The 44,459-nt window shown below is 70.4% G+C and carries 39 protein-coding genes (1 of these 39 cut by a window edge); 18 read left to right on the top strand and 21 right to left on the bottom strand.

Translation table 11 applies throughout. The annotated features are described in order from the left end of the window. Both VHD82_RS14825 and VHD82_RS14820 read right to left on the bottom strand, forming a co-directional pair. Positions 1-663, bottom strand: a 663-nt coding sequence (locus VHD82_RS14825; RefSeq protein ID WP_325702893.1) for an SDR family oxidoreductase, incomplete at its 3' end; no start/stop codon positions are given. Further along, positions 660-1,808 (bottom strand): acyl-CoA dehydrogenase family protein, encoded by a 1,149-nt coding sequence (locus VHD82_RS14820; protein ID WP_325702890.1) that lies wholly within the window; start codon positions 1,806-1,808, stop codon positions 660-662. The genes VHD82_RS14825 and VHD82_RS14820, both read right to left, overlap by 4 nt. A 194-nt stretch (positions 1,809-2,002) precedes the next feature. On the opposite strand from VHD82_RS14820, the gene VHD82_RS14815 reads away from it, so the two are divergent. From VHD82_RS14815 to VHD82_RS14800, 4 genes are all read left to right on the top strand, one after another. Then, on the top strand, positions 2,003-4,444 hold the full coding sequence (locus tag VHD82_RS14815) for a CaiB/BaiF CoA transferase family protein (protein ID WP_325702887.1): 2,442 nt from the start codon (positions 2,003-2,005) through the stop codon (positions 4,442-4,444). A gap of 113 nt (positions 4,445-4,557) precedes the next feature. Beyond that, positions 4,558-5,682, top strand: a complete 1,125-nt coding sequence (locus VHD82_RS14810; protein ID WP_325702884.1) for an amidohydrolase family protein — start codon at positions 4,558-4,560, stop codon at positions 5,680-5,682. Between the two features lie 15 nt (positions 5,683-5,697). After that, positions 5,698-5,904 (top strand): hypothetical protein, encoded by a 207-nt coding sequence (locus VHD82_RS14805; protein WP_325702881.1) that lies wholly within the window; start codon positions 5,698-5,700, stop codon positions 5,902-5,904. Between the two features lie 86 nt (positions 5,905-5,990). Further along, the gene (locus tag VHD82_RS14800; RefSeq protein WP_325702878.1) at positions 5,991-6,980 is read left to right on the top strand and encodes an alpha/beta hydrolase; all 990 of its coding nucleotides are present in this window, start codon (positions 5,991-5,993) and stop codon (positions 6,978-6,980) included. Here the strand turns inward: VHD82_RS14800 and VHD82_RS14795 are convergent. The 6 genes from VHD82_RS14795 to VHD82_RS14770 are packed head-to-tail and all read right to left on the bottom strand — an operon-like array spanning position 6,967 to position 12,291. Then, the gene (locus tag VHD82_RS14795; RefSeq protein WP_325702875.1) at positions 6,967-8,001 is read right to left on the bottom strand and encodes an aldo/keto reductase; all 1,035 of its coding nucleotides are present in this window, start codon (positions 7,999-8,001) and stop codon (positions 6,967-6,969) included. The genes VHD82_RS14800 and VHD82_RS14795 overlap by 14 nt on opposite strands. Before the next feature lie 39 nt (positions 8,002-8,040). Continuing rightward, on the bottom strand, positions 8,041-8,715 hold the full coding sequence (locus tag VHD82_RS14790) for a nitroreductase family protein (protein WP_325702872.1): 675 nt from the start codon (positions 8,713-8,715) through the stop codon (positions 8,041-8,043). A gap of 58 nt (positions 8,716-8,773) precedes the next feature. Then, positions 8,774-9,766, bottom strand: a complete 993-nt coding sequence (locus VHD82_RS14785) for a phosphotransferase family protein (RefSeq protein ID WP_325702869.1) — start codon at positions 9,764-9,766, stop codon at positions 8,774-8,776. Further along, complete coding sequence (locus VHD82_RS14780) at positions 9,766-10,512, bottom strand: SDR family oxidoreductase (protein ID WP_325702866.1); 747 nt, start codon at positions 10,510-10,512, stop codon at positions 9,766-9,768. The genes VHD82_RS14785 and VHD82_RS14780 overlap by 1 nt, the downstream gene beginning before the upstream one ends. Then, positions 10,509-11,807, bottom strand: a complete 1,299-nt coding sequence (locus VHD82_RS14775) for an acyl-CoA dehydrogenase family protein (protein WP_325702863.1) — start codon at positions 11,805-11,807, stop codon at positions 10,509-10,511. Before VHD82_RS14775 ends, VHD82_RS14780 begins: the two co-directional genes overlap by 4 nt. A 10-nt stretch (positions 11,808-11,817) precedes the next feature. Continuing rightward, entirely contained in the window at positions 11,818-12,291 is a 474-nt protein-coding gene (locus VHD82_RS14770) for a helix-turn-helix domain-containing protein (RefSeq protein ID WP_325702860.1), read from the bottom strand. 147 nt (positions 12,292-12,438) lie between these two features. Here VHD82_RS14770 and VHD82_RS14765 point away from each other — a divergent pair, with 147 nt between their 5' ends. Continuing rightward, positions 12,439-14,886: a CaiB/BaiF CoA transferase family protein gene (locus VHD82_RS14765; protein WP_325702857.1), complete on the top strand. Its 2,448-nt coding sequence runs from the start codon at positions 12,439-12,441 to the stop codon at positions 14,884-14,886. Between the two features lie 77 nt (positions 14,887-14,963). Then, a complete protein-coding gene (locus tag VHD82_RS14760) occupies positions 14,964-15,977 on the top strand; it encodes a DUF2889 domain-containing protein (RefSeq protein WP_325702855.1) in 1,014 nt (337 codons plus the stop codon). A gap of 11 nt (positions 15,978-15,988) precedes the next feature. Here the strand turns inward: VHD82_RS14760 and VHD82_RS14755 are convergent, their stop codons facing one another. The 3 genes from VHD82_RS14755 to VHD82_RS14745 are packed head-to-tail and all read right to left on the bottom strand — an operon-like array spanning position 15,989 to position 19,169. Then, positions 15,989-16,744 (bottom strand): enoyl-CoA hydratase/isomerase family protein, encoded by a 756-nt coding sequence (locus VHD82_RS14755; RefSeq protein WP_325702852.1) that lies wholly within the window; start codon positions 16,742-16,744, stop codon positions 15,989-15,991. Between the two features lie 60 nt (positions 16,745-16,804). After that, on the bottom strand, positions 16,805-17,647 hold the full coding sequence (locus tag VHD82_RS36805; protein WP_414637513.1) for a TIGR03619 family F420-dependent LLM class oxidoreductase: 843 nt from the start codon (positions 17,645-17,647) through the stop codon (positions 16,805-16,807). Between the two features lie 7 nt (positions 17,648-17,654). Then, complete coding sequence (locus tag VHD82_RS14745) at positions 17,655-19,169, bottom strand: fatty acid--CoA ligase family protein (RefSeq protein WP_325702846.1); 1,515 nt, start codon at positions 19,167-19,169, stop codon at positions 17,655-17,657. A gap of 123 nt (positions 19,170-19,292) precedes the next feature. Between VHD82_RS14745 and VHD82_RS14740 the strand changes: the two genes are divergently transcribed. From VHD82_RS14740 to VHD82_RS14730, 3 genes are all read left to right on the top strand, one after another. Continuing rightward, a complete protein-coding gene (locus tag VHD82_RS14740; RefSeq protein WP_325702843.1) occupies positions 19,293-20,048 on the top strand; it encodes a FadR/GntR family transcriptional regulator in 756 nt (251 codons plus the stop codon). A gap of 102 nt (positions 20,049-20,150) precedes the next feature. After that, positions 20,151-20,942 carry a FadR/GntR family transcriptional regulator gene (locus VHD82_RS14735; protein ID WP_325702840.1) on the top strand — a complete coding sequence of 264 codons (792 nt, stop codon included), beginning with the start codon at positions 20,151-20,153 and terminating at the stop codon, positions 20,940-20,942. An 88-nt stretch (positions 20,943-21,030) separates the two neighbouring features. After that, a complete protein-coding gene (locus VHD82_RS14730) occupies positions 21,031-21,795 on the top strand; it encodes a FadR/GntR family transcriptional regulator (protein WP_325702837.1) in 765 nt (254 codons plus the stop codon). A gap of 31 nt (positions 21,796-21,826) precedes the next feature. Here the strand turns inward: VHD82_RS14730 and VHD82_RS14725 are convergent, their stop codons facing one another. Genes VHD82_RS14725 through VHD82_RS14710 form a run of 4 tightly spaced genes read right to left on the bottom strand, consistent with a single transcriptional unit; the run spans position 21,827 to position 26,394 of the window. Next, on the bottom strand, positions 21,827-22,918 hold the full coding sequence (locus VHD82_RS14725; protein ID WP_325702834.1) for an acyl-CoA dehydrogenase family protein: 1,092 nt from the start codon (positions 22,916-22,918) through the stop codon (positions 21,827-21,829). After that, positions 22,915-24,090, bottom strand: a complete 1,176-nt coding sequence (locus VHD82_RS14720; RefSeq protein ID WP_325702831.1) for an acyl-CoA dehydrogenase family protein — start codon at positions 24,088-24,090, stop codon at positions 22,915-22,917. Before VHD82_RS14720 ends, VHD82_RS14725 begins: the two co-directional genes overlap by 4 nt. Beyond that, entirely contained in the window at positions 24,087-25,229 is a 1,143-nt protein-coding gene (locus VHD82_RS14715) for an acyl-CoA dehydrogenase family protein (RefSeq protein WP_325702901.1), read from the bottom strand. The genes VHD82_RS14720 and VHD82_RS14715 overlap by 4 nt, the downstream gene beginning before the upstream one ends. A 22-nt stretch (positions 25,230-25,251) precedes the next feature. After that, positions 25,252-26,394 carry a thiolase family protein gene (locus tag VHD82_RS14710; RefSeq protein ID WP_325702828.1) on the bottom strand — a complete coding sequence of 381 codons (1,143 nt, stop codon included), beginning with the start codon at positions 26,392-26,394 and terminating at the stop codon, positions 25,252-25,254. A gap of 131 nt (positions 26,395-26,525) precedes the next feature. Here VHD82_RS14710 and VHD82_RS14705 point away from each other — a divergent pair, with 131 nt between their 5' ends. Next, on the top strand, positions 26,526-27,605 hold the full coding sequence (locus tag VHD82_RS14705; RefSeq protein WP_325702824.1) for an acyl-CoA dehydrogenase: 1,080 nt from the start codon (positions 26,526-26,528) through the stop codon (positions 27,603-27,605). Positions 27,606-27,633: 28 nt separating this feature from the next. On the opposite strand, the gene VHD82_RS14700 is transcribed toward VHD82_RS14705, so the two are convergent. Together VHD82_RS14700 and VHD82_RS14695 are read right to left on the bottom strand one after the other, a co-directional pair. Beyond that, entirely contained in the window at positions 27,634-29,130 is a 1,497-nt protein-coding gene (locus tag VHD82_RS14700; RefSeq protein ID WP_325702821.1) for a long-chain fatty acid--CoA ligase, read from the bottom strand. A gap of 34 nt (positions 29,131-29,164) precedes the next feature. Next, a complete protein-coding gene (locus VHD82_RS14695) occupies positions 29,165-29,476 on the bottom strand; it encodes a hypothetical protein (RefSeq protein ID WP_325702818.1) in 312 nt (103 codons plus the stop codon). 145 nt (positions 29,477-29,621) lie between these two features. Between VHD82_RS14695 and VHD82_RS14690 the strand changes: the two genes are divergently transcribed. From VHD82_RS14690 to VHD82_RS14670, 5 genes are all read left to right on the top strand, one after another. Next, complete coding sequence (locus VHD82_RS14690; RefSeq protein ID WP_325702815.1) at positions 29,622-30,233, top strand: PaaI family thioesterase; 612 nt, start codon at positions 29,622-29,624, stop codon at positions 30,231-30,233. Positions 30,234-30,376: 143 nt separating this feature from the next. Continuing rightward, positions 30,377-31,486, top strand: a complete 1,110-nt coding sequence (locus tag VHD82_RS14685) for an acyl-CoA dehydrogenase family protein (RefSeq protein WP_325702812.1) — start codon at positions 30,377-30,379, stop codon at positions 31,484-31,486. Positions 31,487-31,494: 8 nt separating this feature from the next. Then, positions 31,495-32,676 carry an acyl-CoA dehydrogenase family protein gene (locus VHD82_RS14680; protein WP_325702810.1) on the top strand — a complete coding sequence of 394 codons (1,182 nt, stop codon included), beginning with the start codon at positions 31,495-31,497 and terminating at the stop codon, positions 32,674-32,676. A 7-nt stretch (positions 32,677-32,683) separates the two neighbouring features. Beyond that, positions 32,684-34,123: a class I adenylate-forming enzyme family protein gene (locus VHD82_RS14675; protein ID WP_325702807.1), complete on the top strand. Its 1,440-nt coding sequence runs from the start codon at positions 32,684-32,686 to the stop codon at positions 34,121-34,123. Then, a complete protein-coding gene (locus tag VHD82_RS14670) occupies positions 34,120-35,643 on the top strand; it encodes an AMP-binding protein (RefSeq protein WP_325702804.1) in 1,524 nt (507 codons plus the stop codon). The genes VHD82_RS14675 and VHD82_RS14670 overlap by 4 nt, the downstream gene beginning before the upstream one ends. A gap of 47 nt (positions 35,644-35,690) precedes the next feature. Here VHD82_RS14670 and VHD82_RS14665 read toward each other — a convergent pair whose 3' ends face one another. Then, the gene (locus VHD82_RS14665) at positions 35,691-37,097 is read right to left on the bottom strand and encodes a FadR/GntR family transcriptional regulator (protein ID WP_325702802.1); all 1,407 of its coding nucleotides are present in this window, start codon (positions 37,095-37,097) and stop codon (positions 35,691-35,693) included. A 115-nt stretch (positions 37,098-37,212) separates the two neighbouring features. On the opposite strand from VHD82_RS14665, the gene VHD82_RS14660 reads away from it, so the two are divergent. Beyond that, positions 37,213-38,493 (top strand): FAS1-like dehydratase domain-containing protein, encoded by a 1,281-nt coding sequence (locus tag VHD82_RS14660; protein ID WP_325702799.1) that lies wholly within the window; start codon positions 37,213-37,215, stop codon positions 38,491-38,493. A gap of 7 nt (positions 38,494-38,500) precedes the next feature. Here VHD82_RS14660 and VHD82_RS14655 read toward each other — a convergent pair whose 3' ends face one another. Next, positions 38,501-39,121, bottom strand: coding sequence for a TetR/AcrR family transcriptional regulator (locus VHD82_RS14655; protein WP_325702796.1), 621 nt, complete (start codon positions 39,119-39,121; stop codon positions 38,501-38,503). A gap of 121 nt (positions 39,122-39,242) precedes the next feature. Between VHD82_RS14655 and VHD82_RS14650 the strand changes: the two genes are divergently transcribed. Both VHD82_RS14650 and VHD82_RS14645 read left to right on the top strand, forming a co-directional pair. After that, positions 39,243-40,328, top strand: coding sequence for an MBL fold metallo-hydrolase (locus tag VHD82_RS14650; protein WP_325702793.1), 1,086 nt, complete (start codon positions 39,243-39,245; stop codon positions 40,326-40,328). Further along, positions 40,325-42,697 (top strand): acetyl-CoA acetyltransferase, encoded by a 2,373-nt coding sequence (locus VHD82_RS14645; protein WP_325702790.1) that lies wholly within the window; start codon positions 40,325-40,327, stop codon positions 42,695-42,697. The genes VHD82_RS14650 and VHD82_RS14645 overlap by 4 nt, the downstream gene beginning before the upstream one ends. A gap of 54 nt (positions 42,698-42,751) precedes the next feature. Here the strand turns inward: VHD82_RS14645 and VHD82_RS14640 are convergent, their stop codons facing one another. Together VHD82_RS14640 and VHD82_RS14635 are read right to left on the bottom strand one after the other, a co-directional pair. Then, positions 42,752-43,867 (bottom strand): acyl-CoA dehydrogenase family protein, encoded by a 1,116-nt coding sequence (locus tag VHD82_RS14640; RefSeq protein WP_325702787.1) that lies wholly within the window; start codon positions 43,865-43,867, stop codon positions 42,752-42,754. A 10-nt stretch (positions 43,868-43,877) separates the two neighbouring features. Next, positions 43,878-44,459, bottom strand: the 3' end of a protein-coding gene (locus VHD82_RS14635; RefSeq protein ID WP_325702784.1) for an acyl-CoA dehydrogenase family protein. It continues 648 nt past the right edge of the window; the window shows 582 of its 1,230 coding nt (coding positions 649-1,230); the start codon falls outside the window, past its right edge — the gene reads right to left on this strand; the stop codon is at positions 43,878-43,880.

The raw sequence follows: 44,459 nt of genomic DNA, 5'->3' as shown, positions 1-44,459 counted from the left end.
GATCTCCGGCTTCCGGCTGCGCTGGGCCACCTCGGCCCCGATCACGTTCCGCACGGCCGCGGTGTCGATGGTGGTGCGCGGCCACAGCGAGTTCGCCGCGATGCCGTGCGCCCGCAGTTCCGCGGACAGCCCGACGGTCACGAGGCTCATCGAGTACTTGGCGATGCTGTAGGCGAGCGCGCCCGAGGTGAACCACTTCTCCTCGAGGCTGATCGGCGGCGACAGGGTGAGGATGTGCGCGTTGGCTGCCTTGCGCAGGTGCGGGATCGCCAGCTTCGAGAGCAGGAACGAGCCGCGCGCGTTGATGTCCTGCATGAGGTCGTAGCGCTTCATGCTGACCGCTTCGGTCGGGGACAGGTCGATGGCGCTGGCGTTGTTCACCACGATGTCGATGCCGCCGAAGGTTTCCGCCGTTTTCGCGACCGCCGCCGCGACGGCTTCGTCGTCCCGGATGTCTCCGACGATCGGCAGCGCCTGGCCGCCGGCCTCCTCGATCGCCTTCGCCGCCGTGTAGATCGTGCCGGGCAGCTTCGGATGCGGTTCGGTGGTCTTCGCGATCAGCGCGACGTTGGCCCCGTCGCGGGCGGCCCGCAACGCGATCGCCTCCCCGATCCCGCGGCTGCCGCCGGACATGATCAGGGTCTTTCCGGCAAGGTCGGTCATGCATACTCCTGAGTGCTCAGCTGTGCTTCGGGTTCCCGGGGCAGGCCGAGGACCTTTTCCCCGATGGTATTCCGCTGGATCTCGGCGGTGCCGGCACCGATCGTGGACGCGCGGGTCATCAGGTACCCGTGCACCCAGCGCCCGCCGAGCAGCGCCGCGTCCGGCCCCTCGACGCGGGTCGCGAGCCGGTAGAGCTGTTGTTCGAACTCGGCCCGCACCAGCCGGTTCATACTGGAGAGCGGGCCGGGGTCACCGCCGCCGAGCAGCTCGGTCAGCGCCCTCGACGCATTGGCGGCGAGCACCCGCAGGGACGCCTCCGCCTTCGCGAGGTCCTGGCGCACCAGGGCATCTTCGATCGCACCGGTCTCCACGGCGAGCGCCGTGACCTTGCGAAGCTGGCGCCGGAGCGCGTACTCGGTCGAGAGGAACGCGGTGGTCCGTTCGTGCCCGAGGCTGGTCCTGGCGATCTTCCAGCCCTCGCCCTCCTGGCCGACGCGGTTGGCGGCGGGCACGACGACGTCGTCGAAGAACACCTCGGCGAAATGCGTCCCGCCGGTCAGGTCCCGCAGCGGGCGCACCGTGATGCCCGGCGCGGACATCGGGATCAGCAGGTAGGTGATGCCCGCGCCGCCCGGGCCCGGCGGGCCGGTGCGGACCAGGGCGAACATCCAGTCGGCACGATCGGCGCCGGTCGTCCACACCTTCTGCCCGTTGATCCGATAGTTGTCGCCTTCGCGGTCCGCGCGCGTCGTCAGTGAGGTCAGGTCGCTGCCCGCGCCCGGCTCCGAGAAGCCCTGGCACCACAGCTCGTCCGCCCGTAACAGCGGTCGCAGGTAACGTTCGCGCTGCGCGGGCGTGCCGTGCACGATGAGCGTGGGAGCCACGATGAAACTGATCGGAGTCGGATGTGATGGCGCGCCGGCCTCGGTCATCATCCGGTGGTAGGTGACCTGGTCGGCCACGCCGAGCTCGAGCCCGCCGGCCTCGCGCGGCCAGTTCGGAGCGGCGAGCCCCGCGTCGGCCAGCGCGGCGTGCCAGGACTTCGTCCAGGCCAGCTTGGCGGGCCCGGACAGGTGGGGGCGCTCGGCGTGCGCGGCGAGGAACGTCTCCAGCCGAGCACGCCAGCCCTCGGGGGCAGCGGTCATCGCTTACTCCAGCCCTTGGCGACTTTCTCTAGTAAATCTAAACTCTTCGCCCCCGCAGGCGCAACGCGGGGCACCCGGCCGGTTTGATCTTAAAACGATAGTTTATCTATACCCTTGACCCCGGGTGGAAGGTGTACCAGACTCTCATTCCAACCTTGAAAACCTCATTCTCAGGTATCGTGTGGGGGTGGATTGTGGGCACTGCGGCCTTCGATCAGGCACCGGAGGCGCCGCTCGGCGGCCTGCGCGTGATCGACCTTTCGGCTACCGCCGCGGGCGCGCTGGCGACCCAGTTCCTGGCCGACGGCGGCGCGGAGGTGATCCATGTCGAGCCGCCAGGTGGCAGCCCCTTGCGCCGCACGCCCGGCTGGCCGGCGCTGGCGCGCGGGACCCGCAGCCTGGTGCTCGACCTGCACGCCGGCACCGGCCGCCAGCGCCTGAACGAACTACTCAAGACCGCCGATGTGCTGGTCACGACGTTCCGCCCGGAGACGAGCGCGCGACTCGGGCTGACCGCGGACGCGCTCGCCGAGATCAACCCCCGGCTGGTCAGCGCGGCCATCACCGGCTGGGGCGGCAGCGGGCCCTTGGCACACCTCAAGGGCTACGAGGGCATGGTCATGGCCAAGCTGGGCATCTTCCATGCGAAGAAACGGATCAACCGGCGACCGGGCCCGGCGTTCGTGTCCGTGCCGTACGCCAGCTGGGGCGCGGCGCACACCGCGTTGCAGGGCATCCTCTCGGCCCTGCTCGACCGCGAGTTCACGGGCCTCGGTCAGCACGTCGAGGCCGATCTCGTCCGCGGTATCGCGATGCTCGACACGTGGACGTGGTTCACCGAAATGGTCGGCCTGCGGTGGCCGGACGCCTACCAGACCGTCGACGGGTTCACCGAGGACGGCGAGCCGCAGGCGCACCTGGTCTACCCGCTGCTGACCGCGCCGACCAAGGACGGCGTGTGGCTGCAGTTCGCCCAGACCGAACCGCGGTTGTTCGCGGCGATGCTCGAGGACCTCGGGCTGACTCCCCTGCTCGCGGACCCGAAGTGGAAGGGCCTGCCGATGCTGGAGACCCAGGAGCTGCGCACGGAGCTCTGGGAGATCATGATCGGCAAGGTCGGCGAACGGACGCTCGCGCAGTGGCAGCAGGTCTTCGAGACCAACCCGCACATCAACGCGGAGATCTTCCGTGACGGCCCCGAAGTGCTCGGCCACCCGCAGCTCGACCACGACGGCCGGGTGACCGTCGCCGAAGACCCGGCCCTCGGCACCGTCCGCCAGCCCTCCACACTGGTCCACACGGACGAACAACCGCTCACACCCGCCCGCCCGGCACCCGCGCTGGACGAGTACGACGGGGTGCCCGAGGCCACCCCGGCACCGGCGGCCGTGACGTCGCCGGCACCGGCCCTGCCACTGGACGGCGTGACGATCCTCGACATCGGGGTCATGTTCGCCGGCCCGTTCGGGGCCACGATGCTCGCGGATCTCGGCGCCCGCGTCATCAAGGTGGAGAGCCTGGACGGCGACACGATCCGCCGCGCGTTCCCGTTCCCCGAAGCCGGCGGCGCGAAGGTTATGCAGGGCAAGGAAAGCATCCAGCTCGACCTGACCACCGACGAGGGCAAGGCGATCGTGCACGAGCTCGCCAAGCGGGCTGACATCGTGCTCTGCGCGTTCCGTGCGGGCGCCGCGAAGCGCGCCGGAATCGACCCGGAAACCCTCAAGGCGCTCAACCCGCGGCTGATCTACCTCAACGCCCCCGGCTACGGCACCGGCGGCCCGTTCGGCGCGCGGCCGGCCTACGCGCCGTCCATCGGTGCCGCGTCGGGCCTCGCCCTCACCGACGCGCCCGACGCCGCCGGGGCGACGACCTCGCTGGCGGAGATCAAACCCGCGGCCATCCGGCTGTTCCAGGCTTCGGCCGTGCCCTCGCTGCAGGCCGACGGCGTCGCCGCGCTCGCAGTGGCGTCGGCGATGCTGCTGGGCCTGCTCGCCAGGGCACGCGGCCGCGCGCTGGGCACGCTCACCACGACGATGCTGGCCAGCGCGACGCACGCGCTCATCGACCGCACCATCGACTACCCCGGCAAGCCCGCCGCGCCGACCGTCGACGACGGCGGCCACGGTTACCACGCGCTGTACCGGCTGTACGAAGCCGCGGAAGGCTGGGTGTTCCTGGCGGCTCCCGCGGAGAAGGAGTGGCCCGAGCTGGTCGCGGCTCTGTCGGACGAGATTTCCCTCGACGGTGATCCCCGGTTCGCCACGGCCGGGGCCAGGGCGGCCGACGACGGAGCGCTGGCGCAGGTGCTCGGCGACGTGTTCACCAAACTTCCCGCGACGGACTGGGAAGAGCGGCTCACCGCGGCCGGGGTCGGCTGTGTGGCCGTGGGCGAACAGCCGTCCGAAGTCCTGCTGCAGACCGACGAACGGCTCGTCGCGGAGTACACCGTGGCGGCGAAGAGCCCGATCTTCGAGGAGCATCACCGTCTTGCCCCCGCGGTCCGGTTCTCCCGGTCGCGCACCCGGGCGATGGGTGGCTGTCTCGCCGGGGACCACACCGACGCGCTGTTGAGTGAACTCGGCTACCCGAAGGAGGCGATCGAGGACTTGCGTGAGCGCCGTGTGATCGGCTGAGGATGCCCGCGGTTTGACAGACCGCGGCATTCGTACGACCATGTGAAAATGACGTTTTCACCGTCGTGCCAAGGAAGACCCGGCGGGTGAAGAACAGCGAAGGAGACAGACCGATGGTGGAGAAGATCTGGGCGAACTCGGGCGACTCGCATTTCCTGGAGCCGGACACCCTGTGGCGGGACAGCCTGCCGCCGCGCCTGGCCGAGCTGGTGCCGCGGGCCGAGAAGGACCCCGACGGCGAGTGGGAGACCGTGCACATCGACGGAATGTCCTTCCGCCGCAAGCTGCCCACCTCGGCACAGCAGGAGTTCGTGGACGCGTCCAACCGGGCGCCCGGCGCCGGCAACGTCGATCTGCGGATGAAGGACCTGGACCAGGAGGGCATCTGGTCGGAGCTGGTGTTCCCGTCGCTGGGCATGTGGAGCTCGTCGTTCCGCACGCCCGAGGTGCTCCGCGAGGCACTGCGGGTCAGCAACGACTGGGCGTACGAGACCATCGACAAGGCCCAGCCCCGGCTGATCTCCACCGCGCAGGTGTCCACATTGGACATCGATGACGCGGTGCACGAGCTGGAGCGGGTGGCCGAGATGGGCTTCAAGGCGGTGTTCCTGCCGGTCAGCCCGCACCCGCTGCAGGTCGACTACAACCGCAAGGAATGGGAGCCGTTCTGGACGGTCGCCGAGCAGGCGGGCATCGTGCTGGCCTTCCACATCGGCACCGACCCGATCGACCTGTCCGCCGGCGCGTCCGCCGGTGTCGTCTTCCGTGGCCCCGGTGGCGCGGTGCTGAACTACACCGAGACCACCTTCGGCGGGCAGCGCGCCGTGACGAAGATGGTCGCCTCCGGCGCGCTGGACCGGCACCCGGACCTGAAGGTGCTGGTCTCCGAAGGCGGCGCCACCTGGGTCCCGTTCATCGCCGACCGGATCGAGGAAGGCTACCGGCAGCACCACATGGCGGTGCGGCCCAAGCTCAAGCGCTCGCCGCGCGAGATCATCTACTCGCAGGTGTACGCCTCCTTCCAGCACGACAAGTCGGCGGTCGCCGCGGCGACGTACATGGGCTACAACAACGTGATGTGGGGCAGCGACTACCCGCACATGGAAGGCACCTACGGGCACACCCAGAAAACGCTGCACGAACTGTTCGACGACGTGGACCCGAAGGTGAAGCACCGCATCACGGTCGGCGCCTACCGGGAGCTGTTCCCGCACGTGCCCGCACTGCCCACCGCCTGAGGTCAGGAAAAGACCATGAGTGACAACGTCATGTACGACTCGCCGACGGAGTTCCTCCACGACGTGGCGAGCGCCAACGGCGAGTGTGTGGCCCAGTCCGTGATCCCCAACGAGGAAGGCAGCTACACGGTCGCCTGCTGTTGCGAGAAATGGGAGACCACGGCGCCCACCCGTGAGGAGGGCCTGAACCTGGCCCGCCGCCACACGGGATCCATCGCCTGAACGGTTCCCCGGGACAAGCCCCCGGCCCAGTCGCCGCGGGGCTTTTCCCAGGTGGACTCCGCCGGACCGGTTTCAAAGGAGAGACCATGGCCCCCCGGGCACTCACCTTCGATGTCACCGACGCGGCCGCCACCGGCGAGTCGCTGACCCAGACCGCCTGGCTGTTCCTGCCACCGCGGCCGGCCGGCGCGCCGGCCGTGCTGGTGTGCCTCGCGGGCGGCACTTACGACAAGCGGTACTGGCATCCGGAAGTGCCGGGCCGTTCCGGATACAGCTTCGCCGAGCATCTCGCGGCGCGCGGCTACGTCGTGGTCGCCGTCGATCATCTCGGGGTGGGCGGCAGCAGCGATCCCGCGGGCGCGAACGGACTCGAGCTGCTCGCCCGCGGCGATGCCGCCGTCGCGCACCAGATCGCCGAGCGGCTGCGGGCCGGCACGCTGGCCGCCGGACTGGCGCCGGCGGACCTGCCGCTCGTCGGTGTCGGCCATTCGATGGGCTCGTGCCTGACGACGATGGTGCAGTCGACGGCCCGGCCCTACGAAGCGGTCGTACTGCTCGGCTACGGCGTGCAGATCTCCAATGTGTACGAAGAGGACAACAGCGCCGAGGCGCTGGAAACCCGCATCGCCGAAAGCGAGCGGATCTTCCGCGAGACCAACGGGATCGGCCCCGAGGCCACCTCGTGTGTCGTACCACGCGGTCTCCTGCGGCAGCTCTTCCACGCACCTGACGTGCCCGGCGAGGTGATCGCGGCCGACGACGCCGCCGAATCCCGTGTCCCGGTCCGCGCCGCGTCCGAGGTGACCACGCCCGGTTTCGTGGCGGAGTTCGCGACGTCGATCGACGTCCCGGTGTTCCTGGGGCTGGGTGCGGCGCTCGACGTCTCCCCCGACCCGCACGGCGAACCCGCCAACTACCGCGCCTCCCGCGACGTCACCCTCCACCTGGTCGAGGGTTCGGCGCACTGCCACAACTTCGCGGGCAACCGGGCCGTCCTCTGGGACCGCATCGCCGCGTGGGTCCCGGGCGCGCTGGTGAGCAGCGTGAAGGCGACGGCCGGCGTCACTGCCCGCTGACGCGGCGCAGCCGGGCGTGCCGGATCGCGCGGGGCTCGTACGCGAGGTCCGCGCGATCCACGGTCTCCCCTGGCGCGACCACCGCGTCGAGCTGGTCGAGCACCTCGTCACTGAGCCGCACCTCGCCCGCGGGCAGTTGCGATTCCAGCTGTTCGAGGGTGCGCGGCCCGACGATGGTCGACGTGACCGCCGGATGCGCCAGGGTGAAGGCGACGGACAGGGTGATCGAATCCAGTCCGGCGTCCGCCGCGATCCGCTCGATTTCGGCCAGGAGCTCGGACTTTCGCCGCGCCGAGGACGCGTCGACCCGCCAGGAGCCACGGGCCAGCCGGTCGAACCGCGAGCCGTCCGGCGCCTGTTGTCCCGCCCGGTACTTCCCGGTGAGCCAGCCGCCGTTGAGCGGGCTCCACACGATCGCGCCCATCCCGTAGCGCCGGCAAACCGGGAAGACGTCCCGCTCGGGGCCGCGCACGAACAGCGAGTACGGCGGCTGCTCGCAACGGAACGGCACGTGCCCGCGGCGCTCCGCCGCCCACTGCGCTTCGACCAGTTCCTCGGCCGGGAACGTCGACGTGCCGGTCAGGCGGACCTTGCCCTGGCGGACCAGGTCGGACAACGCGCCCAGCGTCTCGTCGAGATCGGTGTCCGGATCCGGCCGGTGCATCTGGTAGAGGTCGATGTAGTCGGTGCCCAAGCGGCGCAGGCTGTCCTCGCAGGCGCGCATGATCCAGCGACGCGAGCCGCCGCGATCGTTCGGCGAAGAACTCATGGGGTTGAAGAACTTCGTCGCCAGCACCACCTCGTCACGGCGCCCCTTGACGGCCCTGCCGACGATTTCCTCGGACTCGCCGCGGGAGTAGACGTCGGCGGTGTCGATGAAATTGATGCCCGCTTCCAGGGCGCGGTCGACGATGCGCACGCCGGCGTCCTGATCGGTGTCGCCCATCCGGCCGAACGACATCGCCCCGAGGCACAGGGCCGAAACCCGTACGCCCGTGCGGCCCAGCACCCGCATCTCCATCGACGCCCACCGCCCTTGTCGTTTTTCCGGTCCGTGTGGCTATTCCCAGCCGATGAACGTGGCGAACTCCTCGACCGGCGCGCGGCCGGTCCGCGCGGCATTGGCCGGTTCCGCCGGATCTTCGTAGCCGATCGCCATGCCGCAGAACAACATCAGCTCCGGCGGCGGCCCGATGACCTCGGCGACCGTGCGATGGTAGACCGACCACGCCTCCTGCGGGCAGCTGGCGAGTCCTTCGCGGCGCAGCAGCAACATCACGGTCTGCAGGAACATCCCGAGGTCGGCCCACTGTGCCGCGCCCATCTGCCGGTCCACGTAACAGAAAAGCCCGGCCGGGGCACCGAAGAGCTCGTAGTTCCGGGTGAACCACCGCTTGCGCGCCGCCCTGTCGTGGCGCGAGATACCGAGCGCGCCGTAGAGCCGCCTGCCTGTTTCCGACCGCCGCTCGCGATAGGGCGACGTCAGGTCCGGCGGGTAGATCGCGTACTCCGGATCCTCCACCGGCGCGCCTGTCCTGGCCAGCTCGGCAGCCTGCTTCTTCAACCGCGCCAACGGTTCCCCCGCCAGCAGGTAGACCCGCCACGGCTGGAGATTACCGCCGGAAGGAGCCCGGGCCGCGATGCGCAGGACTTCGCGCAGCACCTGGAGATCCACCGCGCGATCGAGGAACCCCCGAACCGAGCGCCGGCTTTCCACTGCCTCGCGGATGTCCATGGGCGATGAGTATAGCAATGTTATCGAATCTAGATTCTTCCCTGGCCGGAGCCGCCCGTCAGGACAGCAGGGCTTCGGTTTCGGCGAGGAGACCGGGCAGGGCCGGCACCATGCGCGCGACACCGTCGGGCAAGGTGCCGTTCTTGCGGCCGCGCTTGATCAGCAGTGCCGTGGCGCCGGCCTCCTTGTAGCGGGTGAGCGCCTCGAACCAGCGCAGATCCGGCAGGTCCGCGCCATAGGCGGCGAGCAGTTCGGCCGCCGTCGGCATACCGGTCTCGCTCGCCAGGGGGGCCGCGGGATGCCTTGCCTCGTCGGTGAAGAACGTGAACCACGCCAGGTCGATCCGCGGATCGCCGACCGACCAGATCTCCCAGTCGATCACCGCCTCCACCCGCCCGTGCCGGCACAGCGTGTTGCCCAGCCGGTAGTCGCCGTGGTTGACCACCGGCGGCAGTGCTTCCGGCATCGTGTCGTGCAGGATCTCCGCGTAGCGCTGGTAACCGTGCTGCAGGTCCGCGGGCACGGTGCCGAACGCCCGGGTCCACCGGTCGATCTCGGCACCCAGTGTCACGACCGGCTCGTCCCCGAGCCCGACCGCGGCCGGGTCGAGCGCGTGGATCGCGGCGAGCACCTCGGCGGCGTCGAGCGCGGCCGCACGGACTTCCGGAAACCGCTCCGGGGCACGGTCCTCGGTGAGCACCGGTTCCCGGCACTCCCCCGGCACCAGTCCCATCGCCACGAACGGCGAGTCCGCCGGTGGTTCCCCCGGGTCGGAGAACAACACCGGCGGCACCCGGACGCCCGGCCTGCCGTGCAGCGCGGCCATCAACCGCCCTTGCCGCAGCACATCCCGGTTGCGCACCGGCGCCAGTCCGGGCGGGGCGACCTTGAGCACCGCCCGTTCCTCCGGCGCACCGGCGAGGTCGGCGACGAACGTCAGGCTCGACGCCCCTCCGGTCAGCGGCGACACGGCCGTCACTTTCGAGCCCGGCGCCCACTTCTGGGCGGCCGCCGTGGCCCGTTCCCGCAACGATCCGGTCAGGTCCGCCATCAGAACAACCCTCCGTCCACACGCAACAGCGCCCCGGTGGTGAAGCTCGACGCCGGGCTCGCCAGGTACAGCGCGCTCGTCACCACCTCTTCGGGATCTCCGGGCCGCCCCAGGGCACTGCGCGTCCTCCGGCGGGCTTCTTCCGGCCACGACTGGGAAATGTCGGTCAGGAACGGACCGGCCGACAGCGTGTTGACCCGCACCTTGGGCCCGTACTCCAGCGCGAGTACCTGGGTGAGCGCGTTGAGCGCGGCCTTCGCCCCGGCGTACGGCCCGAACCGGGGTTGCGGCATCAGCGCGCCCGTCGAGGACACGTTGATGATCGACCCGCCGTCACCGGCCGCCATCCGCGCGCCGACGAGCGCCCCGAGCCGGAACGGCCCTTTGAAGTTGACCCCGACGACCTTGTCGAACAGCTCTTCCGAAGTGTCCACCGAGGACGGTGCCAGCGGCGACATCCCGGCGTTGTTGACCAGGATGTCCACCTTGCCGAACGCGCCGTACGCGGCATCGGCGAGCGCGTCGATCTCGTCCCAGTGGCCGACGTGACAGGCCACGGGAAGCGCTTTCCGGCCCAGCGCCCCGACCTCGTCGGCCACTGCCCGGCAGCCGTCGAGTTTGCGGCTGGTGATCACCACGTCGGCTCCGGCGCGGGCGAAGGCCAGCACCATCTCCCGGCCGAGCCCCCGGCTCCCGCCGGTGACGAGCGCGACCTTCCCGGACAGGTCGAACAGCGGGGCGGTCACGCGAATTCCTTCAGGATGGCGGCGTAGCGTTCCTTCGCCGCGGCCAGTTTCGGCGGGACGTGCTCGCTCGGGAACAACCCCTCCGCGGGCTGGTACTGCTTGAGCAGCTGCTTGGCGATCGTCGTGCGGTGCACCTCGGTCGGCCCGTCCGCCAGCGCGAGCGAGGGCACGCTCATCCACATCTCGGCCAGCGGCGTCTCGTGCGTGGTACCCAGCGAACCGTGCAGGTGCAACGCGCGCTGCACGATGTCGTGGTAGACCTTGGCCATCGCGACCTTGCACATGGCGATCTGCGTGCGGGCCGCGCCGTGCGGCTGGGTGTCGATCACCCAGGCCGTGTGCAGCACCATCAGCCGGTACTGCTGCAGCTCGATCCACGAGTCGGCGATGAACGCCTGCACCGCCTGCTTGTCGGCCAGCCGTTCCCGCTGGGTCCGCCGGGACAACGCCCGCTCGCACATCATGTCGAACGCGCGGCGGCATTTGCCGACCGTCCGCATCGCGTGGTGCACCCGGCCGCCGCCGAGCCGGGCCTGCGCCACGGCGAAACCCTGACCGGGCCCGCCGAGGATCGCGTCGGCGGGCACCCGCACCTCGCGGTAGCGGATGTAGCCGTGGATGCCCTCGTCGAGCTCGTCCCGTTCGGCCATCGTGGCGACGTTCCGCTGGATCTCGATGCCCGGGGTGCCGGCAGGCACGACGAACATCGACATCCGCTGGTGCGGCGCGGCATCGGGGTCGGTGACGGCCATGACGATGAGGAACTCGGCGTAGCGGGCGTTGGAGGTGAACCATTTCTCGCCGTCGATCACCCACTGGTCGCCGTCGCGCCACGCGCGGCAGACGAACTCCTTCGGATCGGCACCGGCCTGCGGCTCGGTCATCGAGAAGGCCGAGACGATCTCGCCGTCCAGCAACGGCTTGAGGTAGCGCGCCTTCTGCTCTTCGGTGCCGAACATCGCGAGGATCTCCGCGTTACCGGTGTCCGGGGCCGCCGTGCCGAACACGGTCGGTGCCCAGTACGAGCGCCCGAGGATCTCGTTCATCAGCGCCAGTTTGAGCTGCCCGTAACCCGGGCCGCCGAGTTCGGGGCCCAGATGACAGGCCCACAGTCCCTGCGTCTTCACCTGTTCCTGCAACGGTTTCAGGATCGCCCGCGCCGCCGCGTTCCGGGTGTCGTAGGGATCGCCGCCGGCCGGGAAGAGCAGATCCAGCGGCTCGACCTCCTCGCGGACGAACTTCTCCATCCAGTCCAGTTTCGCCTGGAACTCCGGCTCGGTGCTGAACTCCCACATGGCTGCCTCCTCAGGCCCGATGGCGGGAAGACGTGCGCGCCGCATCGGCTTCCAGCCGCGCACGCAGGGTGTGCAGAACTTTTGTCGCGGTGCCGACGTCGCCGGGCGCGATGCCCTCGCTGACCCGCGCCATCCACGACTGGCTCTTGCGATCGACCCGGCGTTGCGCCGCGCGCCCGTCGGCGGTGGCCAGCAGCAGGGGCGCCCGCTTGTGATCGGGATTGCCGGCGAGTTCGACGAAACCGCGCGCGACGAGCGCGTCGACCAAGCGCTGGACGGACTGGCGGGTGTGGCCGAGGCTGCGCCCGATCTGCGGGACCGTGGGCGGCCGCTCCGCACGGACGACAGCTGTCAGCACCAGCACCTGGGCGCCGGTCAGGCCCTCGTCGGCGGCGAGATCGCCATTCGCCGCGAGCAGCCGCCCGTGCGTGCGAAGCACCTCGTCGACGAGATACGCCAGCGCATGTTCACCGTCACCGGTCATGACAACAGGTTGTCCCTATGACAGCTTGTTGTCAATCAGAAATTCCGGCATTAGATCCAATAAATCTATACTCTTGACGATCCATGCGACCTGGCTCACACTACTAAGTCGCAGTGAGTTCGCGTTCCGATCACAAGGAGGTGATCGATGGGCACGGCACCCTTCGATCCGAAGGACGATATCGACGCTCCGCTGGCCGGCCTCACCGTCATCGATCTGTCCACCACACTTCCCGGCGCCCAGGCGACGCAGTTCCTCGCCGACGCGGGCGCGGACGTGGTGCTGGTGGAGCCGCCCGGCGGAAGCCCGCTCCGGTCGCTCGCCGCGTGGCCCGCGTTGGCGCGGGGCAAGCGCAGTGCCGTGCTGGATCTGCACGCCGAAGCCGACCGCGCCACGCTCGGCGGGCTGCTCCGCACCGCCGACGTCTTCGTCACCACGTTCCGCCCCGCCACCCTGGCCGCATGGGGACTCACCCCGGCGGCGCTCGGCGAGCTCAATCCGCGGCTGGTCAGCGCCGCCATCACCGGCTGGGGACGCGGCGGGCCGTGGCGGGATTTCAAGGGGTACGAAGCCCTCGTGATGGCCAAAACGGGTCTCTTCCACGCCAAACGCCGGATGGGCGGCCGCCGGGGCCCCACATTCGTCTCCGTCCCCTACGCCGGCTGGGGCGCCGCGCACACCGCGCTGCAGGGGATCCTCTCCGCACTGCTGGAACGCGAGAAGTCCGGGCACGGTCAGCACGTCGAGGCCGACCTCGTCCGCGGACTGTCCATGTTGGACACCTGGAGCTGGTTCACCGAGCTGGTCGGGCTGCGCTGGCCCGGCGCGTACGAGACGGTCGCCGCCTTCGACGACGAGGGAGAGCCGCAGTCACCGCTGCTCTATCCGCTGTTGGTGGCGCCGACGAAGGACGGGCACTGGCTCCAGTTCGCCCAGACCGAACCCCGGCTGTTCAAGGCGATGCTCGAAGAACTCGGCCTGCTGCACCTGATGGCCGAAGAAAAATGGAAAGGGCTGCCGGTACTCCCGACGCAGGAACTGCGCACCGAGCTGTGGGAGATCATGATCGCCAAGGTCGGCGAGCGCACCCTGGCGCAGTGGCAGCACGTGTTCGACACCAATCCGGACGTCAACGCCGAGGTCTACCGGGCGGGCCCGCAGGTGTTCGATCATCCGCAGCTGGTCCACGACGGCCGGGCCGTGGTGTTCGCCGACCCCGAGCGCGGGCCGGTGCGGCAGCCCTCGACGCTCGTGCACGCACAGGGAAAGCCGCTCATGCCCCCACGCCCCGCGCCAGGGCCGGACGAACACGGCCCGGCGCTGCGCGCGCTCGCGGCGCAGGCGGAAACCGTTGCCGCCGAACCGGTCGCGGCCGGCGGCCTGCCGCTGGCAGGCGTGACGATCGTGGAGTTCGGGCTGATGTTCGCGGCCCCGTTCGGTTCGACGATGCTCACCGACCTCGGCGCGCGGGTGATCAAGGTGGAAACCCGCCACGGCGACACGATCCGCAACATCCTGCCGTTTCCCGAAGCCGGGGGCGCGCGCGTCATGCAGGGCAAGGAAAGCATCGCGCTCGACCTCGGCACCGAGGACGGGCTGCGGATCGCGCACGAGCTCGTCCGCCGGGCCGACGTCGTGCTCCAGGCCTTCCGGGCCGGCGCCGCCGAACGGATCGGACTCGGCGAACGCACCTTGCGGGAACTGAATCCCGACCTGGTCTATCTCAGCGCGCCCGGCTACGGCACCGACGGGCCGTACGGCCACCGGCCGGCGTACGCGCCTTCGATCGGCGCCGCGGCGGGCTTCGCGCTGGCCGACGTGCCGAACGCGACGCAGGCGACCGGTTCGATGGCCGACATCAAAAGGGCTTCGCTCCGGCTCAACCAGGCCGCCGCGGTGCCCACAGTCCAGGCCGACGGCGTCGCCGCCCTCGGCGTGGCCTCGGCGATGCTGCTGGGCCTGGTGGCCAGGGCACGGCAGCGGCCGCTGCCCCCGATGACCACGACGATGCTCGGCACGGCGACGCACGCCCTCGTGGACCGGGTGATCGATTACGCCGGCCGCCCCGATTCGCCCACGGTCGACAGTGAGGGCAACGGGTACCACGCGTTGTACCGGCTGTACGAGGCTTCCGAGGGCTGGGTGTTCCTCGCCGCCCCCGCGCCCAAGGAATGGCCCGCGCTGGCCGAGGAAGTGGACCTGCTGGGAGATGCCCGGTTCGCCACGCCGGAAGACCGGAAAACCCACGACGAAGCGCTCAGCACCGCGCTCGCCGCGATCTTCCGCACGCGCACGGCCGAGGACTGGGAGAAACGGCTGACCGCACGGGACATCGGCTGCGTTTCGGTCACCGAACAGGCTCCGGAGCTGTTCTTCCAGACCGATGCCGCGCTGGTGGCCGAGTACACCGTCACCGCGCAGAGCCCGATCTTCGAGGAGCACCGGCGGATGGGCGCGCCAGTGCGGTTCTCCCGCTCCGCGACCTGCGCGAAGGCAGGCTGCCTCGCGGGCGAGCACACCGACGCCATCCTGGCGGAACTCGGGTACGACGAGGCGGCCGTCGCCGACCTGAAGGGGCGGGAAATCGTGTCCTGAACCACCTTGTTTGACAGCGAGCCTCGCCGCGGCGTCTACTGAGAATGACGTTTTCATGCAACGGTAGGAGGTTCGCCTTGGGGGCACCGGTATTCCTCGGGCCGCTGCATCCGCGACACGGCATCCACGAACCGACAACCGGGACCCCGGCGCGGGTCCCCGGATCCGTCCGGCGGACCGTGACCACCGACATGCTGCGGCCCGAGGGCATCGACGGCCCCCTCGTGCTCGCCGGCCGCGCCCGCGACCTGCGGACCGGGCACGACGGCACGCCGGTCGAGCTGGATCGCGCGACGCTGGACGCGACAGTCGACTTCACCGGTGGCTGGGAGCTGAAAGCGCTGTCGACCGATCCCGGGTATCCGGCGCTCGACGGGCTGAGGGGTACGAGCGTCGGGTCCGGGTTCCGGGCGAGGGTGCTCGACGCCGTGCCCGCGCTCGGCGAAGGCGGAGCGCTGCTCTACCAGCTGCTGGACGACATTCCGGTCACCACACTGGTGTCGGGGCAGGCCTACGGCGCGGCGAAACAGGCCGAGGGCGGGCACCGGCCGTCCAGGATCGCGGGGCACGCGCACGGGCGTGACATGTGTGCCGGGTTCGCCGACGGGGGCACGATCATGGCCGAGATCGACGCGATCGGCATCGCACCGGTCGTGACCGGCCCCGCCGCCCCGCCGCTGACCGGTGCGGACCCGTGGGCCTGGCACGACGTGCCACCGCTGCCGCCCCATGCGATGCGCCGTTCCCGCCGCATCGACGTCGATCCCGCCCGGGAACGCGTGGACGTCTTCTACCGGGATTCCCACGTGCGGCCCGACGGGCTGGAAACCGTGATCCACGAATACACGGTGGTGCTCGATTTCGACGCCGCCGAAGGGGTCGTGCGTTCGTGCGAGGCGACACCGCGCGCCCTGCCCTGGGTGGAATGCCCGGCCGCCGCGGCCAGTGCCACCCGGCTCGCGGGAGTGCCGCTGGCCGGCCTGCGCGCCCATGTCCGCCGGAGGTTCACCGGCACGTCGACCTGCACGCATCTCAACGACACGCTCCGCGCACTGGCCGACGTTCCCGACCTGCTCCGTCTCGCCGGGTGACCGGCGGCAGTTCAGCGTGCCAGACGCCGGGCCAGTTTCTGGAAGTCCTCGCCGAGCAACAGCTGGCCCTGCTGGGCGCCGAGCGTGGCGAGCTCGGCTTCGAGGCCCGCGTCGATCCCCCGGCGCAGCGCGGCTTTCGTGCGGGCGACGGCGACGGCCGGCAGCTTCGCCACCTCGTCCGCGATGCCTTCGGCGGCGGCCAGCACCTCGCCGTCCGGCACGACTTCACTGACCAGGCCGGACTCCAGCGCTTCGGCCGCGGTCACCGACCGTCCTAACAGGAGCATCGAGGCGGCTCGCGCGGAGCCGACGACATGCGGCAGATGATGCGCGCCGCCCATGCCGGGAACGAGACCCGCGCGCACCCAGGTGCTCTGGAACACCGCGGCCTCCGCCGCGACACGCAGGTCGCAGCACAGGACGAGATCGAGCCCCGCGCCCAGCGCCGCACCGTTGACCGCGGCGATGACGGGAAGCGGGCTGTCCCGGATCGCGCGCACGATACCGTGGAAATCGCGGTAGATCGCGTCAGTCGCGGCGAGTGAACCGCGCTCGGCGACGGCGGCCAGCGCCGGGAGGTCCCCGCCCGAACAGAACGTGGGAGGCGCGCCGGTGAGAATCACCGAGCGGACCCCGGCGTCCGCCGCTGCCCGCACGGCCGCCGCGACAGCCGCCGCCGCTTCGACGTCCAGCGCGTTGCGTTTCTCCGGGCGGTTGAGCGTGATCAGCCGCCGGTTGCCCTCATCGCGCACGAGCACCGGTGTCATCGCGGTCCTCCCAGGACTTCGCGGCCGTACCGGGCGAGTGCTTCGGTGGCCTCGGAAAGGCTACTCCCGGGCACCCGCACCACGAACCAGCTCGCCCCGGCCCCCGCGATTTCGCCAAGGTGGTTCCGGTGCTCGTCCAGGGAGCCGCCGTCGATGAGCACGTCGCTGTGGCGCGACTGCACCTGCACGTCGAGCGCCGCCGGGTCCCGGCCCTCCGCTTCGGTCAGCTCCCGCAGGTCCGAGACCGCCGCCGCGAGGTCGTCCGGTGTGCACAGTGCCGCGGTCCGGGTCGTCGCGGCGAACCGTTCGTCGATCAGCAACGGGCTCCAGCCCTGCGCGGCGCGGGCGGCGCGGCGTCGCGCGTTGCGGCCGTTGCCGCCGATCCACACCGGAGGATGCGGCAGCTGTACCGGCGCCGGCCGTGAAGGCACGGCCGTCGAAGCCGAACGACTCGCCGGACCACAGTCCGCGCAGGACTTCGAGCGATTCGTCGAGCAGCGCCCCCCGTGTCCCGAAATCCGCGCCCAGCGCGGCGAACTCCGAACGCAGGTAACCGCCGCCGGCCCCGAGTGTCAGCCGCCCACCGGAGAGCAGATCGACGGTCGCGATGGTTTTGGCCGCCAGCAACGGATTCCGGTAAGGCAGCACCAGCAGGTAGGTCAGCAGCCGGATCCGGCTGGTGGTCGCGGCACAGAAAGCCAGCGCGGCCAACGGATCCAGGCTCGCGTGCCCACCCGCGCGCAGCCACTTCAGTGAAGGTGCCGGATGTTCGGTGAAAGCGACCGCGTCGAAGCCGGCCTCTTCGGCCGCCCGCGCGAACTCGGCGAGCCCTTCCGGGCCGTAGAGCCCGGCCGCGCAGTCCGCCTGACCGACCGGGTGTTCGACGGTGAACCGCACCGGCATACTCCCTTCAGACTGCGGCTTCGTCCCGTTCGGAGTCGAAGCGGTCGAACAGTTCCAGCAGATCCACCCTGGACACCTTCATCGACGGCGTGCGGGGCAGTGCGTCGACCACGAGGATCCGGACCGGCACCTCATACGGCAGCAACTCGCGGCGGCACAGCCTGATCAGCTCTTCCTCGGCCGGTGCCGCGTGTCCGGTGGCCAGTTCGACCGCCGCGACCGGAACCTGCCCGAGCCGCGCGTCGTCGCGCCCGGCGACCGAGGCCTCCCGCACCGCGGGGTGCTTCTCCAGCACCGTCGCCACCGTGGCGGGGCTGACCTTGAAGCCACCCCGGATGATCGTGTCGTCGGCCCGGCCCTCGATCCAGAGGAAGCCGTCCTCGTCGATCCGCGCCAGGTCGCTGGTCGCCGTCCAGGCATCCGCACCGGCTTCGGCCTGCGGCGTGCACACCTGAAGCAGCCCCGAGGTTCCGGCCGGCAGTTCGTTGCCCTCGTTGTCCACCACCCGCAGCCGCACGCCGGGCTGGGCACGTCCGACACTGCCCCGCTTGCTCCGGCCGTACTCGCGGAACTGGTCCAGGCTCCAGCCCGCGATGGCGCCGCAGAACTCCGTGGCGCCGTAGACCGACAACACGGGAATGCCGTAGCGGTCCTGGAACCGTTCGGCCAGTTCCGGCGCCAGCGGCGCGGTGCCGGAGTTGATCGCCCGCAGGCTCGACAGGTCCTCGGCAGGCACGTCCGCGTCGAGCACCATCTTGATCCCGGCCGGGGTCAGGCTGCCCAGCTTCGGGCGGTAGGTGCGGATGACGTCCACCCACGGCTGCACGCGAAAGCGTTCGAGGAGCACGATCCGGCGATGGTCGCGCATGGACTGCAGGACCCCCCACAGCCCGCCGATGTGCACCATCGGGTTCGCGACGATGCCCACCCCCTGGGGCAGGGCCTTGCGCTCCGACTCCGGCCTGCGGTCGTAGGAACGTGCCGAATTGAGAGCGCTTTCCACCTGACGGTAGGACAGCCGCACCCGCTTGGCCGGACCGGTCGTGCCCGACGTGAGCATCTCGACGGCCGTCCCCGCGGCGTCGTCGAGCTCCGGCTTCGGGGCGGGCGGCTCGCCTTCGGCGAGCACCTTCCCGTCCGGCATGAGCGTGACGCGCAGACCCACCTGGATACCGGCTTCGTTCAGCCGCTCCCAGACCGCCGGCGACGCGACGAGGATCCGCGGCCGGACCCGCTCGAGGTCGGCGGCCATCCGCGCGGTCGGCTGCAACGGGCTCACCGTGGTGAGACAGCGCCCCGACGCGAACACCGCCACCACGGCGGCCGCGAACTCGGGACGGTTCTCCAGCACGATCGCGATCCGCGCGTCCGGCCCGGCACCGGCGTTCTGCCAGATCTCCTTGCAGGCGTCCGCGGTGGCGGTCAGCTGACCCCAGGTCCACCAGCTGCCGTCGTAACTGATGGCCTGCGCCGCGGGATCGATCTCCCACAGGCCGTTCAGCCGGCTCGTCAGCGACGTCATCAAAGCCCCTCACAGGAACGGAAAGATTCACCAATGAATCTATACTCTTGGCCCCGGTGAAGGCAATCGGCCTGATGTCTTCGTCACCACGCCTGTTTCCTCTAGATGAACTAGACTTTCTCCATGCAGGCCGAGCACCCGCGCAAGGCGAAGATGTCGGAGACGATCGCGGTGCACATCCGCAGGCTCATCGCCTCGGGCGAGTTGCGCGAAGGCGAATGGCTGCCGACCGAACCGGAGCTGATGGCCGAGTACGGCGTCTCACGGCCGACACTGCGCGAAGCATTCCGCCTCCTCGAAGGTGATTCGCTGGTCCGGGTCCGCCGAGGCCCACCCGGCGGCGCGCAGGTACGACTGCCCGGCCCCGAGGCCGTCGCGCCCATCTTCGGCCTGCTGCTCACGCTCTCCGGCGCGACCTTGCGCGATGTCTACGAAGCGCGGCTGGTGCTGGAGCCGCCCGCCGCGCGCCGGCTCGCGGAGCACGGCAGCCCCCGCGACCACGCGAGCTTCGCCGAGGAACTGGAACTGGCCCGCCTCGCGGCGAGCACCCCGGAGACCTTCGGCCCGAGCACGGTGCGGTTCCACCAGCGGATGGTGGAGCTGTCGGGCAACCGCACCCTCGCCGCCGTGGTCGGCATGCTCGGCGAGGTGATGACCCGGCACGTGGCTCACGTCTACCGGGAGACCCGTACCCCGCGCGCCGAGCTGAGCCGGCGGCACCGGCACGTCCTGCGGACCTACGCGCAGATCGTGCGACTGGTCTCCGACCGGCGCGGCGGCGACGCGCAGGAACTGTGGCTGCGTCACATGCGGGCCGCGGCACCCTACCTCCTGGGCGGCCGGGGCGCGGAAACCCAGGTGGTGGAGTTGCCGGAGTAGCAGGTCATCGGTAACGAACGGTGCGGTACTTCCGGGTATATTATCTACATTCACTTTATCCGAACGAGCAGCACCGCTGCCACCGAAAGCCGAGGACCAGCTGTGACGAGTCACGTGAGCTCCGGGGTTTTCTCCGGGAACGGCGTGCCGGTGCGCCCGAAGAAGATGGCGGACATCGTGGCGGGCCGCATCCGCCGGATGATCGCCCGCGGGGAGGTCACCGACGGGGAGTGGCTGCCGACCGAACCCCAGCTGATGACCGAGTTCGGCGTCTCACGGCCGACCCTGCGCGAAGCCTTCCGGCTGCTGGAAGCCGACTCGCTCGTCAGCATCCGGCGCGGCCCGCCCGGCGGCGCCCGGGTCACCATCCCCGGCCCCGAAGCCGCCGCGGCGCAGTTCGGCATGTTGCTGACGCTGTCCGGCACCACACTGGCCGATCTCTACGAGGCCCGGATGACGATCGAGCCCGCGGCCGTGCGGGAGCTCGCCGAGCGCGGCACCGCGGCCGATCGCGAGCAGCTCGCCAAGCTGCTGGAGGAGGTGCGGGCCGCCGCGGACGCGGGCGCGTCCGTCGACCACATGATCGTGCGCTTCCACCAGAGCCTGGTGGAACTGTCCGGCAACAGGACGCTGGCCACGGTCACCGGGATGCTGAACGAGATCATCACCCGGCACATCGAGCAGGTCTTCGCCGACTCACGCGAGACGGCCGAACAGGTCGACGCCAACACCAGGCGGGCGCTGCGCGCCTACGAGCGGCTGGTCCAGCTGGTCGACGCCCGCGACGGCGAGGGTGCCCAGAAATTCTGGATCAAGCACATGAAGGCCGCCCGGCCCTACGTCCTCAAGGGCGGCACGGAGGGCGCCACCCAGGTCGTCGACCTGCTGTACTGACGCCGGGACCGGCCTGTCGGCGTCACCGGGCAGGCGCTTCTGGGCTACCCTCGTTCCGATCCGAGCCCGTGAACTGAGAGAGGCTGGCGTGACCCGACCTGCCCAGGCCCGTAACCTGGTTCGGCCGAAGAAGATGGCGGACATGGTCGCCGACCGGATCCGGCGGCTGATCGCGCGCGGCGAGATCGGTGACGGCGAATGGCTGCCGACCGAACCCCAGCTGATGACCGAGTTCGGCGTCTCACGGCCGACCTTGCGCGAAGCCTTCCGGCTGCTGGAAGCCGATTCCCTGGTCAGCATCCGGCGCGGCCCGCCCGGCGGCGCGCGGGTCACCATCCCCGGCCCCGAGGCCGCCGCGAACCAGTTCGGCTTGCTCCTCACGCTTTCCGGCACGACGATCCGTGACCTCTACGAGGCGCGCATGGTGATCGAGCCTGCGGCCGCGCGGGACCTCGCCCAGCGAGGCAACGCGGCCGCCCGCCGCGCGCTCGGCGAAGAGCTCGAGCCGCTCCGCGCGCTCGTGGAGTCGGCGGATTTCGGCGCGCAGACCGTGCGCTACCACCGCCGGGTCGTGGAGCTCGCGGGCAACAAGACACTCGCCACCGTCATCGGGATGCTTTCGGAGATCGTGAACCGGCATCTGGCCCGCGTCTACGACGAGACCCCGAACACCTCCGCCGAAACGCTCGCGAACAACCGCAAAGCCTTGCGCGCCTACGAGAAGCTGGCCGAGCTGGTCGAGGCTCGCGACGGTGAGGGCGCGGAGAGGTTCTGGACGAGGCACATGAAGGCCGCGCGATCGCACCTGTTCCGGGACGAGGACGAGACGCAGGTCGTCGACCTGCTCTACTGAACCGGGTCCCGCGCCGCGGTGTCCACAGTGGTCATCGAGCCGGTTCCACCGTCTTCAGCAGCCTGTCCCGGTGCCAGCGTGGGGTTCCGGCGAGCAGCTCGTCGGTCTTGGCGCGGCGCAGGAACACGTGCACCTGCTGCTCCCAGGTGAAGCCCATGCCACCGTGCAGCTGAAGCGCGAGACTCGCCACCCGGCTGCACGCCTCCCCGGCGAATGAAGCCGCCGCCGACACCGCTTCGGCCCTGGCATCCGGCTCGCCGTCGAGCGCGCGCATCGCGGCCAGTACGACCGCGCGGCTCAGTTCGAGATCGGCGGCCATCGTGGCACAGTGGTGCTTGACGGCCTGGAACGAGCCGACGGCCCGGCCGAACTGCGCACGGGTGCGGACATGCTCCAGAGTCATTTCCAGCAGGCGGGCCGAGGCGCCGAGCGCGTCGGCCGCCGCGTGCACCGCGACCGCGTCGCGCGCCAGCGCGAAGGCCGCGTCGGCCTGCTCGCCCGCCACCCAGTCACCGGCACCGACCAGCACCGATTCCAGCTCCACCGAGGAAAAACGCCGGGAGATGTCGAGAACGCCGCGCTGGGTGACGGTCAGCCCGTCGAAGCCGGCGTCGAGCACCGCGAGCACCGCGCCGCCCTCCGCGGTCCGGGCGAGCACCAGGAAGTAGTCCGCCGCCGCGCCCGCCGGCACGAAATCCGCGCGCCCGGAGAGCACGAGCCCGCCGTCGCCCGAGGGTTTGCCGGACAGCTCCGGTGCGCCGGGCTCGGCCGCGACCACGGTCGCCAGCCCCAGGCCCGCCGCGCATTCGCCCAGGCCGGCCGAGGAGATCCCGGCCGCCTCGGCCAGCCCGACCGCCAGCGCCGCGGTGCCGACCGGCAGGGCGGAACCGGTGTGCCCGAGCTGCTCGACGACGACCGCGAGATCCGTGTGCGTGCCGCCGCCGTCGGCGGCCAGCAGCGAGGCCAGCCCGAGATCACCGGCCGCCTTCAGCTGCTGGTCCGTCCACAATGGATCCGGCACCGTCTCGGCGAGCAGCGCGTTCAGATCCGTGTGCTCCGCGAAGAAGGCACGCGCCATCCGCGCCAGATCACGCTGGTCCGCGCTCAGCCCGAGCTCACTCATTTCGCCACCTGCTCCCGGGGAAGTCCGAGCCCGCGCTCGGCGATGAGGTTGCGCATGATCTCCGAACTCCCGCCCGCGATCGTGTAAGCGCGGGCGTAGAGGTACGCGTCCTGCCAGCGACCGTCGTCCACCGCGCCCGCGTCTGCCTCGGTCAGGACGCCGGCAGGCCCGAGCAGCGACAGCGCGTACTCGGCCAGACGCAGGTTCAGCTCGCTGAAGGCGAGCTTCGACACCGGCGCGTCGGTGACCTGTTCCTGCCCGTCGCGCCAGCGCTGCAGGGAAAGCTTGGTGTGCACCGAAAGCGCCTGGATCTCCGCGGCGAACGCGGCGAGGCGGTCCCGCACTTCCGCGTCGTCGATCCGCCCGGTCCGGCCGGCCAGCTCGACGAGGCTCTCCCAGTTGCGCCGGATCGTCACCACCGAAGCGCCGACCCCGCTGCGTTCGTGGGCCAGGGAGGCGTTCGCGATCTGCCAGCCCTGGCCCGGACTGCCGATCATCGCCGTCGCCGGCACCCGCACGTCGTCGAAGAACACCTCGTTGAAGTCCGACGTGCCGGTGATCTCGCGCAGCGGCCGGATGGTGACCCCGGGCAGGGTCATGTCCAGCGCGAACGCCGAAATCCCCTTGTGCTTGGGCACTTCCGGGTCGGTGCGGGCCAGCAGGTAGCCGAGATCGGCCCATTGCCCGTTGGTGGTCCAGACCTTCTGTCCGTTCACCACGTAGTGGTCGCCGTCGCGGACCGCCTTGGTACGCAGGGAGGCCAGGTCACTGCCCGCGCCCGGCTCGCTGAACAGCTGGCACCAGAGATCTTCACCCGAGCGGATCCGCGGCAGGTAGCGCTCGCGTTGCGCGTCGGTGCCGAAATGCAGGAGCGCCTGCGCCGCCAGGGTGCAGCCGCCGGGCACCTGCAGGGTGCCGGCGTTCGCGATCTCCTCCGCCACCACGACATCCCGCAGCACGTCGTGCCCGGGATCGCCGCCGTAGGCTTCGGGCCAGTCCGCGCCGACGTACCTGGCCTCGAACAGCTTCGCCGTCCACGCCCGCAGCGTCGCCAGTTCCTCGCGCGTTTCGGGGCTGCGCACGCCGGCCCGCAGCTTCACCTTCGGTGCGTTCGCGTCGATGAAGGCGCGCACCTGTGCGCGGAAGGTCTCCAGCTCGGCGTCGGCGCTCACAGTCCGAGGCTCTTTCCGACGATGTCCTTCATGATCTCCGTGCTGCCGCCGTAGATCGTCTGGATCCGGGTGTCGGTGTAGGCCTTCGAGACCGGGTACTCGCTCATGTAGCCGTAACCACCGTGCAGCTGCAGGCAGGTGTCGACCACCTTCTTCTGCAGCTCCGTGGTCCACCACTTGGCCTTCGCGGCCTCCACCGCGGTGAGCTCGCCGTCGACCACCCGTTGCAGGCAGCGGTCCAGGTACACCTCGGCGATCTCCAGCTCGGTCTCCAGCTCCGCGAGCCGGAAACGGTTGTACTGGAACGACCCGATGGGCTGCCCGAAAGCGTTGCGGTTCTTGACGTACTCCAGTGTTTCGCCGAACACCGCGCGTGCCCCGGCGACCGCGGAGACCGCGATGGACATCCGTTCCGAGGGCAGGTTGTGCATCAGGTGGTAGAAGCCGCGGCCCACCTCGCCGAGCACGTTCGCCGCCGGCACCCGCACCTGGTCGAAGAACAGCTCCGCGGTGTCCTGCGCCTTCTGCCCCATCTTCTCGAGGTTACGGCCACGGGTGAAACCGGGCATGTCACGCTCGACGACCAGCAGCGTGAAGCCCTTGTGCCCGGCCTCGGGATCGGTGCGGGTCACCACGATCACCAGGTCGGCGTTGATCCCGGAGGAGATGAACGTCTTGGCGCCGGAGACGATCCAGTCGTCGCCGTCGCGCACGCCGGCCGTCCGGATCCCGGCCAGGTCGCTGCCCGCGCCGGGCTCGCTCATCGCGATCGCGCTGATCAGCTCACCGGTCGCGAAACCGGGCAGCCACCGCTTTTTCTGCTCGGCGGTGGCCAGCGACAGCAGGTAGGGCAGCACGATGTCGTTCTGCAGCGTGAACGCCGGGGTGCTGCCACCGAAGCGGGCCATCTCCTCGGACACGACGGCGTTGAACCGGAAGTCGTCCACTCCGCCGCCGCCGTACTCCTCGGGAATGGCGAACCCGAGCAGCCCGTACTTGCCGCCGGCCTGGTAGACCTCGCGGTCCACGATCCCGGCCTTCTCCCAGCGCTCGGCGTGCGGTGCCACCTCGCGAGCGAGGAACTCCCGCACCGTCTCCCGGAACTGCTCGTGCTCCGGTTCGTAGACCGTCCGCCGCATCGTCATGTCCTTTCCCGTTTCCTCAAAGCAGTTCGAGAATGGTGGCGTTGGCCTGGCCACCGCCCTCGCACATCGTCTGCAGGCCGTAGGTGATCCCGTTGTCCCGCATGTGGTGCAGCATCGTGGTCATGATCCGGGCACCGCTGCCGCCCAGCGGGTGGCCCAGCGCGATCGCGCCACCGTTGGGGTTCAGCCGCGACGGCGCGGCGCCGATGTCGTTCAGCCAGGCCAGCGGCACCGGCGCGAACGCCTCGTTCACCTCGAACACGCCGATGTCGTCGACGGAAAGCCCGCTGCGCTTGAGCGCCTTCCGGGTCGCCGGGATGGGCGCGGTCAGCATGATCACCGGGTCGTCCGCGGCCAGCACCGCCGTGTGCACCCTGGCCAGCGGCCGCAGGCCGAGCTCGGCGGCCTTCTCGCTGCTGGTGATGAGCAGCGCGGCGGCGCCGTCACTGATCTGCGAGCTGTTGCCCGCGGTGATCACGCCGTCCTCCTTGAAGACGGTCTTGAGCTTGCCCAGCGTCTCCAGCGTGCCGCCACGGCGGACACCCTCGTCGGCGGTGACCTTGACCCCGTCCACCTCGACCGGGGTGATCTCCGCGTCGAACCGGCCTTCGTCCTGGGCCTGCGCCGCTTTCGCGTGCGAAGCGAGGCTGAACTCGTCGAGCTGCGCGCGGGAGAGCTTCCACCGTTCCGCGATCATCTCGGCGCCGACGCCCTGGTTCGGCGCGACGCCGTGGTAGCGCTCGCGGAAACCTTCACCGAAAGCCCACTGGCCCTGCGCCGAAGTACCCATCGGCACCCGGCTCATCGACTCGACGCCGCCCGCGACCGCGAGGTCGTACTGGCCGCTGATCACCCCGGCCGCGACGAAGTGGACGGACTGCTGGCTGCTGCCGCACTGGCGGTCCACGGTCGTACCGGGCACCGACTCCGGCCAGCCGGCGCCGAGCACCGCGTTGCGCGCGATGTCCAGCGCCTGCTCCCCGACCTGCCCTACGCAGCCCCACACGACATCGTCGACCAGCGCCGGGTCGACGCCCGAGCGTTCGGCCAGCGCCTTGAGCACGTGGGCGGAAAGATCGGCCGGTGCCACGGCCGAAAGACCGCCGTTACGCTTGCCGACCGGGGTGCGTACCGCCTCGACGATCACCGCATCGCGCACCGGAACCTCCTTGTTCGCAACTGATCCGAGTTTAGGCAGTTTATCTTTACTCTTGCCTCGGTGTCACCACCGAAAGCTAGTATGTTTGTTTAGATTCTTCAACCCAACTCGGCGACGGAGGGCGAGCGACGGTGCTGACCGCGGAACAACTCGGGCTGCAGGAGAGCGTGCGGGACCTGTTTGCCGACCACAGCACGGAAAGCCGGGTCCGTCAGGTCGTCGGAGAGCGGTCCGCGTTCGACGCCGGACTCTGGGAGCGGCTGGCGAAGCTGGGGCTGGCCGGGCTCATCGTCGGCGAGGAGTCCGGTGGGCAGGGCGGCACCCTCACCGACCTTTGCGTCGTCCTCGTCGAAGCGGGCGCAGCACTGGCTTGCGTCCCGCTCCTGGCGACCTCGGGCGCGCTTTCCTTACTGCACAACACCGGAGCGGCCGATCTCGTCGAGCCGCTCGCCACCGGCGCGCAGGTGTGGACCCCGGCGCTCGCCGAAGGCCGGAGCGGCTGGGGCCTGCAAGCCGTGTCGGCGACGGCAAAGCCCGGCTGGACACTCTCCGGTACCAAGACCTACGTCGCGCACGCGACCGCCGCGGACGGGTTCGTCGTCTCGGCCCGCACGCCGGACGGCCCAGCCCTGTTCGCGGTCACGGCCGACGCGGCCGGCGTGCGGCGGGAAGCGCTGAAGTCGCTCGACGCGACCCGGCCGCTGGGCACAGTGACCTTCGAGAACTCGCCCGCGCGACTGCTGGCCGCGGGCGCGGACGCCGAAAACGCGTACACCGCGGCGATGGACGTCATCGCCGTCCTCACGGCAGCCGACGCGGCCGGAGTAGCCCGGCGCTGCACCGCGATGGCCGTCGACTACGCGAAGACCCGGCGCCAGTTCGGCCGCGCGATCGGGTCGTTCCAGGCGATCAAGCACGCCTGCGCGGACATGGCCGTCGCGGCCGAGAGCGCGGGCTCCCTGGTCTGGGACGCGGCCGCCGCTTTGCACAACGGCCCCGACCCGGTGGCGGCGAGCACCGCGAAGGCCTACTGCTGTGACGCCGCGGTGCACTGCGCCGAGGAGAACATCCAGGTGCACGGCGGGATCGGGTTCACATGGGAGCACCCGGCGCACCTGTATCTGCGCCGTGCCAAGGGAAACGAGCTCGCCTACGGCTCGCCCGCCGAGCACCGGGACCGGGTGGCACTGGCACTGGCCGCCGGGGTCTGAGGTCCGGCCCCGGCGGGCAGGCGCGGCCTCAGCGGGCCGCGCGCTCGCCGAGCAGGTCGCGTACGACGTCGCGGCGCAGGATCTTCCCGGTCGGCGTCCGCGGCAGCTCTCCCCACGTCGCGATGTAGTCCGGTGTTTTGGATCCGCGCAACCGTTCGCGCACGTACTGCCGCAGCGCCACACTGTCCACAGTGGACCCTGGCCTAGGCACGACCGCGGCCTCGATGCGCTGGCCCCATTCCTCGTCGGGCACCCCGACCACCACGGCGTCCTCGATGTCGGGGTGGCGCAGCAGGACGTCCTCGATCTCGGCCGGGGCGATGTTCTCGGCGCCGCGGATGATCGTGTCGTCGATGCGGCCTTCGATGAACAGGAAGCCCTCCTCGTCCAGCCTGCCGCGGTCCCGGGTGTCGAAGAACCCGCGCTCGTCCACCGAAGACCCGAGTCCGGCGTACTCGCTCGACACCTGGTTCCCGCGCACCCAGATCCGGCCGGCCGCGCCGGGCGGCAGCACCTCGCCGTCCTCGTCCCGGATCTCCAGTTCGATCGCGGGCACGACCTTGCCTGCCGACTCCAGCCGGGCACGCACGGCGTCGTCGCTGCTGGCGACGGCGGCACGGTGCTCGTCGGGACCCAGCACCGAGATGGTCGAGCTGGTCTCGGTGAGGCCGTAGGCGTTCACGAAGTCGACATGCGGCCACTCGCCAAGCGCGCGCTCGATGACCTTGAGCGGCATCTTCGCGCCACCGTAGGCCAGCGACTTCAACGACGGCACCGACTTGTCACCTTCGACGCCCAGCACGCGCGCGAGCATCGTCGGCACCACCATCGCGTTGGTCACCGCCTCCTCGCGGACGGTCGAAAGCCAGTCCTGGGGGGTGAAGGCCTCCAGCGTCAGGACCCGGCGCCCGGCGTAGAGGTTGCTGAGCACGTTGGACACCGCGGCGATGTGGTAGGGCGGCACGCTCATCAGCGCCGCGTCGTCCTCGCCCGCGCTCGCGAACTCGACCGTTTCGAGCACGTAGGAGGCGAGGTTTTCGTGCCGCAGCACGACGCCCTTGGGCTTGGACGTGGTCCCGCTGGTGTAGATGATCACGGCGGGAGCCTCGGTTTCCGCGGCTTCGATCGTCTCGGGCACGTTGGCGGCCGCTTCCGCCAGCCACTCGTGCGGGGTCCGGGTGGACAGGCCGGCGCCGGTCAGCGCCTCCGCCTGCGCCGGGTCGGCGATACCGAGCGCCCGGGGGTGGTTGGCCAGCAACTGGCCGAGCTGGTCGGCGCCGAGCCGGTAGTTCACCGGCACCAGCGGCACCCCGGCCAGCGACGCCGCGAACAGCGCGACGGGAAAGGCCGGGCCGTTCACGGCGAGATAGACGATCGCGTCGGCGCCGGCCTCACGGACTTTCGCGGCGCCACCGGCCGCCAGGTCGCGCAGCCGGGCCGCGGTGAGGGCGTCGGACCGCCGGCCGACGACCGCACGGTCGCCGAAGCCCTCGGCGGCCATCTCCAGCACCATCATCAGGTTCATCGCACGCTCCGGTTCTGCCGGCGGGGACGGGGGTTCAGTCGGAAGCCGGCAGCGGCTTCGCGTCCTTGAGCGGCAGCGGCGTGCCGTTGACCGCGATCGTGCCCTGCCCGGCCTTGGTGACCAGCAACTCGATACCCAGCTCGTCGTCGGCGTACCGCTTCCCGAGCTGGTTGCCCGCCATCTGGGCGGGATCCGCCTCGCCCGCCGGCGCGGGCTCCTTGGCCTTGGGGTCGGCCATCGCGGCGCCACCGCACGTGAGGGTGACCTCACCATCCGGAGCCTTCACCACGATGACGGTCGTACCGTCCACGGTACTGGCCAGGATCTGTCCGACTCGCGGCTTCATTGCTGCACCTTCCTGTATCCTCCGGATCTAGTTCATCTTAACTTACTCCGGCGTATGCACCAGCCCCGGAACCGGCGCCGCAGGGCGGAGACACCAGGCCCTGAACGACAATGTGCGAGACAGCCGACGAAGAGGAGGGGCCACAGTGACCGGACCGGAGGGGCTTGACCGCCGCGGGTGGAACCACGAGCCCGGGGAGCTGGGCGGGCCGGACTTCCCTCGCATGATCGAGGCGCTGCGCCTGCTGCAGGCGCGGATGACCGGCGCGAGCGCGCCCGCGGAGACGGTCACCGAAACCGCCGAAACACTGGAGAAGCTCGCCGCCGCGTTCGAGCCCTTCACCGTGCCGGAGGCCGGTCAGATCGTCGGGCACCGGACGGATCTGCCCGGCCGCGGCCAGGCGATGGCGCCGCCCGTGCACATCGATGAGTGGGACGGACAGCACGTCCTTGGGCACGTCACGTTCAGCCGGTTCTACCTCGGCGGCAACGGCGCGGTGCACGGCGGCGCGATCCCGCTGGTGTTCGACGAGGTGATGGGCAGGCTGTCCAACACGGGCCGCCCCCGCGCGCGCACGGCGTATCTGCACGTGAACTACCGCAAGATCACCCCGATCGAGCAGCGCCTGCGTGTCGAGGCGCGCTTCGAGCGGGAAGAAGGCCGCAAGCGGATCCTCACCGGCGCCCTGCTCGACGGGGAAACGGTGGTCGCCGACGCCGAAGGCCTGTTCGTGGCCTTGAAACCCGGGCAGCCGTAGCCCCGGGCGCTTATATAGTGACCGGTTTTGCGCGCCGGGCCGGGAACGGGTGTGCCCGGCACAGGATCTCTGCCACTTTCACAATCGTCCCTCCTGGCATATAGTGCCCTCATTAGAAACGTGGCCGGGAGGGCCGAGACCAGATGAGTGTCAGTTTCACCGAGGAGCAGGAGGATCTCCGGCGGCTCGTCCGCCGCTTCTGCACGGAACAGTCGCCCAGCAAGGAAATCCGGCGTGTCCTGGAATCCGGGCAGGGCTGGGACCGCGGTCTGTGGTCGCGGCTCGCCGCGCAGCTGGGGTTGCAGGGCGTCGCGATCCCGGCGGAGTACGGCGGCGCCGGCGGCGGCCCGGTCGAACTGGGCATCGTGCTCGAAGAGCTGGGACGGGCCCTGCTCGTTTCGCCGTATCTGAGCAGTGTCGCGCTGGCGGGGCAGGCGCTCACGTCGTCCGCCGACGAGGCGGCGAAAGCACGGTGGCTGCCGGGCATCGCCGACGGGTCGCTGATCGCCACCCTCGCCGTCGCCGAGGAGACGGGATCGTGGGATCCCGCCGCGGTGCGCACGACAGCGGAACCCGCGGGAACCGGCTGGACCTTGCGTGGCACCAAGATGTTCGTCACGGACGGCACCACCGCCGGCCTCGTGCTCGTCGTGGCGCGCGCCGCGGACGGGCCCGGCCTGTTCGCCGTCGAAAGCGGCGCCGGCGGGATGCGCACGACGAAACTCGACGCGGTCGACCTGACCCGTGAACTCGCCAGGGTGGACCTGGACGCCGCCCCGGCGACCCGGATCGGAACCGCGGCGGATTCGGCCGCGCATCTGGAGACCCTGCGGGACCTGGTGCTGGTCGCGATCGCCGCGGAGCAGATCGGGGGCGCCGCCCGGTGCCTGGAGATGGCCGTGGACTACGCGAAGATCCGCGTGCAGTTCGAGCGGCCGATCGGCTCCTTCCAGGCGATCAAGCACAAATGCGCCGACCTGCTCGTCGAAGTGGAGTCGGGCCGGTCCGCCTCCTACTACGCGCTCGGCGTCGCGCCCGGCCCGGAGGCCGCGATCGCGTCGGCACTGGCCAAGACCTACTGCTCCGGCGCGTACACCCACGCGGCGAAGGAGAACATCCAGATCCACGGCGGCATCGGGTTCACCTGGGAGCACGACGCGCACCTGTACCTCAAGCGCGCCAAGTCCGACGAGATCCTGTTCGGTTCGCCCGCCCACCACCGGTCGCGGCTGGCGACCCTGGCCGGGATCTGAGGAGCGCCATGACCACACAGCACGAAACCCTCCCGGCGACCGACGAGGAGTTCCGCGCTCACCTGCGCGAGTTCTTCACCACCCGGCATCCCGGCCGCCGGCCGAAGGACCCCGCCGAGCGGGTCGCGTGGCAGCGGGCCTGGAACGCGACGCTCTTCGACGCCGGCCTGGCCGGTCCCGCCTGGCCCGCCGAGTACGGCGGGATGGACCTGCCGTTCGACCGGCAGGTGATCTACCAGGAGGAGTTCGCCCGCGCGAGGGTGCCGGGACCGGTGGCGACCGGGGTCGGTATCGCCGGCCCGACGATCATCACCTACGGCACCGAGGAACAGAAACAGCGCTGGCTGCCCGCGATGCTGCGGGGCGACAAGGTGTGGGCACAGGCCTACTCCGAACCCGGCGCGGGTTCGGACCTGCAGGCCCTGCGGACCACCGCCCGCCGCGAAGGCGACGAGTACGTGGTCAACGGCCAGAAGGTGTGGAACAGCAGCGCCGACATCGCCGACATCCTGTTCACGCTGGTGCGCACGGGCGCGCCCGAATCGCGGCAGCGCGGGATCAGTTACCTGATCATCGACGCGCACGCGCCCGGGGTGCAGGTGCGGCCGCTGCGGGATCTCACCGGCGGGCACGATTTCTGCGAGATCTTCTTCGACGAGGTCCGCGTCCCGGTCACCGACCGGGTCGGCGAGGAGAACGAGGGCTGGAAACTCGTGCGCACCAGCCTCGGCCACGAGCGCGCCGCCGGGGCGATGAACCAGGCCTCGATGTACCGCCGGGTGCTCGACGAGCTGATCCAGCTCGCCAGGGAACGTGGTGCCACCGCCGATCCGCTCGTGCGGGACCGGCTGGCGGACTTCGACATCCGGGTGCGGATCATGCGGTACAACGCGATGCGCATCATCGACAGCATTCTCACCGCCGGCCAGCCGGGCCCGGCGTCGTCGGTCTCGCGGATCCTCATCTCCCGCTTCGAGCAGGATCTGCACGAGTTCGCGGTCGAGCTCCTCGGCCCGGCCGGGCTGCTCACCCGTGACTCCGCCGACGCCGTCCAGCGCGGCCGCTGGCTGTACGGGTTCCTGCGGACCCGCGCGTCCACGATCGGCGCGGGCACCGTCGAGATCCAGCGCAACACCATCGCCGAGCAGGTACTCGGGCTGCCGCACGATCCCGCCATGCCGGCTCGCTGAGGTGACGGTGAAACTCACCGCCGGCACAGTGCCGAGCCCGGCGACCCTGGCCTGGGCCCGGCGCGAGCTCACCCTGCCCGTGCTGATCGAGGACGACGGACCGGCCTGGACCTGGCGGATGCTGGCCGGGGCGGCTTCCGAGGTCGCCCGCCGGCTCGGACCGCGGGACGGCAGCCGGGTCACCATCACCGCGCCCAACGGCGGCGCCATCGTCGCGGCCATGCTCGGCGTCTGGCTCGCCGGAGGGGTGCCGGCGCCGCTGTCGCCGAAGCTCCCGGCGCGCGAACGCGACCGGGTGCTGACGGCGGCCGGCTCGTCGGCCGACATAGTCCACAGTGGACTCGGACTGCCCGGCACGCTGCTCATCTCCGACGATTTCGCCGCCTGCGCACCGGATCCGGGGCTCGCCCCGCCCCGGGTCCGCCTGAACGACCCGGGAATCGTGCTGTGCACCTCGGGCACCACCGGCACCCCGAAGGCGGTCGTGCATTCCATGCACGCGGTGTGGGGCCAGGTGGACGCGGTCTCACGCGGAGAGGTCGACCCCGACGCTCCGCCGGAGCCCGTTCCGGGACCGCCGGCCCGCGTGCAGTGCGCCCCGATGAACCACATCGCCGCGTTGTTCGCCATCGTGTTCACCCTGTGGCGGGGCCGCGGCATGGTCGTCATGAAGCGGTTCGAGCCCGTGCGCTATGCCGAACTGGTGCGGCAGCACGGTATCCGCACGCTCAATCTGGTGCCATCGATGATCCGGATGATGCTGGACTCCCCCGTCCACTCGCTGGCACCGGCGCGGGTGGTGTCCACCGGCACGGCCGCGCTGCCCCCGGCGTGGCGGGAGGAGTTCGAACAGCGCTTCGGCATCCCCGTGCAGACCACCTATGGGCAGACCGAAGCCGGCACCATCGCCTTCGAGCCACTGTCCGACGTGCTGGGCGGTACCCGCCGGCCGGGCACCGCCGGGCGGGTCGTACCGCAGATCGAGATCGACATCCGCGACGACGCCGGCCGTTCCCTGGCGCCCGGCGCGGACGGGCACATCTGGATCCGCGGCGCCGCGCTGCCTGGCGCGGGCTGGTTCGACACCGGCGACCTCGGCCGGATCGACGAGGACCGTTACATCTACCTCACCGGCCGCAGCCGCGACCTGATCATCCGCGGCGGGCTGAACATCATCCCGGCGGAGGTGGAGAACGCCTTGCTGGAACACGGGAACGTGCGCGAAGCGGTGGTCACCGGGCGGCCGGACGCGCGGCTCGGTGAGGTGCCGGTGGCCTGGGTCCGCACCGAACCGCCGCTGGCCGACGGGGACGAGCTGATCGCGTTCGTCCGCGACCGCCTCGCCGCCTACAAGGTGCCGGTCTCGATCTGGCAGGTGGCGGACTTTCCCCGCACGGACAACGGAAAGATTCGCAGGCACGAGCTGGAAGGGAACGCGCGCCCATGACAGCCGAGCTCGCCGCGGTGGTGACCGACCCGGCGTCGATGCCGCCCGCCCGCCTGCGGGCCTGGGCCGGGTCCGAACCGGATCGTCCGTTCTTGTCCGAGGTGACCGGTCGCGCCGCGACATACGGCGAAACCTGGGACGGGGTAAGGAGATGGGTCGGCTGGCTGCGCTCGCTCGGCGTGCGCGAAGGCAGCCGGGTGGCCACGCTCCTGCCGTCCTCGATCGACTCGACGCTGGCCTGGCTCGCGCTCGGTTGTCTCGGCGCCCTGGAGGTCCCGGTCAACCCCGAGCTGACCGGCGAGTTCCTCGAACACGTCCTCGACGACGCCGCGCCGTCGCTGGTGCTGTCCCGGCCGGAGTTCGCCGAGCGCCTCAGCAGCTGCCGCCCCGCGCTCGACATCCGGACGGTCGAACGCGGTGGCGCCGCGGCGCTCGCCGCCGCCCCGGCGGAGCTGACGACGCTGCCGCGCCCCGAGGACGCCGCGTGCGTGATCTACACCTCCGGAACTTCCGGGCCCGCCAAAGGGGTCGTGCTCCGGTGGGCGCAGTTCGCCGCGGTCATCGGCCGCCTCCCGCTCGTTCCCGAAGACGTGACCTACGCCTGCCATCCGATGTTCCACGTCACCGGCCGGACGCCGCTGGTGACCATGTGCGACGTCGGCGGGCAGGTGGTGTTCCGGGAGCGCTTCTCGGCGAGCGCCACCATGGACGACGTGCGCCGGTTCGGCTGCACGACCGGGACGTTCCTCGCGGGGCTGCTGTTGCCGCAGCCGCCGCGGCCCGACGACAAGGACAACCCGCTCCGGCTCGTGTTCGCGGGTCATCACAGCGGATTCGCCGAACAGTTCGCCGAACGTTTCGCCGTGTCGGTGGCCGACTCCTACGGCTCGACCGAGGCCGGTTTTCCGTTGGTACGCCTGGGATCGCCGCCGGACCACGAGCACGTCTGGTGCGGCCGGGTGCGGGCGGGATACCAGGCCGAGGTGGTGGACGAGCACGGCACGCCGGTCGCGAACGGGACCGCGGGCGAGCTGTGGATCAAGGGCGACAGCAGGCTGATGCTGATGGAGCGGTACCTCAACCACCCCGGCGCCACGGAGAAAGCGTTTTCCGGCGACTGGTACCGCACCGGGGACATCGTGATCCGCCATCCCGGCGGCGATTTCGAGTTCCTCGACCGGGCCCGCGACACCCTCCGCCGGCTGGGCGAGAACATCTCGTCCACCGCGGTGGAGTCCGTGGTGGACCGCCATCCGGCGCTGAGCGCCTCGGCCGTGATCGGCGTCCCGGACCGGGTCGCCGGACACGAGGTGCTGCTGGTGGTGGAGCCCGCCGGCGGAGCGCGGGTCGAGGCGGCCGAGCTCTACGAGTGGCTGGTGGACCGGGTGCCGAAGCACGCGCTCCCCCGCTACGTGGTGATCACCGGCGCACTGCCACGCACGCCGACGGGCAAGGTCCGGAAGTCGGCGGTGCTCGACGGGATCGAGCTGGCCACGGCGTGGAGTCCCGCCGGAAGGTGACCTGTCGCAACGCGACCGGCGGTCACCTGATGTCCACAGAGGACAGATCACCCGGTGCGCAGATGGGGCTCGAGTGCCCGCAGATGCCGGGACATCCGGTGGCGGGCGAGGCTCGGGTCACCGGCCAGCACGGCTTCGGCGATCGCTTCGTGCGCGTCCGCCGAAGCCGCGGCGAGCCGCGCCGGGTCCTCGTGCGCGGCCGCGTCGGAACGATATTTGCTGACCCGCGAGAGCACCGCGATGAACAGGGTCAGCAACGTGTTCCCGGCGAGTTCGGCCAGTGCCACGTGAACGGCGCCGTGCGTGTCCCGCGCCGGATCCCCGTTCACCCGTTCGGCCCGCAACGCCTCCGCCAGCACGGTGGTGTCCACATCGGACACCTGCCGCGCGGCGAGCGCGACCGTTTCCAGCTCGATGGCCGTGCGGGTCTCGCAGATCGCCGCGACGTCCACCTTGAGGTACTGCAGGTAAAGCGCCAGCGCGTCGACCACCTGGGCCGGATCCGGGGCCGTGGCGGCCAGACCGCCTGCCGCGCCCCGGCGCATCCGGGCGATCCCGTTGTGTTCCAGGATCCGCACCGCCTGGCGGAAGACCGAGCGGCCGATGCCGAGGCGCGCCAGAAGTTCCGGCTCGCTGCCGAGCAGGGTTCCCGGCTCGTGCGCCCGTTCGGCGATCTCGCGCGACAGCAGCAGCGCGATCTGCTCGGCCCGCTTTCCGGTGCCACCGGTGCCCGCCACCGTGGCCGGATTGCCGTGGCGGCGCAGATAATCGGTGATCCACGCGCGGTCGGCGGCCAGGTGCCGGGTCATCCGTCGTTCCGTCGCGGCCTCGTCCCCGGAGATGACGGCGTCGATGATCGCCAGCCAGCCGCGCCGCCGGGCCGATGCGACCTCGGGCGCCAGTTCGAGCCCGGACGGGGCACCGGCGAGCATCCCCGTCACCCGCATCAGGGTGGGCAGGAAGATCGCCAGCGCCGGGTTGCCGCTCAGCTTGCCGAGGGTCACTTCGAACCGTTCGCCGAACGCCCCGGGCCGGTCCGTCATCTCCCGCAGCCGGACCACATCGTCCTCGGTGATGCGCCGGGCCGCGAGTTTGCCCGCCAGCACCTGGAGGATGGTGCGCGTCTCGTAGAGCTCGTCGACCGACACGTTCGCGAAGTAGAAATAGGCGGCGACCGATTCGGCGACGACCGCGGCGGCAGGGGCGCGGACGACGAGGCCGCCGCTACGGCCGCGCTGCATCGCGGCCACCTGTTTGTATTCGAGGATTCCGACTGCTTCACGGAAAGTGGCGCGGGAGATGCCGAACCGCCCGAGGAGGGCCGCTTCGCTGCCGAGGTTCCGGCCGACGGGCCAGCCCTGCCCGACGATCTCGTCCTCGATCGAACGGGCGAGGCGCTCGGCCAGTTTCGGTCCGCCGCCCGGGTGCCGCCGCCGGAAGTCTGACTCATCCATGATCCCGTCAATAGTGACCTATAATCCTGTCAAACGCCAGCCTTATCCTGCTCGGATCGTTGACTCTGCCGAATCTCGCGAAATATAGTGCCCTGTATAGCGCGGAAGGAACTTCATGACCGAGACGACGAGCAGCCGCTCGCAACAGGAAGAGTTCGACGAGGCCACCTCGGCCGAACTGCTGGAAACCGATATCGAGAAGGACCGGGCGATCGTCGGCCGGGACTGGCCGAACCGCACCCAGGAGTACCTGGGCACGGCGACACCGGAAGCCATCCGCAATTTCGCCCGGTCCTACGGTGACGACAACCCGCTGTACTCCGACACCGGGCACGGCGGCCGGACGCGGTGGGGCGGCCAGATCGCACCGCCGATCATGGCCGGGATCCTGAACACACCGCTGCGCGGCGAACGGCCCGGCAAGGGTGAGCGGGGCGGCAGTTACCGTGGCATCCACGCGTTCGTCTCCGGCGGCACCTGGGACTGGTACCGGCCGATCCACCCGGGCGACACCGTGTACAGCTTCGGCGGGCTCGACTCGGTCGAGGTCAAGCGCTCGGAGTTCGCCGGCCGTTCGGTGGTCAAGGTCCGCCGGGACGTGAAGATGAACCAGAACGCCGAGGTGATCGGGGTCTACCGGACGCTGGTCATCTACACCGAACGGAAGAAAGCCCGCGAGCGCGGGAAATACGCGGGTGTCGCGGCACCGTCCTACACCGACGCGGACATCGAGCACATCGAACGGCTCTACGCCGCCGAACAGCGGCGCGGCGCCGAGACACGCTACGCCGAGGATGTCGAAGTCGGCGACGAGCTCACCCCGATCGTCAAGGGCCCGCTGACCACGACCGACATGGTGGTGTTCCACGCCGGCGGCTACGGCTTCGCTCCGTACGGGCTGGTGACCGGACGGCTGGCGCACGAGAACCGGCAAAGGATCGCGCCGTTCTACATCCGCAACGAGTACGGAGTGCCGGACGTGGCGCAACGGGTGCACTGGGATTCCGCCTGGGCGCAGGCCATCGGCAACCCGCGGGCCTACGACTACGGCGTGCTGCGCGAATGCTGGGCGCACCATTTCCTGACCGACTGGGCGGGCGACGACGGCTGGGTCGTGTCCCAGCACGATCAGCTCCGGAAGTTCAACTATCAGGGCGATGTGCAGTACTTCGGCGGTGAAGTCACCGGCAAGCACCTCGAAGACGACCGGTGGCTGATCGACGTCGCGTTCCGCGCAACCAACCAGCGTGGCGAGGAAACCATGCGCGGCACGGCGACGCTGGCCTTGCCGGGTAAGGAAAACGGACCCGTGCTGCTCCCCGCCGTGCCGGCGGATCTGCAGCGGCGCGCGATCGAAATGATGACGAAGCACGGTGCGGCGCCGGCCGCTGGGTGACCCGCGCTCAGCCCGCGGTGACCGCGCTCAGCACGAAATCGACCAGCTGCCGCGCGTACTTCCCCGCCCCGGCACCGACTTCCGCGCGCAGCTTGTCCGGTGTGGCCAGTGCGTGATTGAGACAGCCGCCGCAGATGGTGTCGAGCAGCAACGTGACGCTGGTGCCCCGTTTCAGCTCCCCGCGGGCGATCCCGCGTTTGACGATCGCCCGGCCGGCCAGTATCTGCGCCTGCCGGACGCCGGCGACCCGTTCGGCGACGCCGGGAACCCGGCCGGCCTCCATGAGCAGCCTGATGGTGGCCGGCCCGGAGTCGCCGAGGTAGGAGGTCAGGATCTGGTCGGCGAGCTGGACGAGATCATCGCGCACGGAACCGGTGTCGATGTCGCCGACCGAGGTGATCCTGGCTTCCAGCGCGCTGGCGAGCAGCTCCTTCTTGTTCGGCCAGCGCAGGTAGATCGACGCCTTGCCGACGCCGGCCCGTTTGGCCACGGCATCGACCGTGAACCTGCCCCAGCCGTCCTCGCCGAAGACCTCCGCGGCCGCACGCAAGACCCGCCGGTCCACTTCCGGATCGCGCGGCCGGCCCGCGGCCGCCACTTCGCCGGGCGCCGGAGCGTGGCCCGTCATGGCACCTGCCTTGCCCGGCAGCCGTGACCGGCGTCATTGCTGAACGACATCCGGCTAGCATATAGTGGGAGTGTTACTGAACGGAAGCTGTTCAGTAAACCCGTCGAAGGGGGTACCGGCGATGTCGGCCGATCCGGGCATCGAAATCCTGGGAACCGGGCAGCGGGAGGCCTGGCGGCTGAACCGGTTGCCCCCGGTCGAACGCCTGGCGGGCGGACTGTGGTCGGTGCCGGTGCCGATCCCGGACAATCCCCTGCGCTACACCCTTTCGTATCTCGTGCCCGCGGACGAGGGCCTGGTGGTCGTCGATCCCGGCTGGGACACCGAAGAAGGCTGGGCTGCACTGGCCGAGGGCCTGGCCGCCGCCGGGGCGTCCACCGGTGACGTCGCCGGGATCGTGGCCACCCATGTCCACCCCGATCACCACGGGCTCTCCGCTCGCCTGCGCGCCGAGTCGGGTGCCTGGATCGCCATGCATCCGGCGGAACGCGACACCTTGCCGCACCGTGCGGAGCGCGGACATGGTGACCCGCTGGCGGAGGTCGCCGGCTGGCTGCGGAGCTGTGGCGCGTCCGAGGAAGAGGCCGCCGAACTGGGCGGCGCACTCCAGCGCGCACCACGCCCGTCCGCGGAAATGGCCGAGCCCGACGTGCTACTGGAGGACGGCGACCTGGTTCCGGTGCACGGCAGGCGGCTCCGCGCCGTGTGGACGCCGGGGCACACGCCCGGGCATCTGTGCCTGCAGGAGCCCGACGCGCAGGTTCTGCTCACCGGCGATCACGTACTGCCCCGCATCACCCCGGCCATCGGCGCGCGGCCCGGTGCCGGGGAGCCACCGCTGGCCCAGTTCCTCGACTCGCTCGACCGCACGGCCGGCTTCGACGACCACGACGCCTTCCCGGCGCACGAGTACCGCTTCCGCGGCCTCACCGCCCGCAGCAAGCAACTTCGCGAGCACCACGACCGGCGCTGCATGGAAATCCTCGCGGTGATCAGTGAGTTCGGGCAGCCGACGCCGTGGGACGTGGCCACGCACCTGACCTGGTCCCGCCCGTGGCCGGAGATCGGGTGGATGCGCCTGAGCGCGGTCTCCGAAACGGTCGCACATCTGGAATACCTTGCCGGGCAAGGCTTTCTCACCTGGCACAAACCCGAACCCGCCGGCCCCGCCCGGGTTCTTCGCACCGATCACGGGAGCAAGAAGTGAGCAACACCGACATCGATCCCCGCACCCCGGTCGTGGTGGGGGTCGGCCAGTTCGCCGAACGCCTGGAGGACCCCGGGTACCAGCGACTGTCCGCTGTGGACCTCGCCGCCAAGGCGGCCCGCGCCGCGCTGGAAGACACCGGCGCCGACGTCGAGGCCATCGCCGCCGCCGTCGACACTGTCGGTGGCATCCGGCAGTTCGAGATCTCCACCCCCGGCGCGCCCGCGCCGCTGGGCAGGTCCGGCAACTACCCGCGCTCGGTGGCCGGCCGGATCGGCGCCGCCCCGGCACGGGCGATCCTCGATGTCGCGGGCGGGCAGGGCCCGCAGCATCTGGTGACCGAACTCGCCGCGACCATCGCGACCGGTGGCTCCGAAGTGGCGCTGGCGTTCGGCTCCGAGGCGATCTCCACCGTCCAGCACCTGGCCAAGGCCGAGGACAAGCCGGACTTCACCGAGCACGCCGAAGGCAGTCTGGAAGACCGCGGCTTCGGCCTGAAGGGCCTCTCGTCGGGGCAGCTGGCCTCGCACGGGCTCACCGACGCGCCGAGCCAGTACGCGTTGTTCGACAACGCCCGCCGCGCGCGGCTCAAGCAGTCGCGCGAGGAGTACGCGACGTCGATGGGCGAGTTGTTCGCTCCCTTCACCAAGGTGGCGGCCGCGAACCCGTACGCCTCGGCGCCGGTCGAGCGCAGCCCACAGGAACTCGTGACGCCGACCGAAGCGAACCGCCCCATCGCCGACCCCTACACCCGCTACATCGTCGCGCGCGACAAGGTGAACCAGGGCGCGGCCGTGCTGGTCATGTCCATCGCTGCGGCCGAACGGCTCGGTGTGCCCAGGGAAAAGTGGGTTTTCCTGCACGGGCACGCCGATCTCCGCGAACGCCCCCTCATGCAGCGCGCGGACCTGAGCTCCGGCCCGGCGTCGGTGCTGGCGGCACAGCACGCTCTCGACCTCGCCGGTCTCGACGTGGCCGAACTGTCCACAATAGACCTTTACAGCTGCTTTCCCATCGCGGTCTCCAACATCTGTGACGGCCTCGGCCTGAAGCCCGACGATCCGCGCGGGCTCACTCTCACCGGTGGGCTGCCGTTCTTCGGCGGCGCGGGCAACAACTATTCCATGCACGCCATCGCCGAGACGGTGCAGCGGATGCGTGCCGAGCCTGGTGCGTTCGGGTTCGTCGGCGCGAACGGCGGCACGCTGAGCAAGTACTCCGTCGGCATCTACTCCACCACCCCGGCAGGATGGCGCGCCGACGACAGCGCACGCCTGCAGGCGGAGATCGACTCCTGGACCGCACCGGAGCAGGCGATCCACGCCGACGGGTGGGCCACGATCGAGACCTACACCGTCAAACACAGCCGCGGCGGGAAACGCACCGGCGTCGTGATCGGCAGGCTCGAATCCGACGACCGCCGGTTCATCGCCAGGACCCACGACGGCGACGAAGAGATCCTTGCGCAACTGGCCGACGGGGAGCCCATCGGGACCCGGGTCTACGTCCGTTCCTTCGGCATCGGCAATCGGGTCACCACCACCGAAGCCCGCATGAACGAACTCTTCCCGCCACGCCCCAAGGTGCTGCGCGAGAACTACGAACACGTGCTCGTGCGGCGTGACGGGCATCTGCTGGAGATCACGATCAACCGGCCCGACGCCCGCAACAGCCTGCACCCCATGGCGAACGAGGAACTCGACGAGGTCTTCGACGCCTACTTCGCCGACCCCGACCTGTGGGTCGCGATCCTCACCGGCGCCGGGGACAAGGCGTTCTCCGCGGGCAACGACCTGGTCTACTCCGCGTCGGGCAAACCCGTGTGGGTGCCCAAAAACGGGTTCGCCGGTCTCACCAGCCGCCGGGACCTGCCCAAGCCGGTGATCGCCGCCGTCAACGGGTTCGCCATGGGCGGCGGCTGCGAAATCGCGCTCGCCTGCCACCTCGTCGTCGCCGACGAAACCGCGAAGTTCGCGCTGTCGGAGGTCAAGGTCGGGCTCGCCGCCGGGGCGGGCGGGCTGATCCGGCTGCCGCGCAGCGTGCCGCAGAAGGTGGCCACCGAGATGATCCTGACCGGCCGCCGGATCAGTGCGGAAGAAGCCCGCGACTACGGACTGGTCAACCGCGTCACCGAAGCGGGCAAGGCGTTGGAAGGCGCCAGGGTGCTGGCCGCCGAGATCCTCGACGGCTCGCCGACCTCGGTCCGGGTCTCCCTGCAGGTGATGGCCGAAACCCAGGGCATCGCCGACACCGTGGAGGCGGTCACCCGGCACTCGGAGGCATTCGACGAACTGATGGTCAGCCAGGACGCGATCGAAGGCATCACCGCCTTCGCCCAGAAGCGCCGCCCGGTGTGGCACAACCGCTGACCACGGAGAAGCCCGGCGGAGCAACGACTCCGCCGGGCTTTTCCTTGTCCTGGTTCAGATTCCGATGCGCTGGGCCAATGCCTCGCGGTGCGCGGAGGCGTCCCCGAAGAGCACCTCGGACGAACGAGCGCGCTTGAAGTACAGGTGCGCCGGCACTTCCCAGGTGAATCCCATCCCGCCGTGGAACTGGATGTTCTGGTGTGCCGCGGTGACGAACGCCTCGCTGCAGTAGCTCTTGGCCAGCGAGGCCGCGGCGGGCAGCTCGTCGTTGTCCTCGGCAGCGGCCTCGATCGCGTAGTAGGCCGCGGACTTCGCCGACTCGACCTCGATCAGCACGTCCGCCGCCATGTGCTTGAGCGCCTGGAAAGCGCCGATCACCTGGCCGAACTGCACCCGCGTGTTCAGGTACTCCACGGACATCTCCAGCGCCGCCTGCGCGCCGCCGGCCTGCTCGGCCGCCAGGCCGACCGCCGCGAAGTCCAGCACCCGCCGCAACACCGGCCAGCCGCCACCTTCCGCGCCGAGCAGCCGCGCCGGCGTGCCGTCCAGTTCCACCACGGCGAGTTTCCGGGTCTCGTCGAGCGTGACCGAGGGCCGGCGGCTCACCCCGGGGGCCGTGGCGTCCACCGCGAACAGCGATACCCCGCTCGCCGTGCGCGCGGGCACGATGAGCAGCTGCGCGGTGGCGCCGTCGAGGACGAAATGCTTGCTACCGCTGAGAGTCCACCCCTCGGGCGAATGGGTGGCGGGGATGCTGATCCCGGCTTCGTCCCAGCGGCCCTGTTCCTCCGTCAACGCCACTGTGGCGATCAGCGAACCGTCCGCGATGGCGGGCAGGTACTCCCGCTTCGCCTCCTCGTCGCCCGATTCGAGCAGCGTCGTGGCGGCGAGCACCACGGTCGAGAAGAACGGCGCGCACAGCAGCACCCGTCCCATCTCTTCGAGCACGATCCCCAGTTCTACCCAGCCGGCGCCCTGACCGCCGTACTGCTCCGGAATCGCCAGCCCCTGCAGACCGATCTCCCGCGCCATCTGCTGCCAGACCGCGGGGTCGTAGCCCTCTTCGGTCGCCATCAGCCGCCGCACTTCCGGCTCCGGCGACTTGTCGCGCAGGTAGTCCCGGACGAGTTCCCGCAACTGCTCCTGGTCCTCGGTGAATGCCCCGAACATCGTCGTCCTCCTACTTTCCGTCCGGACGGGCATTGCCGCCCTTGCGCACGTCCCGGAACGGCACGCCCCGGTCGGGCTCGAATCCCTTGGGCAGACCGAGAATCCGCTCGCTGATGATGTTCCGCTGGATCTGGTCGGTGCCACCGCCGATCGAGTTGATGAACGACCACATCAGCTGGTGGTCGACCTCGTAGGCCTGCTTGTCGGCCGCCTCGTCGTACAGCAGTCCGCGTGCCCCGAGCAGCCGGAACTTCAGTGCCCACGACGAATGCAGGATCCGCGACTTCGCGAGCTTCCCCAGTGATGCCAGTGAAGAACCGCCCCCGGCCTCGATCTGTTTCTTCGCGCGGATCGCGTTCCAGTCGTTCACCAGCCGCCAGGAGTGGATGCGCATGATCTCCTGCCGCACGGCCGGATCGTCGAGCCTGCCGGCCTCCCTGGCCGCTTCGATCAGGTCGTTCGACGCACTGAACAGCGGTGCCCGGTCACCCTCCCGGCGTTTCGACCCACCGAGCTCGAAGCCCATGGTGCGCCGTTCCTCCTTGAGCGCGGTCTGCAGCACCCGCCAGCCGTCGTTCAGCTCACCGATCAG

The organism is Amycolatopsis sp. (assembly GCF_035546795.1).
Lineage (GTDB): Bacteria > Actinomycetota > Actinomycetes > Mycobacteriales > Pseudonocardiaceae > Amycolatopsis_E.
The sequence above is the reverse complement of the archived record's forward strand: the minus strand, read 5'-3'. Positions and strand labels throughout refer to the sequence as shown.

Bases quoted from the DNA above. Each gene is read 5' to 3' on its own strand.
- VHD82_RS14665 (WP_325702802.1), bottom strand. From the start codon at position 37,097: ATGGATGAGTCAGACTTCCGGCGGCGGCACCCGGGCGGCGGACCGAAA.
- VHD82_RS14725 (WP_325702834.1), bottom strand. From the start codon at position 22,918: ATGAGTGAGCTCGGGCTGAGCGCGGACCAGCGTGATCTGGCGCGGATG.
- VHD82_RS14770 (WP_325702860.1), bottom strand. From the start codon at position 12,291: ATGACCGGTGACGGTGAACATGCGCTGGCGTATCTCGTCGACGAGGTG.
- VHD82_RS14670 (WP_325702804.1), top strand. From the start codon at position 34,120: ATGACAGCCGAGCTCGCCGCGGTGGTGACCGACCCGGCGTCGATGCCG.
- VHD82_RS14785 (WP_325702869.1), bottom strand. From the start codon at position 9,766: ATGGCGGACCTGACCGGATCGTTGCGGGAACGGGCCACGGCGGCCGCC.
- VHD82_RS14795 (WP_325702875.1), bottom strand. From the start codon at position 8,001: ATGGAGATGCGGGTGCTGGGCCGCACGGGCGTACGGGTTTCGGCCCTG.
- VHD82_RS14660 (WP_325702799.1), top strand. From the start codon at position 37,213: ATGACCGAGACGACGAGCAGCCGCTCGCAACAGGAAGAGTTCGACGAG.
- VHD82_RS14810 (WP_325702884.1), top strand. From the start codon at position 4,558: ATGGTGGAGAAGATCTGGGCGAACTCGGGCGACTCGCATTTCCTGGAG.
- VHD82_RS14775 (WP_325702863.1), bottom strand. From the start codon at position 11,807: ATGTGGGAGTTCAGCACCGAGCCGGAGTTCCAGGCGAAACTGGACTGG.
- VHD82_RS14715 (WP_325702901.1), bottom strand. From the start codon at position 25,229: ATGCGGCGGACGGTCTACGAACCGGAGCACGAGCAGTTCCGGGAGACG.
- VHD82_RS14640 (WP_325702787.1), bottom strand. From the start codon at position 43,867: ATGTTCGGGGCATTCACCGAGGACCAGGAGCAGTTGCGGGAACTCGTC.
- VHD82_RS14680 (WP_325702810.1), top strand. From the start codon at position 31,495: ATGACCACACAGCACGAAACCCTCCCGGCGACCGACGAGGAGTTCCGC.
- VHD82_RS14655 (WP_325702796.1), bottom strand. From the start codon at position 39,121: ATGACGGGCCACGCTCCGGCGCCCGGCGAAGTGGCGGCCGCGGGCCGG.
- VHD82_RS14685 (WP_325702812.1), top strand. From the start codon at position 30,377: ATGAGTGTCAGTTTCACCGAGGAGCAGGAGGATCTCCGGCGGCTCGTC.
- VHD82_RS14755 (WP_325702852.1), bottom strand. From the start codon at position 16,744: ATGACACCGGTGCTCGTGCGCGATGAGGGCAACCGGCGGCTGATCACG.
- VHD82_RS14695 (WP_325702818.1), bottom strand. From the start codon at position 29,476: ATGAAGCCGCGAGTCGGACAGATCCTGGCCAGTACCGTGGACGGTACG.
- VHD82_RS14700 (WP_325702821.1), bottom strand. From the start codon at position 29,130: ATGAACCTGATGATGGTGCTGGAGATGGCCGCCGAGGGCTTCGGCGAC.
- VHD82_RS14800 (WP_325702878.1), top strand. From the start codon at position 5,991: ATGGCCCCCCGGGCACTCACCTTCGATGTCACCGACGCGGCCGCCACC.
- VHD82_RS14745 (WP_325702846.1), bottom strand. From the start codon at position 19,169: ATGACGTCGCTGACGAGCCGGCTGAACGGCCTGTGGGAGATCGATCCC.
- VHD82_RS14765 (WP_325702857.1), top strand. From the start codon at position 12,439: ATGGGCACGGCACCCTTCGATCCGAAGGACGATATCGACGCTCCGCTG.
- VHD82_RS36805 (WP_414637513.1), bottom strand. From the start codon at position 17,647: ATGCCGGTGCGGTTCACCGTCGAACACCCGGTCGGTCAGGCGGACTGC.
- VHD82_RS14740 (WP_325702843.1), top strand. From the start codon at position 19,293: ATGCAGGCCGAGCACCCGCGCAAGGCGAAGATGTCGGAGACGATCGCG.
- VHD82_RS14790 (WP_325702872.1), bottom strand. From the start codon at position 8,715: ATGGACATCCGCGAGGCAGTGGAAAGCCGGCGCTCGGTTCGGGGGTTC.
- VHD82_RS14805 (WP_325702881.1), top strand. From the start codon at position 5,698: ATGAGTGACAACGTCATGTACGACTCGCCGACGGAGTTCCTCCACGAC.
- VHD82_RS14820 (WP_325702890.1), bottom strand. From the start codon at position 1,808: ATGACCGCTGCCCCCGAGGGCTGGCGTGCTCGGCTGGAGACGTTCCTC.
- VHD82_RS14650 (WP_325702793.1), top strand. From the start codon at position 39,243: ATGTCGGCCGATCCGGGCATCGAAATCCTGGGAACCGGGCAGCGGGAG.